Consider the following 57671-nt stretch of genomic DNA (forward strand, 5'->3'; position numbering starts at 1 on the left):
ACTCTGCTAAAACAGAGCCTTAAATTTAATTTGCAATCTTTTTAATTTATTTTAAACTAATTATTTATTTGATAAATAGGTTTATCAAAACTCCACCATATTTTAATATTACTGGTGCAAATACTACTGAAACTATTGTCATAAGTTTTATTAAAATATTCATAGATGGGCCAGAAGTATCTTTAAATGGATCTCCAACTGTATCTCCAACAACACCTGCTTTATGAGCATCACTGCCTTTTCCACCATGTACTCCACTTTCAATGTATTTCTTAGCATTATCCCATGCTCCACCAGCATTTGCCATCATAATTGCTAGCATAACGCCTGTAACTACGCCACCACCAATTAGACCTGCAAGAGCTTCTGTTCCTAATAATATCCCAACTAATAATGGTACTAATATAGCTAGTAATCCTGGAACAATCATTTCTTTTAATGCTGCATTGGTTGATATTTCAACACATTTTGAATAGTCAGGTTTTTGTGTTCCTTTTAATATTCTATCATCTTCTCTAAATTGTCTTCTTACTTCTTCAACCATTTGAGTTGCAGCTTTTCCTACAGATTCCATAGTTAATGCACCAAAAAGAAATGGCAACATACCACCAATTAAAACACCTACCAATGTCAATGGATTAAGTAAATTTATAGTTTCTAGATTTACTATTTGTGAATATGATGCGAAAAGTGCTAATGCTGTAAGTGCAGCTGAACCTATAGCAAAGCCTTTACCTATAGCTGCTGTTGTATTACCAACAGAATCTAATTTATCAGTTATTTCTCTAATACTTTCGTCTAATTCACACATTTCTGCTATTCCACCAGCATTATCTGCTATTGGGCCATATGCATCAACTGCAACAGTTATAGCTGTTGTTGAAAGCATTCCTACAGCTGATAAAGCTATACCATATAATCCTAACGCAGTATCTTTTGCTCCACCTATTGCAAAAAATGATATTATTATGCCTATAACAATTAGTAATATAGGTATAACTGTTGATCTCATTCCAACTGATAATCCTGCTATAATATTTGTTGCAGCACCTGTTTCTGACTCATTTGCAATGAATTTAACTGACTTGTAATCAGCAGAAGTATAATATTCAGTAATTTTACCAATTAGTAGCCCTACAAGTAATCCAGCTATTACAGGTAAGAAAATTTTGTAGTTTCCAAGTAAAGATTTACAAGCTATAAATCCTACTATTAATACTATTACACCTGAAATTGTACTACCTAAATTTAAAGCTTTTTGTGGATTGTCTCCTTTATATGATTTTACAAATATAATTCCTATCAATGATGCCAAGATGCCTATTGACGATAAAACTAAAGGAAAAATTACTATTTCTTTTCCCCATGCACTAACCAATACAGCACCTAGTGTTATTGCAGATATAATTGAACCAACATAAGATTCAAACAAATCTGCGCCCATACCTGCAACGTCGCCAACATTATCACCAACATTATCAGCTATAACCGCTGGGTTTCTTGGATCATCTTCTGGAATGCCAGCTTCAACTTTACCAACTAAATCTGCTCCGACATCAGCTGCTTTGGTATAAATCCCACCACCAACTCTTGCAAATAAAGCAATAGAGGATGCACCTAATCCAAATCCAGTTATATACTCTACATTTAAATCAAATACAATTGAAAAAATACTTAATCCAATTATACCTAGTCCTACTACACATAATCCCATTACTGTTCCACCTGAAAAAGCAACTGATAGTGCTTCTTTTATTCCTGATTTCGCAGCTTCAGCTGTTCTAACATTAGATTTTACAGCTATTCTCATGCCAATATAACCTGCTATAATTGAAAATAGTGCACCAACAACAAATGCTATTGCTGTTTTATAATTTAAAAATACTAGTATAGCAATAGCAACTACTACTATAAACACACATAAGTAAGAATATTCTTTTCTTAAAAAAGCCATTGCGCCTTCTTCAATGTAACCAGAAATTTCAATCATTTTTTCATTTCCAGGGCTTTTTTTCAAGATATCCTTTGCTAAAAAAATGACAACAATAAGAGCAATAAAACCAGCAATTAATGAAACGTATAATAGATTCATACATTTCCTCCTTATATTTTATTGGTTTTCGTATATCATTTATTCTTATGTATAATTTTTGTATTTCATGACAACAAAATAATTTTATTTGTCTATTTAGTATACATTATTATATTATATGTCTATTAGTACAAAATCTTAGTTTCATATTTTATTTAAGTAAAGAACTCTTAATTTTAAGTTAAGCCTTTAGCATATAGACTTTTAGATTTTAAATATCTTATATTTTACTATACATAAAAAATCATTAAGGCTACTTTATCACAATTCCTTTTACATATTTTATATTGGTATTCTTTAATGTAATTATTTTTATTTTAATCTATGTTTATATATATGCAATAGGTTAAATATCATTGCAATTTAACTTTTGCAATTCTTAATCATATATTGTTATATTTACTGATTTTATAATTTTCTAAAAAAATAAAAGTAAGGACTACTNNAGTAGTCCTTACTTTTATTTCATAAAGTTTAATATTAATGTATTAAGTGCAAATAATGCTGTAAAAATCCAAGTTAATCTTACAAGCATTACTTCCTTAGTTCTTGCTTTATTTTTTGAAAAGAATGTATCTTTTGATCCACCTTGTATTAATCCACTTAAAGCATCAGCTTTACTAGGTTGCATAAATATAGTTACTACTATTAATAAACCTAATAGTACTTCTACACCCATTAACATACTTCGCATAGGTAATCCCTCCTATATAGTTAACTCGTTACAAATAATATATCTATTAAAATTGTAACATAACATTTATTTTATTACAACTTTTCATTAATGTAAAGCTTCTAAATTTATACAGAATAAATCTTTTCAAATCCAAATTTCTAATATATAAATAATACTTAATTCCTGTTGGTATTGCCATTATTTGAATTAACATCTTCTAGAAATTATAAAACTAAAAAACAGCTACAAATTGCAGCTGTTTTTTAGTTTTGTTAGATGCTATATATCTTATTTCGTTTTATAAATTTATTTTTTTATATTAAAAAATGCTTTTCTTCCTCTATATTCGGCTACATCTTCTAACTCTTCTTCTATTCTTAACAATTGATTGTATTTTGCAACTCTTTCAGATCTAGCTGGTGCACCTGTTTTTATTTGACCTGCATTAACTGCAACAACTAAATCAGCAATTGTTGTATCTTCTGTTTCTCCTGATCTATGAGAGATAACAGCAGTATATCCTGCTCTATTAGCCATTTCTATTGCATTTAAAGTTTCAGTTAAAGTACCAATTTGATTTAACTTTATAAGAATTGAATTACCTGCACCAAGCTCTATTCCTTTTTCTAATCTTTCAGTGTTAGTAACAAATAAATCATCACCTACTAATTGAACTTTCTTTCCTAGTCTTTCAGTTAATAATTTCCATCCATCCCAATCTTCTTCTGCCATACCATCTTCAATTGAGATTATTGGATATTTATTTACCCAATCTTCAAAGAAGTCAACCATTTCAGCTGATGTTAATGTTTTTCCTTCATTTTCTAATACATATTTTCCATCTTTATAATATTCAGATGATGCTGCATCTATTGCAATAAATATATCTTCGCCTGCTTTATATCCTGCTTTTGTTATTGCTTCTATGATTACATCAATAGCTTCTGCATTTGATTTTAAGTTAGGTGCAAATCCACCTTCATCACCAAGACCAGTAGCATATCCTTTATCTTTAAGAGTGTTCTTTAATGTATGATATACTTCAGCACACATTCTTAATGCCTCACTAAAACTTGTCGCTCCTACTGGCATAATCATAAATTCTTGCAAATCTACTGAATTATCAGCATGAGATCCTCCATTTATTATGTTCATCATAGGTACTGGTAGTACTTTTGCATTTACACCACCAACATATTTATATAAAGATAATCCTAATGCATTAGCAGCAGCATTTGCAACAGCTAATGACACTCCTAAAATTGCATTAGCACCTAATTTTCCTTTATTATTAGTTCCATCTAATTCTATAAGCATTTTATCTATATATGGTTGATCAAATACATTACAACCTACTAAAGCTTCAGCAATTGTTTCGTTAACATTTTGTACTGCGGTTAATACACCCTTACCTAAGTAGTTAGCTTTATCTCCATCTCTTAGTTCTACAGCTTCATACATACCAGTTGAAGCACCTGATGGTACAGCAGCTCTTCCCATTGTTCCATCTTCAAGATATACCTCTACTTCTACAGTTGGAAAACATCTTGAGTCTAATATTTGTCTTGCAACAACGTCTATTATTTCTAAGTAATCGTTCATTTAATTACCCTCCTTTGAATTATATAAAGTTATTTGATAATGTTTATCAATATCATTTTAATATATAAAACATAAAATGAAAAGATTTTTTTTAATTACCTTAATATTATTGCTAATATTCAACCCTAATATTCAAAAAACATTTTTAAATATTTTTTGCACTAATCTATGTTTTAAGATGTGTTAATATATTAAATTACTCTATTCACTTTGCTTATGCATATATCAACATCCTTCTAAAATACAACCTTATATTTTAAAGTTTATTTTGGTACATATAGGAGTTATAAGTCATAATTTGTTAGTAAATAATATTATAGGAGCTTGTATCTATATGATTACATTATCAGCTATTCACTGGGTCTACTTAGTATTTATAGGATTAATCTTACTGTCTGTTATACTAAAAAAAGATATTTCAATTATATGTATAATAGGAATATTAGTAATAGCATTTATGATTAAATTTTCCATTTCAGAATCTATTATGTCTGTTTTCAATGGTTTTCTTTATGCAATCAAAGAATTACTTCCTATAATACTCATAATTTCCGTAATTACTGCTCTTAGTAATCTTCTTTCTGTAACTGGAATAAATGAAGTTATGATTTCTCCTTTAGCTAAATTAATAAAAAATAAAGTATTAGCGTATTGGATTATTGGTATTTCAATGATGATAATTTCATGGTTTTTCTGGCCTTCTCCAGCCGTAGCACTAATTGGAGCTATTTTAGTTCCAGTAGCAGCAAAAGCAGGCTTACCTAAATTAGGTGCTGCAATTGCTATGAATATATTTGGACATGGTATTGCTTTATCAAGTGATATCATAATACAAGGTGCTCCAAAAATAACTTGTGACGCTGCTGGCATAGCTATTAATGAGTTTATGCCATCAATAATAATTCTAGAGTTAGTTATGGGATTTACTACAAGTATTTTAGCTTTTTATTTTATAATGAAAGATATTAAGAATAATAACCTTAATTCAATAAGTGATAGTACAGATTTAGAAACGGATTTTAAAGAGGATTTTAAAGATAATATATCTAATTGGAAGAAAAGATTTTTAGCTTTTCTAGTGTTATTTTCTTATGCACTGGATGTTACTTTTATGTTTTTACTATCTATTAAAGGTGAGAATGCAACTTCATTAATTGGTGGAACCACTTTATTTTTATTACTTATAATCTTTTTAAGTATATTTAAAGATATAAAAAAAACTCAACTAACATCTTACTTAATAGATGGTTTTCAGTTTGCATTTAAAGTTTTTGGTGCTGTAATTCCTATTGCTACATTTTTTTATTTGGGTGGTAGTGGTTTTGAACAAATTATAGGACATTCCTTATCTAATAACTCTCAAGGAATAATTAATGATTTAGGTGTTGCTCTTTCCAATGCTGTTCCTTTAAATAAAATCATTGCAACATTTACCGTTTCTGGTGTTGGAATATTAACTGGATTAGATGGTTCCGGTTTCTCTGGTCTCTCCCTTGTTGGTTCATCAACTAGGTTATTCTCTTCATCTCTAGCGCTAAACTCATCTCCATTAGCAGCTTTAGGTCAAATCTGTACAATTTGGATTGGTGGTGGAACTTTAATACCCTGGGCATTAATTCCTGTTGCTGCCGTCTGTAAAGTATCCCCATTTGAGCTAGCAAGAAAAAACTTTCTTCCTGTTACAATAGGATTAATTACAACTGTGCTGTTTGCTTTAATTTTTCTAATCTAAAAATAAGACTATGTTTTAAAATAAAAATTACCGTTAATCTAAATGATTATATTATCAGTTAGATTAACGGCTTTAATTTTTTTATTTTTCATTGTCAAAATACCTGTCGAATTTAATGCTCCATTGATTTGCTTTGTTTTTATCTATTTCCTTAATGCCCTCAAGAAATTCATCTAAAACACCAATTCTTTTTAGTCCTTTCATTAAGTGTCTTGGATAATCTACTTTTCTAGAATATGCTTTTTTAGGATCAATTATCATTAGCTTTTCATCTTCAGATACAAATATATCCTTACATCTAGTATCAAGTTTAGTAAATTTAAGTTTTTTAAACTCTGTTAACAAATTATATATCTTTTTTATTAATTTTTTACTTAAACCATTTTTCTTAATATAGTAATCTAATCTTTCTCCATCAACTATTTCTCTTACTACATATAGTTTACCTCTTTTATAAAGTCTAGGAAAATATTTTGAACCATTTGTTCTATACAATATACCTCCCTCATCCTTACATACTTTTTGTGTCAAGAAAATTTTTACCACTTTATTTCCTGGTAATTCATAAACTATTCCGTTATTTCCTTGACCAAGATATTTCCCTTCTTTAAATAATTTTTCTGTCTTTTCATCAAAATCAGCAGAATAAGCAAAATTTCTTTTCATTTCATCAACCCTAAGCCTTTTTTATAAATATATTATATAAATTCTAACTTTATGCAAATAAAAAAATCTCTCTCAACTAAAAAAGCTTTCTATAATGAGGTTTTATCATATTTAATAGTAAAAATTTTCTATAATTTTATGTACAAAAAAGAGCTTAATAAGTTATACTTACTAAACTCTTTTAAAGATCATTTATTATTTAGTTGTCACTAAATTTTTCCCTGTCATTTCAACAGGAACTTCTAGTCCTAATTGATTTAACATTGTTGGAGCTATATCTGCTAGCTTACCATCTTTTATAGTTTTTCCTTCTGTGTTATTTGCAACCCAAACAAAAGGTACTGGATCTATTGTATGAGCTGTAAATGGATTTCCTGTTGAGAAGTCTATCATAGTTTCAGCATTACCGTGGTCAGCTGTTATGAATAAACATCCATCTTTTTCTAACATTTTGTTAGCAATTTTTCCTAAGCATTCATCAACAGATTCTATAGCTTTAACAGCTGCTGGAATAACCCCTGTATGTCCAACCATATCTGGATTTGCAAAGTTTAAAATTACCATATCATATTTATCTGAATCTAATCTATTTAATAACTCATCAGTTACTTCGTATGCACTCATTTCTGGCTTTAAATCATATGTAGCAACTTTAGGTGATGGAATAACAACTCTTTCTTCACCTGGATTTTCTTTTTCAACTCCACCGTTAAAGAAGAATGTAACATGAGCGTATTTTTCAGTCTCAGCAATTCTCAATTGATTTAATCCTTTTGAACTTACATATTCTCCAAGAGTATTAGCTAAAGTTTGAGGCTTATAAGCTACTTCAACACCTTCTAAAGTTTTGTCATATTGAGTCATTGTTACAAAAGTAAGATTTAAAGTTTCTCTCTTAAATCCATCAAATACTTTATCATTAATAGCTCTAGTTATTTCTCTTGCTCTATCTGGTCTAAAGTTAAAGAATATAACTGAATCTCCATTTTTTATTGTTGCTGTTGGAGCTCCATTTTCTAAAACTACTGTTGGTAAAACAAATTCATCAGTTTTATTATCATGGTAAGATTTTTTCATTGCTTCTACTGCACTATTAGCAGTTTCACCTTTACCTAATACTAATGCATTATAAGCAAGTTCTACTCTTTCCCATCTGTTGTCTCTATCCATAGCATAATATCTACCACTTATAGTAGCTATTTTACCTACGCCAACTTCAGCCATCATAGTTTCAGTTTTTTCTACAAATTCTTTACCTGATGATGGTGCAACGTCTCTACCATCCATAAATGCATGAACATATACATTTTGAATCCCTTCTTTTTTAGCGAATTCTAAAAGGCCTCTTAAATGTTCTATGTGTGAATGTACTCCACCATCTGATAACAATCCCATTAAATGTAATGTAGAATTATTATTTTTAGCATTAGCCATAGCTTTCATTAAAGATTCATTTTCAAAGAAATCTCCATCTTTAATAGCTTTAGTAATTCTAGTTAATTCTTGATATACTATTCTACCAGAACCAATATTTAAATGACCTACTTCTGAATTTCCCATTTGTCCTTCTGGTAATCCAACTTCTAATCCACTTGCTTGTAATTGTGATGCTGGATAATTTTTTACTAATCTATCAAAATTAGGTTTTTTAGCTAAGCTTACAGCATTTCCTTCAGATTTTGGTGCTATTCCAAAACCATCTAATATCATTAACATAACCGGTCTTTTTGACATATTCCTATCCCTCCAGATTTATTATTAAAATATCATAATATACTAATATTATCTTTTATTCTCTATATTTTTAACCATTTTAATTATATTATTTTTTTAGATGTATTGCAACTTATAAAACTGTGAAGATTATATCTCCTTTAATGTATATCCTCAATAATATATATACTAAATTCTTTATGTAAAAGTTGAATTCATTATGTTTTATTTAAAATCTAATTTTTTGTACAAGGCAAAAAGAGTCAAGTCTAAAAACAAATCTTAAAACCCATTTTAGATTTAACTCTATTCTATTAATCTATTAATACTATAAACTGCCATAATACTTAGTTACGATATCATTCCAATTTTCTAATATACAATCTGTAATTTCAGGATCATACATTACTCCTCTATTTGTTAAAATTTCTTTAAAACATTCTTTATCACTTATTAAATCTCTATATGGTCTATTGCTCTTCATCGCATCTATAGAATCACAAATTGCTATTATTCTAGATCCTAATGGTATTTCATTTTTCTTTAAACCCTTAGGATACCCCTTTCCATCCCATCGTTCATGATGATGTAATACTATATAAGATATATTTTTCAAGCTCTTTGCTTTACTCAAAATTTTATACCCTATTTCAGGGTGTTTTTTCATCATTTGCCACTCTTCAAAATCTAATCTACCTTTTTTATTTAAAACATTATCTGAAACTCCTATCTTTCCTATATCATGCAAATGAGCAGCTATATGATACATTTCTAAAGTTTCCTCTGACAAATTCAAATGCTGACATAATTTATATGTCATATCACTTACTCTTGTAGAATGCCCGGATGTATATAAGTCTCGAGCTTCTAATGCTGCAACCATGCTCTCTATTATGTCATGATATATTATACCTTCATTTATTATTGACATTTTTATTACCTCTTTATTTAAATTTAACATGTTAATATTTACTAATATATTATCATATTATTCTTGTGTATTAAATAATTATTTTGATAATCATTATCATTTTTATTTAACATTTATATAACATTGTTTTATTATTTCAATAAATATTTTTTAAAAATTTATCTTACTTAATAAAATTTTTGCTATTTTTTGATTATTAATTATGTCTACTGTATAATATAGATCGATAAGGAATAATTGTTTTTTCTTGTTGAATTTTACAAAAATTAAATAAAAGGGAGCTTTTTTTATATGAAAAATACTAACTTATCTAATGTAAAGTTAACGGATGTAATAAATGTAGATACACTTCAAAAAATTTTAGATGCATTTTCAGATACTACTGGAATTTCAACAGTAGCTGTTGATCTTGACGGTCCTGTTACGAAAATGACTAAACCATCAAGGTTTTGTATGAATCTAACCCGCGGTACTTCTGAAGGGTTAAAAAGATGTAATGAATGTGATATTAAAGGTGGACTTAAATCTGGAAAATCAAAAAAAACTACTGTTTATTATTGTCATGCTGGATTAATGGATTTTGCTGCTCCAATTTTAATAGGAAATATTCAAATTGGTTCTTTAGTTGGTGGTCAAGTTTTGCCTCAAGCCCCTAAAGAAGATAAAATTAGAATAGTAGCAAAAGAAATAGGAATTAACGAAGATGAGTATATTGATGCAGTTAGAGAAATAAGAGTTCTTTCAAAAGAATCAATTGAAGCTGCTGCGAATTTACTTTTTATAATAGCTAATACTCTTTCAGATGTTGGATATCAAAAATATATAGGTAAGGATTTAACTAAAAAATTATTTGAAGTTTCTCATAATATATACGAAAGAATCACTGAAGTTGAAAGTTATGTGAATAAAGTCAATGAAATAAATAGTAATCTAGTAAATAGGTTTAACACATTAATTACTTCAGCTAATATTTCTGCTGATCAAGTAGAAGAAATTGATCAAGTTGCAAAATACATAAATAATGTTTCTTCACAGACTAATTTATTAGGACTTAATGCTTCAATAGAAGCTTCTAGAGCTAAAGAATTTGGTGCTGGATTTGGTGTTATTGCACAAGAAATAAGAAAATTATCTAATATGAATAGTGAACAATCTAAAAAAATAGGCACTGTTCTTCATAGTGTAAAAGACTCTATTTTTAATATGAGTGAGCAAATTCAGGATACTAACGAAAATGTTAATGAAAATGTTGAAGCTTTAAATCAAATTATTAATTCCATTTTCGAGCTTCATAAAGATGCAGAACTTCTTGAAACTTTTGGAAATAAACTATCCGATTTAAATAATAAGTAATAATCTATTTGAACACAAAATTTCATAAATTATTATAGAATTTCTAAATGTACATAATTTCTTAAAAATAGGCTATGTTTTAAGTGAATGTTGATATTTTAGTATAAGGGCGAACTGGCGTTGGAATTTGCTTTTTAGAACTCTTAATGAAGATTTGTACAATTAATTGCTTGTCAGCAATCTTTGATTGGGAGCATGCATTAATTGGACTAAGCTTTATTTTAGTGTTCTTAAAGTAAATTCCTCTGTCCATGAGCTTTATACTACAATATCAACACTGTTTTAAAACATAGCCTAAAAACAAAAAAGGCTATGATTAAATCATAGCCTTTATTGTTTTTAGTAGTTAACTATTCCAGAAAAATCTTCTGCTTTTAAGCTAGCTCCACCAACTAATGCTCCATCTATATCAGACATAGCCATTTGTTCAGTGATTGTGTTTGGTTTAACTGATCCACCGTATTGAATTCTTACTTTATCAGCAACTTCTTTACCGTACATTTCTACTACAACGTTTCTGATTGCTAATATTGTTTCATTAGCTTGTTCCTTAGTAGCAGTTTTACCAGTTCCAATAGCCCAGATTGGTTCATAAGCTATAACAACTTTTTCAGCTTGTTCTTTAGTTAATCCAGCAATATCAACTTTAATTTGGCAAGCGATAAAGTTATTAGTAACTCCGCTTTCTCTTTGTTCTAAAGTTTCTCCACAACAAACTATTGGAGTAATATTGTGAGCAAATGCTGCTTTAACCTTTTTGTTTATTGCTTCATCAGTTTCATTGAAGTATTCTCTTCTTTCACTGTGTCCTAAAACAACATATTCAATTCCCATAGCTTCTAACATTCCTGGAGCAACTTCTCCTGTGAATGCGCCACTTTCTTCAAAGTGCATGTTTTGAGCTGCAACTTTTATGTTTGATCCAGCTGTTGCTTTTTTAACAGCATCTAAACATACAAATGTAGGACATACAACTACATCACAAGTAGCATCCTTAACTAATGGTTTTAATTCTTCTACAACTTTAACTGCTTCATCAACAGTTTTATTCATTTTCCAATTTCCTGCAATAATTGCTTTTCTCATCGTTTTCACCTCATAATAAATTATAATAAAACATAAAGTTTTAAATTTCTATAATAACTAATTCTACATAGTAAGGTAAAACTCCTTTAAGAAGTTTTACCATTTATCAACTTATTTAATATTAGTCGTTTAATGCAGATATACCAGGTAACACTTTACCTTCTAAGAATTCAAGTGATGCTCCACCACCAGTTGAGATATGAGTCATCTTATCTCCGAATCCTAATATGTTAACAGCAGCTGCTGAATCTCCACCACCAATTATAGTAGTTGCATTTGAATCCGCCATTGCTTTAGCTACTGCAATAGTTCCTTTATTGAAGTTTTCAAATTCGAATACTCCCATTGGTCCATTCCAAATTACAGTCTTAGCATCTTTAATAGCATCAGCATATAATGTTTCTGTCTTTGGTCCAATATCTAATCCCATGTTTCCAGCTGGAATGTTTTGATCTTCTGTTACTGTAGCTTCAACATCTTTGAATTCTGCAGCAACTCTATGATCTACTGGTAATAAGAATTTAACACCTTTTTCTTCTGCTTTAGCTATCATTTCTTTAGCATAGTCAAGTCTATCTTCTTCAACTAATGAAGTTCCGATTTCATATCCTTGAGCTTTTAAGAATGTATAAGCCATTCCTCCACCGATTATAATAGTATCAACCTTATCTAAAAGATTGTTGATAACAGCTATTTTATCAGAAACCTTAGCTCCACCTAATATAGCAACGAAAGGTTTTTCTGGAGTTTCAACTGCATTTCCTAAGAACTTTAATTCTTTTTGAATTAAGTATCCACATACAGCAGTATCAATATAATCAGTTACACCAACTGTTGAACAGTGAGCTCTGTGAGCAGTACCAAATGCATCATTAACAAAAATTTCAGCAAGTGATGCTAATTCTTTAGAGAATTCTTCACCATTCTTAGTTTCTTCTTTTCTATATCTAGTATTTTCAAGTAATACTACATCTCCATCTTTCATTTCAGCAACTGCTGCTTTAGCATTTTCGCCTACAACATTGTTATCTGGAGCGAATTTAACTTCTTTTCCAAGCATTTCACTTAACCTTTTAGCAACTGGTGCTAAAGTTAATTCTGGTTTTGGTTCTCCCTTTGGTTTACCCATATGTGAGCAAAGTATAACTTTTGCTCCATTATCAACTAAGTACTTTATTGTAGGAAGAGCTCCGTTTAATCTGTTTTCATCAGTTATAACACCATCTTTTAATGGTACATTAAAATCACATCTAACTAAGACTTTTTTTCCTTTTACTTGAATATCTTCAATTGTCTTTTTGTTAAAATTCATCTTGTTCACCTCTAATTATTAAATTTTTCAATATTTTAAAATAGTCTGGCCTTATAGCCTTATACTACAAAACCAGACTTATTTATAATTTTAATTACTTTAACTAAAAGCTCAAATTACTTTAAGAATTTAGCGAAGTATTTGATTGTTCTAACCATTTGGCTAGTGTATGAATTTTCGTTGTCATACCATGAAACAACTTGAACTTGGTATGTGTCTTCATCAACTTTAGCTACCATAGTTTGAGTTGCATCAAATAATGATCCAAATCTGATTCCTACGATATCAGAAGATACTAATTCTTCTTCAGTGTATCCAAATGATTCGTTAGAAGCAGCTTTCATAGCAGCATTTACGCTTTCAACTGTAATGTCTTTTCCTTTAACTACAGCAACTAAGATTGTAGTTGAACCAGTTGGAACTGGAACTCTTTGTGCAGATCCAATTAACTTACCGTTTAATTCTGGGATAACTAATCCGATAGCTTTAGCAGCACCAGTTGAGTTAGGAACGATATTTACAGCAGCAGCTCTTGCTCTTCTGAAATCTCCCTTTCTGTGTGGTCCGTCTAATACCATTTGGTCTCCAGTGTAAGCATGGATAGTTGACATAATACCAGTTTGAATTGGTGCTAAGTTATTAAGTGCTTGAGCCATTGGAGCTAAACAGTTAGTTGTACAAGAAGCTGCAGATATTATGTTATCTTCAGCAGTTAAGATATCTTGGTTAACGTTGAATACAACTGTTGGAAGGTCGTTTCCAGCTGGAGCTGATATAACAACTTTCTTAGCACCTGCATCAATATGAGCTTGAGATTTAGCTTTTGATACATAGAATCCAGTACATTCAAGTACTACATCTACACCAAGATCTCCCCAAGGAAGTTTTGAAGCATCAGCTTCAGCATAGATTTTGATTTCTTTTCCGTTAACAACGATTCCGTCTTCTTTAACTTCTACAGATTCTTCGTATCTACCTTGTGATGAATCATATTTTAATAAGTGAGCTAACATTTTAGGATCTGTTAAGTCGTTGATTGCAACCACTTCATATCCTTCTGCTCCAAACATTTGTCTAAATGCAAGACGTCCAATACGTCCAAAACCATTAATTGCTACTTTTACATTTGCCATTAAAATTACCTCCTAAAATAATGCTTTTTATAAAAAATAAATTTTACAAACTAAATTAATTTTATACATAAATTAACGATTTAATGTTTCTAGTATTTTTTTACCAGTTTCTTCGTCTGTGACTAAGATACCATTAATATCATTAAATTCTGTCGATATTATTGAATCTATTTTATTCTTTCCACCTGCTACTGCAATATGTGTTTTTATTTTTCTTGCTTCATTAATTTTTATTCCAATTGAGGTAGCTTCTGATATAATTTGGGATTTTTTGGTAAAGTAACATCCAAATGCTTCCCCAACCGCACCACTGTCTATAAGATTTTGGATTTTCGTTTCCGAAACCCCTCTTTTTTTAGCCATTTGTACAGCATTACCTATTCCATACATCAGTATATCAGCTTTATGTAAAGTATCTACTACTGTTTTTATTTCTTCTTCTTTAAGTAATGTATCTAATACATCTAAACTTAAATTTTCTGAAACATGTAACATTTTATAACTACCATTTAGCTTTTTTGCTAATAAAGCGGCTAAGGTATTGGCTTGAGTTTCTACATTCTTTCCTACTCCACCTCTTGCAGGTACTACTTGAATATTAGATAAATTATTTATTTTAGGAAATTCTTCTACCACTGCTTTTAATGTGCTTCCACCAGTTAATGCAATTATATCATTGCTAACTAATACATTTTTCACATAATGAGCACAAGCTTTTCCTAAATCTTTTAAAATTGAAGGATTATTATCTAAATCTCCCGGAACTATAATTACTTTCTTTAAATTAAGACTTTTTCTTAATTCTTCTTCTAGTTCTGAAAGTCCTTTTATTTCATGAATAAAATCCTTTAATTTATTTAGTATATTTTCACCTTCTTCAGTGACAGTCATTCCTGGAGTATTTATTTCTATTAAACCCTGCGAGCTCAAAAAACTTACTTCATTTCTTACCACTCTCTCACCAATCTTCAATTCATTGGCAAGAACTCTTCTACCTATTGGTTGATTATAGTATATAGTTCTCAGTACATTGTATCTCTTTTCTAATGTTTCAACAAGTTCAGGAACTATTTTTTTCTGTAACTCTAATATTTCATGCAACATAAACACTCCCTTGGTCTTTATGCGTCCCATGCACTTAAATCATGTCCCACAAATATTATTATAAAACACCTTATGAAATTTTTAAAGGCTTTAATTGAATTTTTTTTATATATTTTAAAAGTTGATTATATTAATAGTGAATTTTTAACACTTTTAAATATATTAAACATATAAATACTTAATTAATACTTAGAGATTAAATTTATCTTTCATAATCTCTAAATATTAATTCTTTAATACTTAGATTCTCTTTCTTTTTGATGAAGATTTAATGCCTAATTCTTCTCTATATTTTGCCACAGTTCTTCTAGAAATATTTATATTTTCTTTATTTAATATTTCAGAAATAATTTGATCTGAAAAAGGTTTGGATTTATTCTCTTTTTCTATTATCTTTTTTATTTCATTTTTTATCGTATTTGTAGCTATATCTCCTTCATTACTTAAAGAAAATCCACTCTCAAACAATGCTTTTATCTTTATTGTTCCATAACTAGTAAGCACATATTTATCTTTTATAGCTCTGCTTACTGTAGATTCATGCATTCCTATGTCTTCCGCAACTTCTTTTAAAGTTAAAGGTTTTATATAATCATAACCTTTATCAAAAAACTCTTTTTGTTTATTTAATAAACATTTTAAAACATTATATAAAGTGCTTTTTCTTTGTTCAATAGACTTTATTAGAAACATTGCTTTATTAATTTTTTCTTTAACATAACACACAGTTTCCTCATCTATATTTTTTTCTAAAACATTTTTATAAGTTTTATTTATAGTAAGTTTAGGTAATACGTTGTCATTCATTATAATGAAATATTCTTTTTCTATTTTTTTAATTTCAGCATCTGGTATTATATAACTTACTTGTTCTCCTGTATAAAATCCCCTAGATGGTTTTGGCTCTAATTTTTTAATTAAATCTCCATATCTTTGAGCTTCTTTAGGATTTATTCTTAAATCTTCACCTACAAGCTTATATTTATTATCTGCTATATTTCCTAAATGATTCTTTATTATTTTTTCCATAATATCATCTAATATACTTAATTTTTTGCTTTGAATCATTAGACACTCTTCTATATTCCTAGCACCTATACCATATGGCTCCAAATCTTGTACAATTTTTAATGCTTGTTCTACTTTAGTTTGACTTATATTAAGTTCATTGCTTATTTGAGTTGTTGATATTTCCAAATAACCTCTATTATCTAAGGATTCTATGATATATTTTGATACTACTACTAAATATGGATCAATATTTAGTTCAATTAATTGTTCTTGTAAAAACTCATTTAAAGATTTGCTCTTTTCAATATAATTCCAAGGTGTAGAATCTATTTCTTTATTATTTACATAATTATTATCAACTTCATTCTTATAATTATTAGATTCTAATTCCTTTATTAAATTTTTGTAATCATATTTATCTTTTGAAGTATTATTTTCTATGCCTTTATCTAGTTCATTAATTTCTAATATTGGATTTTCAGCATATTCATTATCGATAAACTCCCTTAAGTCATGCATAGACATTTGCAAAAGTTTTATCGACTGTTGCATACTTTGAGTTAATACAAGTTTTTGATCCTGGGTAATTTTCATACCATAATCTAATTTCATAAGCATCCTCTTTTCTTATACCATTATAATAAAATTATTGAAACCCTTTTCTGAATATTGCTATTTTTATGCATATTGCTCTATAAATAGTATACTCTGATTTTGTTAATTAAAGCAAGTCATCTAAATATACACTATAAAGTATATTATAAAATAAAAGTTTAATGATAAAAATAATAAAAACCATGATTCAAACAAATTTAATAACTTTTTGTTTAAATCATAGCCTTTTATTATTTTGCCTATATTTTAATATGTGTTAATCTATGTAATAGGCAAAGTGGCATTGTTATTGTACTTTAAAAATAGTTATGTAAGTATTATTATATTTACTGCTTGTCTCGTTTTTTATATTGGGAGCAAGCTAAAATGGTACTATAGTTATTATTTTATTTAGTTAAATATACTAGTCCACAACAATTAGGTCCTGAATGAATACATACACTAGATCCTAATGGACATTCAGTATAGTTCATATTATTTTCTTGTAAGTATTCTAAAAGAGCTGCTTTAATTTCTACATTTTTGGCATCAACTAGTAATATTGGAACATCCTCATCTAATTGTGCTTCTTCTAATTCTGAAATTATTTTTTTAATAACCTTTTTATTTCCTCTTATTTTATCTTTAACAGACATTAATCCATCTTTTATATCTAAGATTAATTTTATTCCAAATACGCTACCAACCATTCCAGCGGTTTTAGATATTCTTCCACCTCTTATAAGATATTCCAATGATTCAAAGCACATTAATGTTTTTATATTGTACTTAGCTGAATCAATCTCTTTAAATACATTTTCCAAACTATTTCCCTTATCTAAAAGTATAGATGCTTTTAGCACTAAAATCCCTAATGCTGGTGCTATATTTTGAGAATCCACCACCATTATATTATCACTTTCTAATGTATTTTTAGCTATACATGCAGATTGGTATGTTCCACTCATAGCAGAAGACATATGAATTGAAAGTATTTTATATCCATCATCTAAATATTTTTTATATGTTTCTACAAATCTACTAGGAATAACTTGACCTGTAGTAGGTAAAATATTATCTCTTTCTATTTTTTCAAAAACTTTAGATGGAGTTATTTCAACTCCATCTAAATAACTTTCTTCTTTAAAATTTATTAAAACTGGTAAAACTTCTATATCATACTTTTCATATATTTCTTTTGGTAAATCAGCAGTACTATCTGTGATAATTTTTATCTTCTCCATTTGCCTCATTCCCTTCTCCTATTTCATGTTTGGAAATCCAAATTGTCTTAAAGCTTCATACGCAACTATTGACACAGTATTAGATAAGTTTAAACTTCTAGTACTTGATTGAATCATTGGTATTCTCATACCAGTAATTACTTCATGGATTTCTTCTGGTACACCACTTGATTCCCTTCCAAACATTATAAAATCACCCTTTTGAAATGAAATTTCATTGTAATAATCTCCAGCATGAGTGCTTGATAAAAATATTCTTTCATTCTTGTATTTTTCCATAAATGCTTCATAGCTTTCATGAATTTCTAGGTTTAAATATTTCCAATAATCTAATCCTGCTCTTCTTACATGCTTTTCATCTATATCAAATCCTAACGGTTTTATTAAATGTAGCTTACTATCTGTAAGTACACAGGTTCTTGCTATATTCCCAGTATTTTGCGGAATTTCTGGTTGATATAATACTATATTTAAATTCAAAAGATCACCTTCTCTAATTACTTACTGTTGTTACCATCAGTATAATTAAAAAGTATACTATATGGTTTATTAACTGTCTAGTCGTAGCTTACTTAAGTTAAATTAAAATGAAAGTTACTAAAAATAGTTTACATAACAAAAATAAAAGGTACTAAAAGTACCTTTTATTTTTTCACTATTGAGCTACTGGTGGAGCTACTGAATCTTGTGATACAGGCGGTGTTACTGGTGGATTTGCAGGTGGAACAACACCTGGAGTTTGTTCTGTAGCTGCTGGTGGGACTAACGGTTGTGTTCCTTTTTTAACAACTATATCAACAGCTGTATAATAATCATTTGATATTAACTCTTTATTTGTTTGAACACCATTTTCATATGTTAATTGATAAGAATTAGTTTTATAACCTGTCATTCCACCACTTTCTGTAACCTCTTGTCCTTCTGGCAAAGTTGCATCTTCTACTACTTTTACAGTCGGTTCTATGGTCTGAATTATTTCATTTTCCATATCATAAGTTTTGCCTCCCAATGCAGAAACATCACCATATATATTATAAGTCATAACTTTATTGTATGTACTTCCTTGTATATAAATTGGAGAATCATAAGTATTTTTAAACTTGTAATCTATATCCCCATAAGAAACAGTTGCATCTAGTCCAGGTTTTGCATAACCTACAGACATGGAATGATTTCTTCTTTCTACCGCTCTTATATTAGCATGCATTACCGCTCTATAAAGCGCTGTTGATACTTGGCATATGCCTCCACCTATTCCTGGCTCTACCTTATTACCAACATAAGTTGCTGCTTCTTTATACCCTCTTTCCACTGTTCTAGGACCAACAACTTCATTGAAACTAAATACATCTCCTGGCATTAAAATCACTCCATTTATGGCTTTAGTTGCAAGATCTATATTAGCACTTCTTCCTTCAGATGACGTACCATAATTTGAAGAATATGAACCAATAATTCCATTTATTTTTGATAAATCCTTACTTGTAATTTTAGGTTGTACCGTTTCTAAATCCATTGAAACTACAATTTCTTCATTTATATGTCCTGTTATAATTTCTTTTAATTTTTTATCAAATTCATCCATATTTATACTTTTACCAACAACTTCGTCTACAATACTGAACCCGTTCCCATTAATTGAAAGAGTCGCATCTTTAGGCTCATCTTCAACTTTACTTTTCACCATTTCTTCATAAGCTTTTAATTTCTCTTCATCATATGATAAATTTAAATCAATTTCATGCTTATCTTTCCCCTTATTCTTTATGTAAGAATATTTTTTTAATACCGAATCATTTTTTCCAAAATTCATAGCATCATTTATCACATTATCAATATCATAAACTGGAGATATGTCCGAATATAAAAGCTCAAATTCTGACTCACCTATTTTTATAGATACTTTTTTATCTCCTATTTTTCCTTGAAGCTCTTGAATTAATTTTTCTCTTGCTTCTTCTTTTGTCATTCCTCCAATGTTCACATCTTGCACTGCAACACCTAAATATATCTTATTATTCCATTCTTCCACTATTTTATTAATAGATAAAAAATATCCAGTAAATAATGCCGAAATAATTACTATAAATGCACATATTCCTATTATTATTCTCTTTTTCTTTTTATTACTTGATATTTTTCTAAGGACTTTCCCCCTTTTTCCATTCTCTCCGTTCACATTTATTCCCCTTTCAATAAATATACTGAATTAACAGTTTAACACTATTAACATTTTTATAAAAAATTACATGTTCTAAACATAATTGCAAGTTTTATTATATCACATTATTTCTTATATTTAATAAGAATATTATCGTATAATTTACATAAAAATAAAGGTATCTTTTCATAAAATTAAGATACCTTTATCTTATATTTTATTTATAATTTAACTTTAGCTCTAGTTTTAGATGTTTCGCCATCATAATCAAATGCTTCAATTGTGATATTTATAGGATTCCCTTTAGGAATTTCTAGTTTATTTTTATCTATAACATATTTGGTTGCATTCTCATCTACAGTTGCTATCCAATAATTATTTACAAATATATTATATCCTAGCAAATCTATATCGGGTACCCTATTCCATGAAAGATATATATTATTTCCATTCATGCTGGCTTTAAATCCAGTCACATCATAAGGTTGAGTTAATAACCTTATATTATCAGGTCCCCAATTAGCATCTACTGGATTTCCTACTCCCATTACCTTTTGATCTTCGCTAAATTGCCAAATTCTCCATCTAGTCCATCCTCCAATATCAGGTGGATAAGGCGGATTAATTGGAACTTTTGTGTACATAGCGATCCATAATGGCATGTTTTTCAAAGGATATCCCTTTCCTTTTACATAAAAATTATCATATAATTCTATGAAAAACAATCCCGTATAAAGCATAAGTCTTCTTCTAGTTTTTCTTTCAAATCTCACCCTAAATCTATCTATCCATTCCACTAGAGTCTTAGTTGGTATAGATTTATCTATAGGTACTTCAATATCTAATACTGGAAATAAATCTCCATAATCTTTATTTCCAAAACCTTGTTGTAATAAATTTATAAAATCATCACATTGTCTATCAGCATCTGTTAAGTCATATGACGGAACTCCAAAATGATATGCCCCTACAGGAATCCCATAGTTTCTGCTTTCTTTTGCAAATTGAATGAATTTTTTATCTACTCTAAACCTACCTGTACCTGAGCCAGATGATCTTAAGTATAGAAAATCTATTTTAGTTGCTAAAATAGAAAATTGAGCATCTTGAGTATACTCATTAATATCTATTCCAAAAAGACTCTTATCATTTTTATTTTGCATACTTCCTCCTAAAAAAAGTAGTCTTATTATAAAATATTAAAGTTACTCAAAAAAAGTACCAATAAAATATAATTATATTTTTACTATAAATTTTCCATTTTTAAATTAACATAAAAACTTATATTATCATCAATACATTCAGCCCATATTTTACCTTCATGTAAATTAATTATATTCTTAGAAATAGCAAGTCCTAATCCTGATCCTCCTGTGGTAGTATTTCTTGATTCATCAACTCTATAAAACCTATCAAACACCTTGTCTAATTTCTCTTTAGATATATATTCTCCTTTATTTCTACATACAAAAGTTATATAATCATCTTTTTGATAAAGACCTATTATTATTTCACCAGGTTTAATTGAATACTTTACAGCATTCATTATTAAGTTTTCAAATACTCTAAGCATTTTTACTATATCTATAAAAACATATGCTTTATCAATATCAAATTTTTTATTTATATTTATTGAATTTTCATATACTATAGGTATCATTTCTTCTATTAATTGTGATAAAAGTTCACATAAATTAACTTTTTCTTTATTTAGTTTCATTCCATTATTGTTAAGTTTTGTGTATTCAAATAAATCTTCGATTAATATATTTAATTTTTGTGCCTTATTATAGGCTATATTTAAATATTCGTTCATTTCTTCTTTATTTTTATATCTATCTTCTTTTACAAGTCCTATATAACCCATAATAGAAGTTAGAGGCGTTCTTAAATCATGAGATACATTTGTAATCAAATCAGTTTTTGTTTTTTCTGCATCCCTTTCAGCTTGTATTTTTTCCCCAATCTCTTTAGCCATATTATTTATGTTGTTAGCTATCTTCCGAATTTCATCTCTTCCTTTTTCTTCAATCCTATAATTTAAATTCCCATTTGCTATTATTTTTAAACCAGATGCAATTTCATCTAAATACTTCATCTTATTATTTGTAATTATTACAAATGAAATTATAAAAATTATAAATGTAAGCGACAAAGCTAATGATGAATTAGACATTTCCACCGTATTATATACTATTTCTGCCTTTGGTATTTTAGAGTATATTAAATACAATCTAGTACTATCCATTTTTAATGGCATAATATGAACTCTTTCCCTTGCTGCATTACTAGTATCATTCTCATTAGAAATAATATCTCTAAATACACTATATATATCTATGGTTTCTTCATAAACATTTGAGGTTTTGAAAATAACTTTTCCTTCAGTATTTGTAATATATATCTTACTATTATTATACATAGGAGAATTCAATATTTTTTCTATATCTTTAGAATCATCTATCTTTAAATGTTCCGTTCTCTCTAATTCCTTTAATAACATATTAGCTTCTTTTTCTGTAGATTCATAATCATAAAATACTTCTGGATTTCTATATTCTTTTTTTAACAATACATCTGTAAAATTATAAAATGTAAAAGATAACAAAAAGCATACTCCAATTACTAACATTAATTCAAATCTAATGCTTCTCTCAATATTTATTTTTAATCTTAAACATGTACTTCGAAAAAACTTGTAAAAATTTAAAGTAATTAATTTTTCATTATATTTTTTATAAAGATTTTTTAACTTTTCTTTATTTTTCAATTTTATACCCAACTCCCCATACGGTCTTTATAAATTTAGGGTTTCTTGGATCACTTTCTATTTTTTCTCTTATTTTTCTTATATGTACCATTACAGTATTATCTGAAGACATAAATTCTTGGTTCCAAACACTTTCATATATATTTTCTATTGAAAAAACTTTTCCTCTATTCTTAGCAAGTAACAATAATATATCAAATTCAGTAGGTGTTAATTTTACTAAATTGTTATTTAATATTACTTCATGTGTTTCTAAGTTTATTATTAATTCATCAATTTCTATTACACTTTCTTCTAACTCTCCATCATCAGAATGCTTTGTATTAAATTTGCAAAATCTTCTTAATTGTGATTTTACTCTAGCAACAAGTTCTAATGGATTAAATGGCTTTGTTAAATAATCATCAGCCCCCATATTAAGTCCTAATATTTTATCTATATCTTCACTTTTAGCTGATAACATTATTATTGGCATTTCTCTTTCTTCTCTTATCTTTAAGCATGTATCTATACCATTCAGTTTAGGCATCATAACATCTAATATTACTAAATCTATATCTTTATCCCTAATTACATCTAATGCCTCTTCACCATTACATGCTTTTATAGTAATATAACCTTCACTTTTTAAATATATTTCAACTAAATCTCTAATTTCTTTTTCATCATCAACGATTAAAATAGTTTTATTTTCTAGCATGTCCATTCCCCTTTTCTCACTTTAAATAAACATAATATTCCTTAACTATATTTTAACTTAAACTTCTAAAAAAAACCTCCGTAAACTTCTTAAGATTTTCTAAACTTAACTCATTCTTTTAATTATCGGTTATATATTAAATTAACTACACTAAAAACAGCTAAGCAACTTTGGATCTGTTTTAATAATATATTTTATCAAAGACAAAATAAATAGAGACAAGCATTTATACAGACGCTTATCTCTATGTTATATGATTATTATTTTATAATGGTTAAAATTTAGTTAAAGTTTTTATATCCAACTAAGTGTAGTTTATCTAATAACCTTCATTGACTCATCAATTATCATGTCTATAAGTTCCGGGAATGATATATTAAGTCCTGCTGCACTCTTAGGAATTAAACTATTAGGAGTCATTCCTGGCAAAGTATTAACTTCTAAAATATATGGAACTTTATCTTCAGTTACTATCATATCAACTCTTGAATAAACCTCACATTTTAATGCCTTATATGTTGCTAAAGCCATTTCTTCTACTTCTTCATGTAATTCTTTTGGAAGTTCTGTTACAAATTCATCTGATCCTCCATCTGCATATTTTGCAGTGAAATCAAAAAATTCAGCTTTTGGCTTTATTGCTACAACTGGTAACATCTTATCGCCAAATACAGGACAAGTTATTTCATCACCTTTTATAAATTTTTCTATAATAACTTCGCTGTCCCATTTAAAAGCTTCTGTCACGGCACTTTCTATATCTTTTTCTTCTTTTATTATAAATGTAGCAACACTTGATCCTCCATGGGTTGGTTTTACTACTACTGGATATCCCATTTTTTCTATTTCTTCATAATTTATTTGGTCATTTCTTCTTAAATTTATCCAAGGTGCTGTTCTTATGTTATCAGCTTTTAATATACATTTACTTATATCCTTATCCATGCACATAGAGCTACTTAATGGACCGCATCCTGAATATGGTATTCCAAGTGTTTGAAGAACTGATTGAACTGTTCCATCTTCTCCAAATTGACCATGTAATGCTAAAAGTGCAAAATCAATACCTTTAACTTTATTTATTATATCTTCTTTTTCATCAATAACTATAGAAACCACTTCATATTTATCTTTATTTATACTATCAACTATTGATTTACCACTTTTTAAAGATATTTCTCTTTCTGATGAAATACCACCCATTATTACTCCAACTTTCATAAGTTACCTCCAATATCTTAGTTCAATAATTATTTTATATTAATCATATTCTATTAATTTTAATATACCTTATAATTATATATTAATAAATTTTTTGCCAAAATTAAAGAACCACTAATAATAACCTTTAAATTACTAGTGGTTCTAAATATGTTTTATTTAATTACTCAGTCCACTTTACTTATGCATATATCAACACAATATTAAAACCTAAATATTTTTATAAAACTTTCTTTTCTATAAATGGATTAACATGAACCATACAGTGTTTTACATCTTTATTTTCTTCAATTATGTTATGAACATTCATAGCAATCTTATGTCCTTCCTCAACTGAAATATCTGATTCTACAGAAATTTCAACATCTACATAAATTTTACTAGCATGAAGTCTAGTTTTTAAATTATCTATATTTTTAACTCCATCAATTGAATGTATTGCTGCATTCATTTTTTTTATTGCATCATCACCAACAGATGTATCCATTAACTGATTTATACTTTGTTTTAAAATATCATAACTTACTTTTATTATTATAATACTTATTACTAGTGCTATTGCAGGGTCTAACATAGGAAATCCCATTCTAGCACCAATTATTCCTATCAAAGCTCCAATTGAAGAAAATGAATCACTTCTATGGTGCCAAGCATCTGCTTTTAATGATGTACTATTTATCTTTTTTGCATATTTTAATGTATACCAGTACATTGCTTCTTTTGATATAATAGATATTACTGCAGCAAATATAGCTAAACTTCCCGGAATTAAATAATTACCATATACTAAATTTTTTATTCCTGAAAATCCAATTCCTAATGAAACTAACAAAAGCATAATTCCTAAAAAAACAGAAGTTAAGCTTTCAAATTTTTCATGACCATAAGGATGTTCTTTGTCAGCTTTTTTACTTGACAATTTTAAACCTATTATAACGCCTATAGTACTAAATACATCAGACAAAGAATGAACACCATCAGCAATCATTGCCTTACTAGAAGCAATAATTCCAATTCCTATCTTTATAATAGATAATAAAACATTTCCTATTATAGTCACTATGCTTACCCTGTATCCAATCTTTAAACGTTCATTACTATTTAATTCTTTCATTTAAATATCCTCCACTTATTTTCAATTGAAAATAAAATAAATGTCTTATTTATTCGAATTAATATATAGTACGCTAAAGTTTAAGTAAATGTTAACTATTTAAACAAATAATTTTAGAAAATATTTATCAATTGATAATCAATGCCATGATGATAGTTACTTGAAAATTTGTTTAAAACGCTTATGAAACACTTTTTACAAATAAAATTTATAAACTAAAATGCGCTAAATGTAATATAGAAATTAAAGAGACAAAAAAACAGCAATAATTAATAGTATTATATATAATAATATCATTAATTATTGCTGCATTTTATTCTCAAGTACGCTTATTTTCTAAACGCATTTTTTTTATTCTTCTAAAATTAGTGATTTGGCGAGTTATAGTTGACACAAAAATCACACCTAATGCTAACATTCCTGCACTAGCTAAAGTACTCATCCCCACTTCTAGTGACCCCATAATATTGCCAGTTATTGTTTCGTACATTGTATAATACATTCCTGCACCTGGAACCAATGGGATTAACGCACAAATAACTATTGTTGTAACTGGTGTTTTTAATATTCTCGCACAAATTTCAGAATAAATACTAAAAACAACTGATGAGATAAACAATGATAAAACATTACTTACATTTAATTTTAAAAATAAAGAATAAACAAACCAACTTAAACCGCCACCAATTGCGGCAAAAACTAATTTCTTACCTTTTATATTAAACATAATCCCAAAGCCAAATGAAGCTACAAATGAAACTAAGGTTTCTTTAATCATTTACATTCCTCCCAATGCATTTATAAAGATACTTAAAATACCTCCTGTACCAACAGCTATTGAAACAGCTACTAAAAATGCTTCAAGAGCTTTTGTCATACCAGATACTAAATCTCCTGCAATTGTATCTCTAATAGCATTAGTGATAGTTAAACCTGGTACAAGTAACATTATAGCACCAATAATTATTTTATCTAAATTAGATCCTATATTAAGTTTAATAAATATTATCGCTAAAAATGCACATATTGCACCACATAATGAATTTATAAAAAATTCATTAATATTTAACTTTTGACAAGTATTAATTACTATTTTTATTATTAATCCAACTAAAGTGGCTACTATGAAATCTTTACTATTTCCTCCAAAAAGCACAGCAAATGAGCCTGCAGAAATAGCTGACCAAAAAAAAGTATAAAGATTAGAATACCTATCTCCTTTGGATATTTCTATAAGTTGTTTATTAAAATCATCAATGCTTAAAGATTCAATTTGTGTTTTTCTTGCAAGATCATTGATTTTATCTATCTTATTTAAATCTACCCCTCTAGATGTAACTCTTTTAAGTAATGAAACAACTTCATTTTCATGTGAAATAGATACCATAATTCCTGTCGGTATAACAAAGCTATCTGCTTGCTCTGCCCCAAAAGAAGTGCAAATCTTACAAACAGTTTCTTCAACTCTATAAGTTTCTGCTCCACTTTCTAGCATTATTTTTCCTGCAAATGTAGATACTTGAAGTAATTTATTTAAATCCATTTTTATACCCTCATGTAAAAATTATTATACATTTTATTATGCCCATTTTAATCTAATAAATGATATATATTTTTAGTACAAACTAACTGATGAGAGTATTATATCACAAAGCATTTTCTTATTATATAAGTAATTATTTAAATTATAATAGTTTTATTTATACACATCTAAAATTATCCAAATTTAAATATATATCGTTTTTATTATTAGTATATTAAAAATGCATGCATTTTTTTCTTACTTGACATTAATTTTTCAAGTGTTATTATAAAAATATCAAATTCCATATTTTATTAAAAATACATTAAAAAGGGGGTTATATGAAATATGATGACATTAGAGAAATTTGAACAAGCATATGAGACAGTACAAAAAGTAATATTACAAACAAAACTAGTTTATAGTGATTATTATTCTGATCGTACTGGAAATAAAGTATACTTGAAACCTGAAAATTTACAAAAAACTGGGGCATATAAAATTAGAGGTGCTTATTATAAAATTAGCACTCTTACCGATGAAGAAAGAAATAAAGGCTTAATAACAGCATCTGCTGGTAATCACGCTCAGGGGGTTGCATATGCTGCTCAATTATATAATGTAAAATCTATAATTGTTATGCCTACTACTACCCCACTTATAAAAGTAAATCGTACAAAAGCATATGGTGCTGAAGTAATATTATATGGTGATGTTTATGATGAAGCTTGTAATTATGCTTTAGAACTTGCAAAAGAAAAAAGCTATACATTTATTCATCCTTTTGACGATTTAGATGTTGCAACTGGTCAAGGTTCTATCGCTATGGAAATATTTAAAGAATTACCTACTGTTGATATAATTTTAGTTCCAATTGGCGGTGGCGGACTCGCAACTGGTGTTTCTACATTAGCTAAACTTCTTAATCCTAATATTAAGGTTATAGGAGTTGAACCTTATGGGGCTAATTGCATGGAAACTTCACTAAAAGCTGGACATGTTGTAACCCTTCCAAAAGTTGATACTATCGCAGATGGTACTGCTGTAAAAACTCCCGGATCTGATATTTTCCCATATATACAACAAAATATTGATCAAATTATTACTATTAAAGATCCGGAATTAATAGTTGCATTCTTAGACATGTTAGAAAATCATAAAATGCTAGCAGAAAATTCTGGTTTATTAACTGTTGCTGCCTTAAAACACTTAAATATAAAAGGTAAAAAGATTGTATCAATTATAAGTGGTGGAAACATGGATGTAATAACTTTTGCCTCATTAGTGCAACATGGTTTAATAGAAAGAGAACGTATATGTACTTTATCTGTTTTGCTTCCTGATAAACCTGGTGAATTAACAAATGTATCTAAAGTAATTGCTGAAGCTCAAGGAAATATAATAAGACTTGATCATAATCAATTTGTTAGTATTAATAGAAATAGTGCTGTTGAGCTTGAAATAACTATGGAAACTTTTGGTCCTGAACATAAAGATTCAATAATAAAAGCATTAAAAGATAAAGGATATGATCCTAATGTTTTAAAGCCTAAGAATATTTATCAATAAATATTTTTTAATTTAAGTTAATACTTTTATTAAATATCAATTAAATTAAGGCATAAGTTAATTTTTATTATAAAATACTTACTTGTGCCTTAAATTTTAAAAAGCTTATTCAATTATATGTACTTTTTCTATAGTAGAATATAGTACTGGGACTAATTAAAAATATAATAAATCAAGTTAGAAAATCTAATTCCTTTTTATATAATCTTTAAGTTTATCCTCTGCTAAAAAACTTATTTCTTGATGACAATGATTCAATTCATTTAACTCTCCTGTTTTTATAAAAAGTATCTCTTCTGCAATTTCAGAACACTTGCATAAAAAATCATCATAATTATTAGAACCTAAATTTTCTAATTTATCATTTATTGGCTTTGGAATATGTAATTCACTTGTGTCTTCAAATCCATATAGCTCATAAGCTTCTAATTTATCAACTAAATCCATAACAATTGCTATTATTTCACTTATTTCAAATATATCTATTTTCATAATATTCTCCTAATTAATTTTAATATAATAAGACATCTAAATTATACCTTGAGTTTTAAATCTCTAATATATAATTCCTTTTAAATATAGCATTAACATTATTTATTACTAGTATGTTCAAACATTATTTTAACATATTTTTATATTCATAAAGTAATTCTTTGATTTAAAGTAGAAATTTCTTTAAACCCAATGGTAACAAAATTATTATAATTTACTATTTTTCAAATAATTACATTCATTTTTATATATTTTGTAAAAATTTATAGTGAACTTGTTGAAGTGAACAATGAACAATGGTAATCTTATATTGTTCATAAATTGAACGTAATGAGAATTTAATAATTATTTATAAATGAGAGGATGAAATCAAATGGAAGATATGAGTTATTGGAAAGAAGTTTGGGAAAGAAAAGGAAGAGATACTACAAGAAAATTAGAAGTATTAGATGGCTATGAAAGTACTACTGCAAATGTAGCAAAAATAGCAAAAAATATTATTAAAGAATTAGATATTAAAGAAACTGACACTGTTTTAGAAGTTGCATGTGGTGCTGGTGGCCTAGCACAATATATTAATTGTAAATCATATGTTGGAGTTGATTATTCAACTTCCCTTGTAAAAAAACATATTGAATTACTTAATAATTCTGTATTGCATGGGGAAGCAAATAACCTAATTTTTAAAAATAATACATTTGATAAAGTTTTTTGCTTTGGTGCATTTCATTACTTTCCAAATCAAGACTATGCACAAAAAGCAATTGATGAAATGAAAAGAATTGCTAAAAAAGCTATATTTATAGGGGACTTGCCTATAACTTCGCATAGAGAACAACACTTACTATACAATAAAGATAATTTTAAAGATTGGAAAATCACTGATGGATATTATAATCCTTGCAGATTTAATGTTTCATTAAAATTAGACTAACTTAAACAAAATAAAGTTAGATTATCTTAAAATTCAGCTTTGCTTTAGCAAAATTTTATATAATCTAGCTTTATAGTTAATTAATCATTTATTTTATATATGTTGAAATGTATCTAGCATTTTTGTCTGTTATAATATCTCCCATTCTTGTATATATTCCTGAAAACTTATCATTTGTTATATAAGCTCCTAAAATAGGAAATTGGTATTTATTTTCCTTAGTAATAACAGAATGTAAATCTATCTTAACTGGTTTTATATTCACTCTATCTTGAAATATCACATCATCATTTTGATTATATGTACACTCATAATCTAAGTTTATTCCATCCCCTTCTCGTGACAAATATGGTTTAATTAAATAATCACATGAAAGCTTTTTATCTTTTTCTAAAGACGTATATGGAATATATTTTACTATAAAATCTTCTTCCTCTTTTGATATAATTCCTTTATTAATAATTTCATGTAAAACTGCAAAAAATGCTTTTGATTGAACTATAAGAGTATGACCTGAATTAATTAAATAAACTTCATCACTTAAGGGTTCTATTAATTTTTTCATTTCTTCATCATAATAAAACCAATCTAATGGATAATATCTATATATAGCATGAATTTCTGCTCCATAAAGATATATCTTATGATTTTTAACATCTAAATCATATATGTTTCCAAATATAATATTATAGTTATCTAATTCTTTTAAAATTTCACATATTATATTTGTTGTATATATATCTTCATAATACCACGAAGTTACAACTGCAATATTTTTAACTTCTTTTAGTTGTTTTATTTCCTCTATAATATAAATTAATGTATTTTTTACATCACTCCTTAAATTCTCATTTGGATTAATATATTTCAAATTAAATCTTCTTTGCATTATTGAATTTATGCCTATAGATTCTACAATTCCTGCTGGTGTTTCTGAATTAAATTCTAATATCTTTAAATCCCCATAGTTATCTAATGCAAAATCAATTCTACCTAATGCACAAAGAGTAGATGTATAAGATTGAGATACCATTTTATACAGCTCTTCAGGTATACCCAAAATCGGTCCAAAAAGTTTAATATTTTTTTGAATATATGGATATATTTTTTTTAATATTTCACAAAAATTACTACTTGTTATTTTTATTTCATCATATAACTCATTTTTCAATATCATTATATCTAAAGAAACATACTCATTAATATTAGAATATGCTCCAGTAAAATTATACTTAAATGAAAGTTTCTCATTTAGTTCTTCATATATTTTAGCTCTACTTTTTTCACTAGTAAAACTATTTTTTTCTATTTTTAGTGGATAATCGTTTGTTCCCAAAGGTGACATCCATGTATAATTATCATCTGTTAAGAATTCTTTACTCCATCTAACAAGAAATCCTTCAACCTTTTTATCCATTATATAAACACCAAAATTTCCATATGCTAATATGGGTATATTCGTATTTTTAAAATCTGGAGCATACGTATATTCTTGTCTTATATTAATTAACTTTTGGACTATATGAATCTTATCTTTTTTTAAAATATTATTTATTTCTTCTGTCCATGCATTATCTTCATAAGACTTGCCGATATAAACTTCTTGACTATACCTTCCAAGAGAAGACTTTACTACATAACTATCTTTATTATCTATAGTGTTTATTAAATTTTTAGATTTCAGTATTTCTGTATATGGTATACTTTTTCTTATTATATTTTTGTCATCTTCACAAATAAGATTAGAATTATTTTTAATTAAATGCCATAAGTAAGCAAAAAATCCTTTTGCCTGAATTGCAATTATTCTAGGATCATTTATTATCAAAACTTTACCTTCATTAAATGAATCTAATATATCTTCTATATTATTGATTTCACAAAAAAATTCTGTTGGAAACAATCTTAAAATAATTTGTAATTTTATTTTAGAGTATCCATATACATATCCGTCTTTAACACTCAAATTATTATTTCCAACTTGTACTATATTTATATTTGTATTCTTTAAAATCTCCTTAAAATAATAACTATGATGCAATTCTTCATAATGACAAGGATCAATTAAAAATCCTATATTAACTTTTTCATTTCCATCACAATATACATCACTTATTTTAAGTAATGTATTAACTAACTTTTTAATAAACCCTTCATTTAAGTTTCCATTAAAATTACATCTCTCCGCTAAATGAATCTCTTTTTGTCCACAAGGCTTATCATAATTAAATTCTGCAAAATAAACATGGTTATTAATATCTATAAATGTGTCATATCTACTCCAATACATGGGAGATATAGGACACTTTAAATTAAATATCTTATCCCTTAAAGGAAAATCATCAAAATACTCTAAAAGTTTTTTATGCTTTCCATTTATATTTTCTAATATATCTAATGCCATATGATTAATTTTCTCACTGTAAAAAATCATATCTTCACATATATTCTTATCAATAAAAAATGGTATTTGTGAATGAACATATTCCTCTCCTAAAGAACTAACCATATAATTATTAAATAAAATATCCTCAGTATACTTTAATTGATTTTTCATATTTTTTACCATCCTATTTTTTAGCTTGAAGAACTTCCACCTTTTACACCAGAATATCCTGAAGATTTAGATGTAGATGACTTAGTCACACTACTTTTTTTACTGTTAGATGATTCTCCACTACGAAAAGAATGCCAAGCATGTGAATTATGAGTTGATGTAGTTGTTCCATTTTCCTCTTCATCATCTTCATCCTTTTGATTTACATTATTACATCCTAATAGTATATTAGGGGCTGTAACCATAAATGTAGAAGCTATTGCTATTGATAAAGCTCGTTTTTTATTTTTCTTAAAACTGTCCATTATTTTTCCATCCTTACTATCTTTACATTGATTTCATTCTTAAAATAGTCTATGTAATTCATTAAATCCTCTTTTATATTGTCTTTTGTAAAAACTACTATCCTATTATATCCTAATCTTTTTAAAATGTTAGAGTTTGGAAGATCTTCCTCACCAACTGCATATTGATTATTTAACTTATCATATATTTTTTTCACATCTAACTCTTCATTATATCTATCATATGGAATAAGCATAATATATTTTTTACTTTTTACCTCGTTTAATTTTATACCAGTATTTATAAGCTTACTTATATTGTTTCTACTTCCTACAATTCCAAATGGATGAAATAACAAATTAATATTTAATATAGGCTTTATAAAATAATTATTATTTAATTCTAAAGATAAATCTAAAATTTCATCCAAAGGTAAATCAATAATAATAAAGCATTCTTCGTTATATTCATCTAGTATTTTTCTTACTACTTCTTTTTTAGTCTCACTTTTATAATCGTCCAAAACAAAATCTTCATAAGTTTGTAGAGAAACAAATGGCGTACTTCTAAAAAAACACCTGAATTCTCCTAAATTACTTCTCCAAATTCTATAGATATTTCTTAAATCAACTTCTTTTAAATTCATATTTTTACCTTTCATAAGTTACTGAATATATCCCATCAAGAGATATATAATGCTTATGTCCATCTTCATTTATAAATACGAAATTATTTGCTCCGCACTCATCTTCACATACTTGTCCATTAAAACTAATATCAGGTCTTGACCTTTTCCACGAATCAACATCAAAATAAAAATTTATTTCTACAGCGCATGCTAAAAATCCATAGTCCAACTTATAAAGTATTGCAAAATTATTTTTAGTAGAAAATAGTTGCCTATAATTTTTATTTTCTATTATTGTATCAACCGCTATAAGTTCATTATATAAATTAGTTACTTCTCCTTCTAGAACTTCTATTGGTTTATCTTTATACCATTCATTAAGTGTTTTATATATATAAATCTCCACATTTTCCTCCAAAATATAATATTATATGCAATATTATACCTTATCTGTTAAAAAAAAATATAGAATACATTAAATATATCCTATATTTTTAAATTATATATATTTTTTACATCATATATTCCTCTAATATCTTAGCAAACTTATTCATGTCTTCTGGATATACCTCACCAATATTAGCTACTCTAAATGTATTTTTTGATGCTATTTTTCCTGGATAAATTGTAAAACCCCTTTCATATAAATAATCATGAAGTTCTTTAAAATCGTATTTCTCTATCCGAGGTTCAATAATTGATGTTAATAGCATAGAGGAATTTTCATCATCTATTAAACGTTTTAAATTTAGTTTATCTAGGCAATCCCAAAGTATTTTACAACACTCTTTATATCGTAAATTTCTCTTTTCGATGCTTTCTTCTTTTATTTCTATTATAGCTTGCTTCAATGCATAAAGTACTTGTACAGGTGGTGTAAATCTCATTTGAAAATTATCTTTAAAGTTCTCATATTGCTTATATAAATTTAGATATAAGTTTCGTATTTTTTTATTTTTAATACTATCCAATGATTTTAGATTAGCAATTACAAAACTTATTCCGGCCATCCCCTGTATACATTTATTAGAACTAGATGCTAAATACTTTATATTCATTTCTTTCATATTAATAGGTATTCCTGCAAATGAACTCATTGCATCAACTATCATTTCTATGTTATATTTTTTACAAATTGATCCTATTTCTTTTATATCATTTAATAATCCAGTAGTAGTTTCATGATGCACTACTGCTAAATGAGTTATTTTCTTTTTGCTATATTTAATTACCTCTTCTAGCCTAATAAAGTCTATAGTATTTATAGGCGAACTACAAAATCCTATATAATTTAAATTATATACTTGTGCAATTTCACACATTCTTTTTCCATAAGCACCATTGTTAATTATTAAAATAATGTCTTCATCACTCATAACAGAACTTATTATAGATTCAACTGCTGCTGTACCTGATCCTCCAAATAATATTGTAGAATATTCAGAATTAGATCCAACTATGTTAGTTAATTCATTTGATATATATTCCATAACACTTCCGAATTCTTTTTCCCGTGGACATATATCTGGTACAACTTGCGCTAATTTAACAGTATCAGTTGTTGTAGCTGGACCTGGATTAAGCAATATATTTCTTTTAATTGTCATCTTACTAATTCACCTCTAAATTCTTCATAAAACCTTCTTTATTTTCAATTGGTATTTGGGTTGGTCTACCAAGATTTTTTCTCGCACCCTTTTTTACCTTAATTTCTAATAATGTAGGACCCTTACTATTTTTTAATTTTTCTAAGCATATTATTAAATCTTCTTTTTTACTACAACTATATGCTTCACTATATCTTGCACCCTTTGCTAAAGCTAATATATCTATATCTAGCGCTACTGTTTCTTGACCTCCTACAGAGTCATGTGCACCATTGTTCATTACTATATGTTTGAAATTTTCTACATTTTCATGACCTATTGTTGTTATTCCACCTAGATGCATTAATAAAGCTCCATCTCCGTCTAAGCAATAAACATTTAAATTTTTCTTATTTAATGCTATTCCTAATGCTATTTGAGAAGCATGTCCCATGGAACCAACTGTTAAAAAATCTCTATCATGTTTTTCCTTTCTTTTTTCTCTTAATTCAAAAAGTTCTCTTGATAACATTCCCGTTGTAGATACTATTATGGACTTTTCATTAATATGTGATAGAATAACTTCCAATGCTTCTTCCCTAGTCATTTCAAAGTCATACAATTTATTATTTTTAAGTTTATATTCATTAAAAGTTCCTTTTTTTATCACTAGTGCATAAGGTTCTTTTTCTTTTTTCATATAATCATTAACATCTCTTAAAAAACTCTTCATTTCATCTTTACTTGTATCATCACTTAAAATTTTATATTTTATATTTAAAGTTTCTAATAATTTAGTAGTTATTAATCCTTGTTTTTTATGTTGTGGTTCATCCTTCTTACCAGGTTCCCCTCTCCATCCTATTACTAATAACATAGGAATACTATAAACTAATTTATCACTTAAAGATGTAATTGGATTAATTGTATTACCAAGTCCTGAATTTTGCATGTAAACAAGTCCTATTTTTCCTGTTGCTAAATGGTAGCCTGAAACTAATCCAACTGCATTCCCTTCATTAGCTGCTATAATATTGTTTTTACTGATTGTATTATCATTAACATATGCACAAAAAGATTTTAATAATGAATCTGGCACCCCTGTAAAAAATTTTATATCATTATCTATTAACTCTTTATAAAATTCTGACACATCTAACATCCTTATTTCCCTCCAGGTATTAAAGTTAGTATTTCTTTTATTGCCATACAATTTTCTGAAGCTTCTTTAGAACGTTCATTTTCTAAAATACTTTTTGCTGTACTCATCATAGCTGGATAAGCACTTCTTATTAAATGATTTGCATATATAACAACATTAACTCCTAAATGTGATAATTCTTCTTCTGTAATAAAATTATATGAAGTTGGAACTACTATAAGTGGAACCTTATTTTCAAAATCACTATACTGTTTACAAAATTCTATTATTTCTTTTCCATCACTTTCTTTACTATGAATCATTATTCCATCAGCACCGGATTGTATATAAGCTTTTGCTCTAAATAAAGCATCACCAAGTCCAGCTTTAGTAATTAAACTTTCAATTCTAGCTATAATCATAAAATCATTTGTTACTCTTGCATTTCTTCCTGCTCTAATTTTGCTGCAAAAATTTTCTACAGTATCTTGCTTTTGCTCTACGTCCGTTCCAAACAAAGAATTTTTTTTAAGTCCAATTTTATCTTCTATTATAATGGCTGATACCCCTAATCTTTCTAATGTTTTAACTGTATAAACAAAATGCTCTACTTTTCCACCAGTATCTCCATCAAGTATTATAGGTTTTGTAGTTACTTCTAAAATATCATTAATTGTATTTAGTCTTGATGTCAAATCAACAACTTCTATATCAGGTTTTCCCTTTGATGTTGAATCACAAAGTGAACTTACCCACATACCATCAAATTCTTTTATCTTTCCTTCCTTTTCTACTTTTGTTTTCTCAACTATTAAACCAGTAAGTCCATTATGTGCTTCAAGTATTCTAACTATCTTTTTTGAATACATTAACTCTTTGAGTTTTTTCATTCTCATTTGAGGGGTTGTCCCTATTCCACTTAACTTTTCTTCTAATTTAGTAATTGATATTCCCTCAGTGTACTTTATTTCTACTAACTTTCCATCCCATTCCTTAATGACATCTATAATTCTTTTTCTAAATTTATTTTGAAATCCACTTTTCCAATCGTCACCATGCAAAATATAATCGGGTTTTAATATCTTAATATTTGCTACTTGATCTAATGTGTCTTGAGGAATTACCTTTGAAACACCTTTTATATTTTCAATCACCATTTTTCTTTCTTCATAACTCATTATTGGTTTTCTCCAATATCCTGCAATAACATCATCAGTATGAAGTCCTATTATTACTTTTCCTAAATTTCTTCCTTCATTAATTATATTTAAATGACCATGATGTATTATATCTCCACTCATTGCTATATAAACTGTTTTCATAAACTCATCCCTTCTATTCTTCACCATTAACATACAATCTAGGAATTATATATTCCTTAACTCTTTTTAAATGTTCTTTATTATCAATTTCTGACCATATTAAATTTTCAATTTTTAAATACCCAATCTTTCTCATCTTTGCAACATCAAATAATATATATTCATAGTCACATTTCTGCATTTTGGATTTATTAAATTGCTTTATCATTTCCCTATATAAATTTAATGATATTTTAGATATCCCAACTAATTCTCCATATATATTTTTTATTTCTTCTTTAATTTTAGAAATTTTATATAAGTTATTATTTTTAATCTCAATGTAGCATTCATCGCCACTATTAGTTAAATTGCTAATAATTACACAATCATCAGAAGCATATTCAATTGCATCTTTTAATGCTTTAATTTCATAAATAAGATCACCCTCTAATAATAAAAAATCATCAACAATTAAATTTTTTAATGTAGCCAATGAAGCCATACTACCAGTAGTTATATATTTATCATTTCTTTTGACATATAAATCTACCTCTTTTTCACATAACTTATCATAAAAATTTCCTAAATGTCCTGTAACTAAATATATTTTCTTTATTCCTGCTTGCCTTAATTTAGATATTGATCTTTCAATTAATGTTTTTTCATTTATGCATATAAAGCCTTTGGGTATTTCATCATTTGTTATTTCATATAATCTTTTTCCCATTCCTGCAACTAAAATAACCGCAGTATTTATTTTTCCCATAACACTCCCCCTTTTGTTCATTTATTGAACAAAATTATATTATCATTATTCACTGTTCAATACAATATGTTCATGTAAATTTTTTACTTTTATACAAAATAAAAAGTCATATAGAGTTTAAAAATATATTTCATATCTTTAAACTCTATATGACTTAAAGTTTTATATTTTTAAAGTCACATATAATCTTTTGTATTTATTTTTAAACCTTTTTTCTTTAAATTTGCTTCTACTATTTCTTTTATAATAGAATATACTACTGCAAATAAAGGTACACCTATAATCATTCCTATTAATCCCAAGAATTTTCCTGCAAATAATATTGAGAATAATATCCAAAAAGCAGATATTCCTATTGAATCTCCCAATATTTTAGGTCCAATAATATTTCCGTCAATTTGTTGAATTATTAATATTATTACTAAGAACCATAATGCTTTTACTGGAGATACAAATAAAATTATTATAAATGATGGAACAGCTCCTATAAATGGTCCAAAGAATGGAATAATATTAGTTATACCCACTATTACTGATATTAATATAGCATATGGCATACTAAATATAGTTAATATTATAAAAGTTAATACTCCTATAATAAAAGAATCTAATATTTTTCCCATTAAAAACTTTCCAAATGTATCATTACTTCTGTGAGTTATTTCTATAATTTTTTCTGCAGCCTTTCTGTAAAAAACAGCATATGTTACTTTTTTACTCATTGCACAGAATTTTTCTTTATCAATTAGTAAATATATTGATATTATTACGCCTAGAACAATATTCCAAATACTAGATGCTATTTTAGTAACAAAGCTTCCTAAAACAGGTAATAAATTAGTTGCAATCTTTATTATGTAATTAATAAATTCATTAAAATTATTATTTATTAAAGGAAGATATTCTTCTGAAATATTTAAATCTAGCATTAATTCATTAATAAATTTTGTTGATTCATTAATAAATTTAGGAACATCATTCACTAATCCTATTATACTTTGTATCAATTGTGGCAATACAAAGTGTATAAAAAGAGCAATCAATAACATAGCTGTTATATATGTAATAAATAAACTTAATCCTCTCTTTCCTTTAAAACTAAGAGATTTTAATTTATTATATTCACTTATTTTTCTTTCATAAAATTTTAATATAAAATTTAATATATACGCCATTGAAAATCCTATTATAAATGGTTGTAATATAACTATTATTCCACTTATTTTTCCTAATAATGATCCAAATTCAGATATAGATAAGTAAAATATAATAATTGCACTTACAACTATAAAAGAATATATTGATATTGTGTTATATTTTTCATTCCAATTAATTTTCATTTTTCCCTCTCTTTTGTAGTAGTTATTTAAATAATACTACTATGTAATCATTATAGATTTTTTACATATAGCTTTCAACAAAATTCTCATTAACTTAATTATAATTATGAACTATATACAAAATATAATACAAAATTCAAGATATAAATTAATAACTTAAATTGATCTATACAATTATCTTTAGTAATTCATCTAAATCTTTAACTATATAAGTTGCACCTGCTTCTTTTAATTCATCATAATTTCCATATCCATATAGTACCCCAATACTATCAATGTTAAATTCTTTTGCTCCAATAATATCGTGTTCTCTATCCCCTATCATAACAACATTCGATAAATCAGTGATATTATTTTCTGATAAAACGTATTCTATGACTTCACTCTTTTTAGAACGAGTTTCATCCATATTACTACCACCAATAAAAGTAAAGTATTTTGATAAACCAAAATGGTCAAGTATTTTTTCTGCAAAAAACTTAGGTTTTGATGTTGCAACCATAAGAGTTTTTCCTCTGTCTTTTAATGATTTTAGAAATTTCTCCATTCCTTCATATACATCATTTTCAAAAAGACCCACACTTGCAAATCTTTCTCTAAACTTCTCTATAGCCTCTACTGTTTTTTCTTCATTAAATCCATAATACAAATTAAAAGTATCTTTTAATGGTGGACCTATAAATTTAGTTAGTGTATTTATATCTTCAACATTAATTCCAAAATGTTTTAATGAATATTGTATTGATTTTGTTATTCCAATCATAGGGTCAGTTATTGTTCCATCTAAGTCCATAAAAATATAATCATATTCTTTATTCAAAGTCATCCCTCCAAATTAATATTCTTTCTAGAATATTATATTAAAATTTTAATAATAGTACAAAATAAAACTAGAATTATTTATATTTTTTTTGTTATTATAATATATAGACAATTTTTTACTATATAAAGATAGGAGAGGTTTTTTATGATTGATCTATGCACTTTAGGGACAATAGGTGGAATGCCTATGGTTGATAAATTTTTATCTTCTACTTTGATAAACATAAATGGTAGAAAAATTTTAATTGATTGTGGTGAAGGTACACAAGTTGCCATGAGAAAAATAGGTTGGGGGTTTAAATCTTTAGATTTAATTTGTATAACTCACTCTCACGGCGATCATACAATAGGATTACCTGGATTACTTTCTACAATAGGTAATTGTGGTAGAAGTGAAAAAATTACAATAGTTGGACCAAAAGGATTTAAAGAAATTGTTAATGGTTTAAATGTTATAAACCCATATCTTCCTTACGAACTAGAAATTATTGAATTAGAAAATAATGAGTTAAAATTTTTAATAAATACAAATGGTACTTCTTTATGTGAAAATGATGATAAGTGTAATCTTATATTATCTTCATTAGAAGTTGAACATTCTGCTAAATGCCTAAGTTATAATTTTTATATCAAAAGATTCCCTAGATTTTCTGTAGATAAAGCTATTAAAAATAATGTACCTAAAACTTTATGGAACAAACTACAAAGTCAAGAAACTATAAATTATAATAATAGGATATATACCCCTGATTTAGTTCTTGATAATGAGCGTAAAGGCATTAAAATATCATATGTAACTGATACAAGACCAACTAATGCTATTCCTGATTTTATCAAATATAGTGACTTGTTTATTTGTGAAGGTACTTATGGTAGCGATGAAGATATAGAAAAAGCTATAAAAAATAAACATATGACATTTAGAGAAAGTGCAACCTTAGCTCAAAATGGAGAATGTAAAGAATTAATTTTAACTCATTTTAGTCCTGCATTATCTAATCCTGAAAGTTATATCTATAATGCAAAAGAGGTTTTTGAAAATTCCAATGTTGCTCATGATGGTTTAATTAAAAACCTAAAGTTTATAGATTGAAAAATACTTTACAATTTTTAGTTTTACTTTTCCTTTATTAAAAGTTATAATATGTAAATATAAAAACTTAATTACTTTTTTTATTTCGAAGGAGAGATATGTGTGAATGGTATAAATATGCTTATTGAATTAATTGGGGGCTTGGGGCTATTTCTCTTTGGTATGAAGCTCATGGGAGACGGGCTTGAAAACGTTGCAGGTGAAAGATTAAAAGGTATTTTAGAAAAAGTAACAAATAATAAATACATGGGAGTTTTTATTGGAGCTCTCGTAACTGCTATAATTCAAAGTTCTAGTGCTACAACAGTAATGGTTGTTAGCTTCGTAAATGCTGGTCTTATAAATCTTATGCAAGCTACTGGCATTATCATGGGCGCAAATGTCGGAACAACTATAACAGCACAATTAATTTCTTGTAAATTAGATAATATTGCACCTTTATTTGTAGGTATCGGTTCAATATCACTCTTAGTTACAAGTAAGAAAAAGCATAGAGATATATCTTCCATAATATTAGGATTTGGTATACTATTCCTTGGAATGAATTTTATGTCTAATGCTATGAAACCGTTAGCTGAATCATCAATTTTTTCGCAAATTTTAGTTCTCGTTGGCAATAATAAACTCTTAGGAGTTTTATGTGGACTTTTAATGACTGCAATAGTTCAAAGTTCTTCTGCCACAACTGGTATCTTAATAGCCCTTGCTACAACTGGAGCTATTGATATGAATATTGCATTGCCTATTATATTTGGATGCAATATTGGAACTTGTGTTACAGCACTTTTAGCCTCTGCTGGTGGAAGCAAAACTGCTAGAAAGGCTGGCTTAATACATCTCTTTTTTAATATTATAGGTGTATTAATATTTACTCCATTTATAAATCCACTAATTTCATTTATAAAATATATTAACCCTACAGATGTTTCTAGACAAGTTGCAAATGCTCATACTATTTTTAATATTACAAGTACAATAGTTTTACTGCCTTTGTCAAAATATCTTGTTTTATTAGCAAATAAAATCTTACCTGGTAAAGATTCTTTAGAAACAGATGGATCAATTTATTTGGATAAAAATTTATTAGATACTCCTATTGTAGCAACTGGACAAGTTGTTAATGAAACAATTAGAATGGGTAAAATTGCACAAAAAAATATAGAATTAGCCATGAAAGCTTTTTTGATTGAAAATGAAGAATACATAAAACAAGTATATAGTAATGAGAAAATAATAAATACTTTAGAAAAAGAGATAACAGATTATTTAGTTCTATTATCAAATTATGAATTACCAGATACTGATAGTAAAATTTTAAGTACAAGCTTTCATATAATTAATGACATAGAAAGAATTGGTGATCATGCAAAAAATATAGTAGAATTGGCTACTGAAAAAATTGATGATCATATTAGAATTCCACAAGATGCTATTGAAGAACTTATGAGTATGTATGAGCAGACTCTTAATGCCTTAACTTTAGCTTTAAAGTGTTATGAAAACAGTGATTATACTAACGCTAAGCATGTAAAAGAAATTGAATTGAAAATAGATACTTGTGAAAAAACACTTAGAGAAAGCAATATAAAAAGATTAAATCAAAAAAAATGTTCAGCTAACTCTAGTACAATATTTTTAGATTTGATTAGTAATCTTGAAAGGATTGGTGATCACTCTACTAATATTGCCGAAAGAGTACTTTAATATTTTTATAATTTCCTAAAGAAGAAAAAAGCGACTGTAAATCAGTCGTTTTTTTCATATTTGCCTTTCTGAAAATATATAAACTTTCAAATTGTTCTATACTCTTTAAAATATACTTTTAAAGAGTATATTCTTTCTAAACATAATTACTGATATTTAAAATTAAAACACATGTTTTTATGTACTTTTAGTTTTTACATTAATATGATATACTATTTAAGTATTTTTACTATTAAATAATAGGGGGAGTTATTTAACTATGATACACATTTTAATAACAATATTATTTTTAACTTTAATTGGTGGACTTATAGGTTGGATTACTAATATTTTAGCTATAAAGTTATTATTTAGACCAATAAAACCTATAAAAATACCTATATTTAATATAGAAATTATAGGCCTTATACCAAAAAGACAAAAAGAAATTGCTAAAAATATTGGGCAAGTTATTGCAAATGAATTATTATCAGTAGATGATTTATTTAATGAAATAATAAAAGAAGAAGATAAAGAAAACTTTAATGAATATATAAAAAATAAAATAGTAAATGTAATATCAGAAAAAATCAATTTCATTCCTGCTCCATTTAATGTAATGATTAAAAGCTATATTGATGAAATTATTAATACTGAATTAAATCCTATTATCAACGATATACATAATACAATTATGTCAAAAGCTAAAGAAAAAATAGATATTGAAAAAATTGTTGAAGAAAAAATCAATCTTCTTGATTTGAATAAATTGGAAAGCATAATAATATCTGTTGCTAAAAAAGAACTTAAACACATTGAAATACTAGGCTTTATTTTAGGTGGTTTTATTGGAATAATTCAATCTTTAATAATACTTTTTATAAAATAAAATATAAAGTATTAGGCTTTGTTATAAATAATTAAAGATCAGATATTAAATAATAAAACTTTAACATCTGATCTTTACTCTATGTATTGCAAATTATCTATTAATATTTTTTAAATAAAGCTACGTATTCTTTCTAGTAACATACTAAGCGCAACTGTATTACATCCACCTTCTGGAATTATAATATCAGCTCTTTTTTTACTAGGGTCCACAAATTCTTCATGCATAGGTTTTACAGTAGTAAGATATTGATTAATAACAGAATCAAGATCTCTTCCTCTTTCTTGTACATCTCTTAATAGTCTTCTAATGATTCTAACATCAGCATCTGTATCTACAAATACTTTAATATCCATCAAGTCACATAATTCTTGATTTTCAAAAATTAATATTCCCTCAACTATTATTACTTTTGCAGGCTTGATCATAATTGTCTCACTTGTTCTAGTATGTTCAACAAATGAATATACTGGATGATTAATAGTTTCTCCATTTCTTAACATCTTAAGATGTTTTATCAGAAGATCAGTTTCAAAAGAATTAGGATGATCGTAATTTAATTTCTTACGTTCATCTAATGATATATTATCATTTGATCTATAATAATAATCATGAGAAAGTATAACTACATCATCACCAAATTCTTCTTTAATATTCAATGATAAAGTAGTTTTTCCTGACCCTGTTCCTCCGGCTATCCCTATTATCATTATATCTTGCATAATATAATTTCCTCCATATCGATTATGTTTAATTTATATTTAATATAAAATATTCTTATAAATTTATATATTTTTTTCCTATATAATAATAGCATAGCTATTATTATTTATCTATATTAAATTGTTTGTTTTAAAAAATAAGGAATAAAATAGCTATGCTGATATAATTTTTATTAGTAATTTTGAACAAGTATTTTAAAATACAGAAGATTTTTTATAGAAATATACAGTTAATTTATTATCATCCTTAGATACTACTGCTTTTTCTCTACCCTTTTCATTTGTATTTTCATCATCTTCAAAAAATTCTATTGCTCTATTAATTGATTTTATATCTAAACTATTTTCTACTTCTTTTCTATACAAAACCGCTAATTTATTGCTAAAATTATTATCAAATGATGATACATAATTTATTGTTCTATTGTTGCTACTACTTGTATTAAATTTATTTTTTAAATTATCATTGTTATTTTTATTGTATTTATTTTTTTTGAGTTCCTCTTTTCTTAAATTAATATTCTTTAAGTAATATGATACATCCTCTATCTCTAAATTGCTCAAGTCATTAGCTAATTTTATACCACATTCTTTAAAACAATTAACTGCATTTTTTAGTTGAATACATACTTCAACTTCACTACCATAGCGCTTACTAAATTCTCCTAATAGTTCATTTACTTTTTCTTCATTATATAAATTCATAAATGATATATCTTTACTTATATTATTTGCTATCAAGTATGCCTTTTTATATTTTATATTATTAAAGGCTTGTATACTGCAATAAATTGATATTATAATACCTGAAATTAGAACTATTAAATTTCTTCTTAAAATAAACGTCAAAATTAGAAAACACCAAAAAAATAATCTTGAAGTCTTATATTTTCTTATGCCTTTAATTAAATTCTCATCCTCATTAATTATTTCATTAACTATTATTCTCTTATTTTTTAACTTATTTTTTCGTTCTTGTATTCCCTTAATAAAAGATTTTAAGTTTAATTTTTTCTTTTTAAATATCCATAATTGCTTCTGTCTTTTTATATCTCCATTTTGTCCATAAACTATTAGTCTATTTTTATTTAATGATATATTGTTATCCTTATATTTAGTTATAATAGTTATATTTCCATTTGTAGATATTTTTACTTTTATATTTTCACCTAATCTAAAGTTTTTTTTATATTTAACTCTCATTCCAATAGCCACCTTTTCTTTATAATATTTCAGGCTTTAATCTCAATGACTTAAATGTAAATTTTTGTAATTATTTACCTTAATTTTACACTAGCTTTCAAAAATAATCAAGGGGCTATCTTTTATTTATTAATCAATTGTTTTTAATGACAGATTTATCTTTATTAACTAATATATATAGAATAAATATTAATATATTACAAAATATAAAATTAAGTAATTATCTTTATATTTACTTTGTAATTCAATACAAACGATATATTTTCAAAAATGGATTAAATTTTATAAAATGTGTTATAATGTAAATAAGCACATAAATAAAAGGAGGTGTTTTTTTGTTTAACGTTGGTGATAAAGTTGTTTATCCCATGCAAGGAATAGGAATAGTTCAAAGAATTGAAGAAAAACTTTTCTGTGGTAAGAAAAAAAAATATTGTATAATACAAATGTTAAAAAATAGTTTAGAAATAATGATACCTATTGATAGAATACCTAATTCTAAATTACGTATGATTAATGATATTAATACACTAGAAGATATACTAGATCATATTCAAGACACATCTAATCCGGAAGAAATAGATCTTCCTTCTAAACAAAGATATGAGATAAATTTAAATAAAATAAAATCTGGTTTATTGGAAGATAGCGTAGATGTATTTTATAATTTAACTCTTATCAATAAGATGAAAGCTCTCAACTCAACAGAAAAACAAATATTAAACACAGCACGCAAATTCCTAATAGATGAAATAAGAGTCATTAAAAATATAAGCGAAAATGAAGCTACAAAAATATTAAAATCTAGTATTAATTAAATTAATGCTTCAAATTTATTTTTTAAATTTATTAGAATAACTGATAATTTTCTTAAAATTAAGTTATTACTCATGATTTTTTAATTTAATATTTTAAATTACATAAAAGAAATATTTTACACCTTAGTTGTAATAAAGAAAGCTATATTGCTTATCTTAGCAATATAGCTTAATTTTTTACAAATATAAATTACTCTTGAGTATTTTCTACTTCTTTATTTGTTTCAGTATTACTTAATGATACATTTTCAAAATAATTAGTTATTAAATACCTACTATTTCCAACATTAATATATTTTATAGAAACTGAATCACCTACATTTGTTAAAGCAATTTCTCTAGATGTTTCAGTTGAAATTGAAAATATATTATTTATTCCTTTTAATTTAACATCATATATACTTGTTCCTTCTTTAACAACAACACCAATTCTTTCAACTTCACCTAAAATAGTTTCTTCTTTATTTCCACCCTCTAAAGAAATATTAGTGTTAGTTAATCCCTCTAAATATTTATTAAGAGTTGATTGAAGTGTATCTCCAACACCAACTGTATTATAATTTTTCACATTAACCATAGCATATTGTTTTACGAGTCCACTTGAATCTTTTAGTGTCATAAAATATGTAGGTTCATTTTGAATATTTATTAAGTAAGGGAATGTAGCAGTATATCCATATTGTTGCACTTTACCCTCAGCAGATTTCATACTTGCATATTCTGTCGCTCCTGCTGTCTTATATAATTTAGTTTGACCATTTCTTGTATTTGTTAAAGTAAATCCTACTAAACTTTCATCACTTCCTACTGAAGTTATGCCTGTATAATAATAGCATGTATCATTATTATAAATAACATTCATACCAGAAGTTGATTTTAATTTATCTTTATCACTAAAGTTAAGAATTCCATGAACTAATTCTCCCCACTTATCTATATATCTTTTTATATATGTTGATGGTTGAATTCTATCTACCCAATTAGGTAAATTATCAATACCATACTTTTCCGATTCACCTGTTTGTGCATCTATTATTAATGCTCCGATTGCTTTTGTTTCTGCTATTCCAATAGCATTATCATATCTAGTTACAACCCAATAAGGCTTTCCACTATCATCTAATTCAAATGTATAATCTGTATGTCCAGCTTTCATGTCTCTAAAAAATGCAGCTCTTTTTAAATTGCTAAATAAATAAGACGAATCTAAATATTTTATTCTTAAATCTTTTCCATCTAATTGTGTTACTAATTGAACATCATTTTGATTTGTTGCACTTACCTTTATGTATCCAGCTGTACCCTCTCTATTAGTAAACCACTTAAACAATGAAGAATGTTCTAATGGTGCTACATAATATAATTCACCATCAATACTTTGTAAATCTAAAGTTCCAACATATACTTGGCTACCAAGACTTGCAATTTCACCCAATTTTTTATCTGCTAATTTTTCCGCTAATTCTTTGTCTATAGTTGGTAATTGATTTAAATCTATATATTGTATCTCATTTGAAAAATCCACATCTTGAATACTTCCTATTAAATTTCTGTGAGCACTATAACTAATTATAGGACTACATATCACTGCTAATATAATATATAGGACTGCTACTGTTCCACCTGCCATAATAATTTTTTTATTTCTGTGAAGCACACCATATACTACTGAACATAATACAAATATTCCTATAATCAATACTGAATTTAAACTTAAATCAAAAATTAAATTATTAGTTAATAAAAGTACTATTCCTATACACATATATGCGCCTAATAATAATTTTAAAAAACTAAATGATTTTTTATTGTCCATTTTATCTCTCCACCTCATCTTTTATTATGGTTAATATTATATCATAATAAGTTTTTAAATACCACTTTTAAATTAAATAAGAAGAGATAAAAAATCTAGAAATTAGACTCTTTATCTCTACTTAAAAATATTAATGTAGAATTTCTATTAAAAATTTTATAAAAATAATTACTATAATCCTAATAATTATTTTTATCCTTATCTACCTCTTCATATTCAACATCAATTATATCGCCAACTAAATCATCATTTGAATCATATGTAAATTCTTTATTATTTTCATATACATTTTTATTTTTTCTTACATCTTCATTTAATTTATCTTTTCTTCCTTTAATAAATGATATTAACTTTATTAAAAGATAAGCTATTACTCCAACTAATAATATATATGGCAATATACTAAAAAATAATGATATTATTAAAATTATTATACATGTACTACCAATAAAGTACAGTATGTTTCTAAAATTGCCTCTCATAATATACTCCTTTGCAAGCTTTAATTTAATTTATATTATATAATATATTAAATTTATGTGCAATGCAATAAAAGATATTTTATATTCTATTAAGGGTTTTATATAAACTTATTATATATTTTTATTTATTTTTCCTACTTCTTGCCATACTAGGTAATATCAATCCTAGCCCTAATAATATGAACGGTGTAACTATATTAAGTACAAGTGTAAAAATCCACTCTGGAGAATAAGCCTCTACTCCATGTGGAAACATTCCCATTATACATGCAAATGCTGTAAATATAAAACACCATACACCTATTATTAAAGCAAATTTATCATTCTTAACAAATTTATAGCTAGAATTATATTTTTCACTAGCCTTCTTAATACCAATAAAAGCTAAAAATACCCATAAATATCTCATTGGCATTACAACCGCATTTAATCTTAAAAGCCAGTTAAATAAATCAGTCATATTGCCGATTCCCAAAGCTGGAACAATTATCAATATTCCTACTAATACAGCGGTCATTATGTAGCCATTTACAGGCACACCTTTATCATTTATCTTACTTAAAGATTTTGGAACAAAATTATCATCTGCATCTCCTAATAATACTTTTAAAGGTGCATCAATAGATACAACTAAAGCTGATATCTGAGCTATCATATTAGCTAATGCATATAAAATTAATAATGAATTGCCTAATCCATAATACTCTCCTAGTTTTTTAAATGCATAATATTGTCCATTCATCATAAGATCTTTCGGTATATTATTTGCATCAAACATTATTGCCATAGCTATAGAACCTAATATAGCTGATATTGTTACCATAATAGCTAAAACTATCATTCCTCTAGGAAATTCCTTTTTAGAATTTTTAGTATTATTAACATATGGAGATATTTTTTCTGCTCCACCTACTGCAAATACTAGCATTGATAATGTTGTAAAATATGAAAAATTAAAATTAGGCATTAATGCTTTAACTGATAAATCTGTTGTCGCAATTTTAACTCCTCTTAATGCAGGCGCTGTAATAACTAACAAAATGTATAACAATGACATTATAAAAATCGCAGTTCCTGCTATTGTTCCTATTCTATTTAATGACTTAATTCCTTTTGATGCCACCCATAAGAAAAGGAAAAATATCAATAGAGTTATACTTTGAGCTACTAAAGGAACCATATCTTTTAATAAAGTTCCATCACCTTTAATTACCCATCCTAATGCTATTAAAACAGCTTGTGGCTTTTGAGCCAAATATGGAATATGCACTACCCAATAAGTCCATCCTGCTAAATACGCTAATTTAACTCCATAAGTTGATCTTATCCATGAACTTACACCACCTTTTTCCTCTTTAAAAATTGTTCCTAATTCACCAACCATTAAAGCGTATGGTATAAAATATAATCCTATAATTAATATCCAAGAAACTATAACTTGTAATCCTTGATTTGCAAAGTTATTAACAACATTTCCAAATCCCCAAACAGATACAAAAGATATTAGGGCCAGATTATACCACCTGAGTTGTTTATGTTCATTTTCCATCTTTCATCCTCCTGTTAGTTTTTCTTTTAAGCTTAAGATAATGAAATTTGATATGAAGAGTATAATTTTTATAATACTATAAATTCAAATAATATTAAAACACCTCTATAGTATTCTTTTATTATTTGATAATATTTATGTAAGTTTTTGTTGAAAATTAAGAAAAAAAGTAGTATTAGTTTTAATAAATTAAACTAATACTACTTGAAATTTTATTATATTAAATTATTTTCTTAAGAATTCATTTACTTTTAATCCACTATTTATGCCTTCACTAATAGCTGTAACAACTAATGATTGACCTATTCTAGCATCTCCAGTTGCAAATACTTTAGGAATATTAGTTTTAAAATCTATTGAATTTGCATTTATATTGTTTCTTGAATCAAATTCTATTTTAAATTCTTCTTTTATATAATCTTCTGATCCTGTAAATCCCATAGCAAGTAAAATTAAATCAGCTTCATAAGTTTTTTCTGTCCCTCTAACTGTAATTGGAAACATTCTTCCTTCATCATCTTTTTTCCATTCTACTTTTACAGTATCAACGCTTATAATATTACCCTCATTATCTACATTAATTCCTGTAATTGTAGTTAAATATTCTCTTGGGTCTTTTCCATATAAATCAATAAATTCTTCTTGGCCATAATCAACTTTTAATATTTTAGGCCATTCTGGCCAAGGATTATTTTTATTTCTTTCATTTGATGGTTTAGACATTATTTCAAGTTGAACTAATGATTTACATCCATGTCTAAGGCAAGTTCCAACACAGTCAGTTCCTGTATCTCCTCCACCTATTACAATTACATTCTTATCTTTTGCACATATATAATTATTATCTTCATGATTAGAATCTAAAAAGCTTTTAGTATTTGCTTTTAAAAAGTCTACTGCAAAATGAATGCCTTTAGCTTTATCTCTTCCGTCAACATTTAAATCTCTTGCATTAGATGCTCCTGTAGCTAAAATAATTGCATCATACTCTTCAATTAAATCATTAGCATTATAATTTTCTCCAACATTTGCATTAGTTATAAATTTTATACCCTCTTCTGCCATAATTCTAATTCTTCTTAAAATTACTTCTTTATCAAGTTTCATATTAGGAATTCCGTACATTAATAATCCACCTGGTCTATCATTTCTTTCATAAACTGTAACTTTGTGACCACACTTATTTAATGTATTGGCTGCTGCAAGTCCTGCTGGACCTGAACCTATTATAGCTACTTTTTTCCCTGTTCTTTTTATTGGTGCATTAGCTACAACTTTGCCATTATTAAATGCAGTGTCAATAATAGCTCTCTCATTTTCTTTTATAGTAACTGCTGGACCATTTAATCCTACTGTGCAACCTGCTTCGCAAGGAGCTGGACAAACTCTACCTGTAAATTCAGGAAAAGGATTTGTTTTGCTTAATCTTTCATATGCCAAATCCCATTTCCCCTTATATACTAGGTCATTCCATTCAGGAATTAAGTTGTGAAGAGGACAACCTGAAACCATTCCTGAAAATAATGTACCTGATTGACAAAATGGTACACCGCAATCCATGCATCTAGCACCTTGAATAGATTGCTTTTCTAAAGAAAGACTTTTATGAAATTCATCATAATCCTTTAACCTTTCCTTTGGTTCTCTATTTAAACCTACTTCTCTGTCATATTCTAAAAAACCAGTTGGTTTACCCACATTTAAGCCCCCTATCTTCCTTTTATTTCTTGGAATGTTTTTATTAAAGCTTCCTCTTCTTTAAATCCAAGATTCTTATACTTTTCTACTGCTTTCAATACCTTTTTATAATCTTTAGGTATTACCTTTATGAAATTAGATTTGTCATTTTCAAAGTTAGATAATATTTTATTACCCTTAGAAGATCCTGTAACTTCAACATGTTCTTCTAATAAATCTTTTAAATCTTCTTCATCTTCTAAACTTAATTCTTCTAAAAGAATCATTTCTTCATTTATATTAATCTTGAAATTGTCATCTTCTTTATAAAGATAAGCAACTCCTCCACTCATTCCTGCCGCAAAATTGATTCCTGTCTTTCCTAATACAACAACCTTTCCTCCAGTCATGTATTCACACCCATGTGCTCCAACGCCTTCAACAACAGCTGTTGCGCCTGAATTTCTTACACAAAATCTTTCACCTGCAATACCATTTATAAACACCTTACCTGATGTTGCACCATATAAGGCAACATTTCCAATAAGTATATTTTCTTCTGCTATAAAAGTAGCTTTCTTGGGTGGATATACTATAAGCTTACCGCCTGATAATCCTTTTCCAAAATAATCATTAGCGTCACCTTCAACTTCAAACGTTAATCCCTTTGGAATAAATGAACCAAAGCTTTGACCTGCTCCACCATTACATTTGATAACTATACTATCTTCTGGTAATCCCTTATTTCCATTTACTTTTGTTATTTCAGATCCAAGTATTGTTCCAAGAGTTCTGTCAGTATTTGTTATATCTACTTCAAATCTTATATTTCCATTACCATTTATAGCATCTTTACACTTTTTAACAAACATTGTTTTATCTATTACTTCATTTAATTTATGATCAGATTTGTTTGCTTCATCAAATTTAATAACTTTACCTTTAAATTTATCTGGAGTATAAAGTATAGAACTCAAGTCAATATTTTTAGCTTTCCAGCCATGTATATTTTCTTTTTGTTTTAATCTATCTACTCTACCTATCATTTCATCAATTTTTCTAAATCCAAGTTTTGCCATGATTTCTCTTAATTCCTGTGCTATAAAGTACATAAAATTAACTACATATTCTGGCTTTCCTTTAAATCTTTTTCTAAGTTCTTCATTTTGTGTTGCTATTCCTACAGGGCAAGTATCTAAATTACAAACTCTCATCATAACACATCCAAGTGATACTAAAGGTGCTGTTGCAAATCCAAATTCCTCTGCTCCAAGAAGCGCTGCAATTGCAACATCTCTGCCTGTCATAAGCTTTCCATCAACCTCTACTGTTACTCTGTCTCTTAGTTCATTAAGTAATAATGTTTGATGTGCTTCTGCAAGTCCAAGCTCCCATGGAAGTCCTGCATTTTTTATTGAATTCTTAGGTGATGCTCCTGTTCCTCCATCATATCCTGAAATCAATATTACATCAGCTCCACCTTTAGCAACTCCAGCTGCAACTGTTCCTACTCCACATTCTGAAACTAGTTTAACAGATATTCTTGCATCCATATTGGCATTTTTTAAATCATAAATTAATTGTGCTAAATCTTCTATTGAATATATATCATGGTGTGGTGGTGGTGATATAAGTCCTACACCAGTAGTTGAGTGTCTAGTCTTAGCAACCCATGGATAAACTTTAGTAGCTGGTAATTGACCACCTTCACCTGGTTTTGCTCCTTGCGCAAGTTTTATTTGAAGTTCATCAGCATTTACTAAATATTCAGATGTAACACCAAATCTACCAGAAGCAATTTGTTTTATTGAAGACCTTCTTGAATCTCCATTTTTATCTACAATCCATCTTTCACTATCTTCTCCACCTTCACCAGTATTAGATTTTCCGCCAACTCTATTCATTGCAATAGCTAATGCTTCATGAGCTTCTTTGGAAATTGATCCATAAGACATAGCTCCTGTTTTAAATCTTTTAACTATTTCAGAAACAGATTCTACTTCATCTAATGGAATTTCTGATGAATTATAATTAAACTCTAATAATCCTCTTAATGTTATTTCTGCTTCTTCATCATTAATTAAGGATGCATATTCTTTAAATAATTCATAATCTCCAGTTTTAGTAGCTTTTTGTAACTTATGTATGGTATTAGGATTATATAAATGTTCTTCTTTTTCTTCTCCTGATCTTAATTTTTCATAACCAGGTGAATCTAATTGAAAATCTGCTGCATAAGTTTTATCTTTAAAACCTTTTTCATGATTTATTTCAGCTTCTCTTTGAATTTCTTCTAATCCTATTCCGCCAATTCTACTTACTGTATTAGTAAAATATCTATCTATAACTTTTTTGCCAATACCAACTGCTTCAAAAATTTGAGCACCTTGATAAGATTGAATTGTTGATATTCCCATTTTAGAAAGTATCTTAATTATTCCTTTAACTACTGCTTTATTATAATTATAAACAGCCTTATCATACTCAATTTCAAGTAACCCTTCCTCAATAAGTTCTCTTAAAGATTCATATGCCATATATGGATTTACAGCTGATGCTCCAAAACCAATTAATGTTGCAAAATGATGAATTTCTCTTGGTTCTCCACTTTCAAGTATTAACCCTACCGATGTTCTAGTACCCTTTTTAACTAAATATTGATGAAGTGCTGAAACTGCAAGTAATGATGGTATTGGTACTTTAGTTGAGCATACATTTCTATCAGATAATACAAGTAAAGTATATCCTTTTTCATAGGCTTCTTGTGCTTTATCAAACATTTCATCTATGGCATCTTCTAAAGAACTTCCCTTATCAAATACTATATCTATAACCTTTGTTTTTATCTCTCCCTTATTAAGTGCTTTTATTTTTGATAATTCTTCATTGTTTATTATTGGAGACTCAAGCTTAAGTAGTTCACAATTTGAAGATTTATCTTCTAAAATATTTCCTTCTGGTCCTAAATAAATATTAGACGCTGTAACTATCTCTTCTCTTATTGCATCTATAGGTGGATTAGTTACTTGTGCAAATAATTGTTTAAAATAATTAAACAAAGGTTGTGCTTCTTTAGATAATGGAGCAATTGGAACGTCTATCCCCATTGCAGCAAGTGGTTCTGCACCATTTTCAGCCATATGAAGAATAGTTGTTTTTACTTCTTCATAAGTATATCCAAAAGTTTTTTCTAATCTTTTTCTTGTATCCTTGTCATACTCTATTTTCAAAGTCTTTCTATCATTAATTTTATCTAAAGTAACTAATTTCTCTTCAAGCCATTCCCCGTAAGGATGTTCTGTAGCATAAGTATGCTTTAGTTCTTCATCATCAATAACTTCTTTTTTAATTGTATCAACAATAAGCATTCTGCCTGGTCTTAATCTATCTTTTTTCTCAATTATCTCTGATGGAATATCTAGTGCACCTACTTCTGAAGATAAAATTAATCTTCTATCTTTAGTTATATAATATCTTGATGGTCTTAAACCATTTCTATCTAACACTGCACCTACTTTTTCACCATCAGTAAATACTATTGCAGCAGGACCATCCCATGGTTCCATCAATGTAGCATTATATTCGTAAAAGGCTTTTTTCTCTTTGCTCATAGTTTTACTTTTTTGCCATGGTTCTGGAATTGCCATCATTACAGCTCTAGTTAAATCCATTCCATTCATATATAAAAATTCCAAATTATTATCTAAAATTGCTGAATCTGATCCTTCTTTATTTATAATAGGAAGCACCCTAATTAAATCTTTTCCAAGTGCTCTTGATTTTACATTAGTTTCTCTAGAGTAAACCTTGTTTACATTCCCTCTTAATGTGTTTATCTCACCATTATGAATCATGAATCTATTAGGATGTGCTCTTTCCCAACTTGGAAATGTATTAGTACTATATCTAGAATGTACTAATGCAAGTGATGTTTCTACTCTCTCGTCTTCTAAATCTTTATAAAATTCTCTTAATTGAGTAGATAATAACATTCCTTTATATACTATTGTCTTTGATGAAAAAGAAGCCATATAAAAAATTTCATTTAAGAATTTACTTATCCAAGTAGCTCTTTTTTCTATATTTCTTCTAACAATATATAATTTTCTTTCAAATGCAATTCCTTTTTTAGTTCCAACTCTTTTTACGAAAATTTGTTTTATTACGGGCATAGCTTCTAAGGATGCTTTACCTAAAATTGAAGGATTACTTGGAACATCTCTCCATCCTATTACTTCTAATCCTTCTTCTTTACATATATCTTCAATAAGGCTTTCTGCTTCTTTTCTTGCTTTCTCTTCTTGAGGTAAAAAAATCATACCAACAGCATAATCACCTTCATTACCTAAAACAATGCCTTTTGATTTTAGCTCTTCAGTAAAAAATTTATGGGGTATATTTAATAGAACACCTGCACCATCACCTGTATTTTCATCAGCACCAGTTCCACCTCTATGTTTTAATTTTTCTAATATAGTTAAACAATCTGATAAAATATCATGGGATTTTTCGCCATCAATATTTACAATTGTACCAATGCCACAAGCATCATGTTCAAAACATGGATTATATAACCCT

47 protein-coding genes (1 of these 47 only partly in view) are annotated in these 57671 nt (G+C 27.2%); 8 read left to right on the forward strand and 39 right to left on the reverse strand.

Features of this window, described 5'->3' with window-relative positions; all coding sequences use genetic code 11:
- Positions 1–64: 64 nt before the first annotated feature.
- The 3 genes from NG918_RS07845 to eno all read right to left on the reverse strand — a co-directional run bounded on the left by NG918_RS07845 (position 65) and on the right by eno (position 4370).
- Positions 65–2092, reverse strand: coding sequence for a sodium-translocating pyrophosphatase (locus NG918_RS07845; protein ID WP_252211961.1), 2028 nt, complete (start codon positions 2090–2092; stop codon positions 65–67).
- Between the two features lie 460 nt (positions 2093–2552).
- Positions 2553–2786, reverse strand: coding sequence for a preprotein translocase subunit SecG (secG, locus tag NG918_RS07850; RefSeq protein ID WP_252211960.1), 234 nt, complete (start codon positions 2784–2786; stop codon positions 2553–2555).
- 288 nt (positions 2787–3074) lie between these two features.
- The gene (gene eno, locus NG918_RS07855) at positions 3075–4370 is read right to left on the reverse strand and encodes a phosphopyruvate hydratase (protein WP_252211958.1); all 1296 of its coding nucleotides are present in this window, start codon (positions 4368–4370) and stop codon (positions 3075–3077) included.
- Between the two features lie 334 nt (positions 4371–4704).
- Here eno and NG918_RS07860 point away from each other — a divergent pair, with 334 nt between their 5' ends.
- Positions 4705–6102 (forward strand): hypothetical protein, encoded by a 1398-nt coding sequence (locus tag NG918_RS07860; protein ID WP_252225550.1) that lies wholly within the window; start codon positions 4705–4707, stop codon positions 6100–6102.
- 81 nt (positions 6103–6183) lie between these two features.
- Here the strand turns inward: NG918_RS07860 and NG918_RS07865 are convergent, their stop codons facing one another.
- The 3 genes from NG918_RS07865 to NG918_RS07875 form a co-directional block, all read right to left on the reverse strand.
- A complete protein-coding gene (locus NG918_RS07865) occupies positions 6184–6768 on the reverse strand; it encodes a protein kinase (RefSeq protein ID WP_252211955.1) in 585 nt (194 codons plus the stop codon).
- 195 nt (positions 6769–6963) lie between these two features.
- Positions 6964–8502 (reverse strand): 2,3-bisphosphoglycerate-independent phosphoglycerate mutase, encoded by a 1539-nt coding sequence (gene gpmI, locus NG918_RS07870; RefSeq protein ID WP_252225551.1) that lies wholly within the window; start codon positions 8500–8502, stop codon positions 6964–6966.
- 307 nt (positions 8503–8809) lie between these two features.
- Positions 8810–9412, reverse strand: coding sequence for an HD-GYP domain-containing protein (locus NG918_RS07875; RefSeq protein WP_252211951.1), 603 nt, complete (start codon positions 9410–9412; stop codon positions 8810–8812).
- 291 nt (positions 9413–9703) lie between these two features.
- On the opposite strand from NG918_RS07875, the gene NG918_RS07880 reads away from it, so the two are divergent.
- Positions 9704–10765, forward strand: coding sequence for a PocR ligand-binding domain-containing protein (locus NG918_RS07880; protein WP_252211949.1), 1062 nt, complete (start codon positions 9704–9706; stop codon positions 10763–10765).
- 339 nt (positions 10766–11104) lie between these two features.
- Here NG918_RS07880 and tpiA read toward each other — a convergent pair whose 3' ends face one another.
- From tpiA to NG918_RS07955, 15 genes are all read right to left on the reverse strand, one after another.
- Entirely contained in the window at positions 11105–11851 is a 747-nt protein-coding gene (gene tpiA, locus NG918_RS07885) for a triose-phosphate isomerase (protein WP_003371300.1), read from the reverse strand.
- Between the two features lie 121 nt (positions 11852–11972).
- The gene (locus tag NG918_RS07890) at positions 11973–13163 is read right to left on the reverse strand and encodes a phosphoglycerate kinase (RefSeq protein WP_252211947.1); all 1191 of its coding nucleotides are present in this window, start codon (positions 13161–13163) and stop codon (positions 11973–11975) included.
- Between the two features lie 116 nt (positions 13164–13279).
- Entirely contained in the window at positions 13280–14296 is a 1017-nt protein-coding gene (gap, locus tag NG918_RS07895) for a type I glyceraldehyde-3-phosphate dehydrogenase (RefSeq protein WP_252211945.1), read from the reverse strand.
- Positions 14297–14368: 72 nt separating this feature from the next.
- A complete protein-coding gene (locus NG918_RS07900; RefSeq protein WP_252211943.1) occupies positions 14369–15400 on the reverse strand; it encodes a sugar-binding transcriptional regulator in 1032 nt (343 codons plus the stop codon).
- Positions 15401–15640: 240 nt separating this feature from the next.
- Positions 15641–17023 (reverse strand): RNA polymerase factor sigma-54, encoded by a 1383-nt coding sequence (gene rpoN, locus NG918_RS07905; RefSeq protein WP_252211941.1) that lies wholly within the window; start codon positions 17021–17023, stop codon positions 15641–15643.
- Positions 17024–17412: 389 nt separating this feature from the next.
- The gene (locus NG918_RS07910) at positions 17413–18249 is read right to left on the reverse strand and encodes a DegV family protein (RefSeq protein WP_252212095.1); all 837 of its coding nucleotides are present in this window, start codon (positions 18247–18249) and stop codon (positions 17413–17415) included.
- Positions 18250–18267: 18 nt separating this feature from the next.
- A complete protein-coding gene (locus NG918_RS07915; protein ID WP_252211940.1) occupies positions 18268–18729 on the reverse strand; it encodes a tRNA (cytidine(34)-2'-O)-methyltransferase in 462 nt (153 codons plus the stop codon).
- Positions 18730–18904: 175 nt separating this feature from the next.
- Positions 18905–20428, reverse strand: a complete 1524-nt coding sequence (locus tag NG918_RS07920; protein WP_252211939.1) for a VanW family protein — start codon at positions 20426–20428, stop codon at positions 18905–18907.
- 203 nt (positions 20429–20631) lie between these two features.
- Positions 20632–21573, reverse strand: a complete 942-nt coding sequence (locus NG918_RS07925; RefSeq protein WP_252225552.1) for a glycoside hydrolase family 25 protein — start codon at positions 21571–21573, stop codon at positions 20632–20634.
- Between the two features lie 83 nt (positions 21574–21656).
- Complete coding sequence (locus tag NG918_RS07930) at positions 21657–23180, reverse strand: sensor histidine kinase (RefSeq protein WP_252225553.1); 1524 nt, start codon at positions 23178–23180, stop codon at positions 21657–21659.
- Positions 23170–23880 carry a response regulator gene (locus NG918_RS07935; RefSeq protein ID WP_252211935.1) on the reverse strand — a complete coding sequence of 237 codons (711 nt, stop codon included), beginning with the start codon at positions 23878–23880 and terminating at the stop codon, positions 23170–23172. The genes NG918_RS07930 and NG918_RS07935 overlap by 11 nt, the downstream gene beginning before the upstream one ends.
- Positions 23881–24195: 315 nt before the next feature.
- Positions 24196–25101, reverse strand: a complete 906-nt coding sequence (locus NG918_RS07940) for a D-alanine--D-alanine ligase (protein WP_252225554.1) — start codon at positions 25099–25101, stop codon at positions 24196–24198.
- A 220-nt stretch (positions 25102–25321) separates the two neighbouring features.
- Complete coding sequence (locus tag NG918_RS07945) at positions 25322–26215, reverse strand: cation diffusion facilitator family transporter (protein WP_252212447.1); 894 nt, start codon at positions 26213–26215, stop codon at positions 25322–25324.
- Positions 26216–26534: 319 nt separating this feature from the next.
- Positions 26535–26993, reverse strand: coding sequence for a threonine/serine exporter family protein (locus NG918_RS07950; RefSeq protein ID WP_252212448.1), 459 nt, complete (start codon positions 26991–26993; stop codon positions 26535–26537).
- Positions 26994–27758, reverse strand: coding sequence for a threonine/serine exporter family protein (locus tag NG918_RS07955; RefSeq protein ID WP_252225555.1), 765 nt, complete (start codon positions 27756–27758; stop codon positions 26994–26996).
- A 327-nt stretch (positions 27759–28085) separates the two neighbouring features.
- On the opposite strand from NG918_RS07955, the gene ilvA reads away from it, so the two are divergent.
- Positions 28086–29306, forward strand: coding sequence for a threonine ammonia-lyase (ilvA, locus tag NG918_RS07960; protein WP_252225556.1), 1221 nt, complete (start codon positions 28086–28088; stop codon positions 29304–29306).
- Between the two features lie 186 nt (positions 29307–29492).
- On the opposite strand, the gene NG918_RS07965 is transcribed toward ilvA, so the two are convergent.
- Positions 29493–29798, reverse strand: a complete 306-nt coding sequence (locus NG918_RS07965) for a hypothetical protein (protein WP_252212451.1) — start codon at positions 29796–29798, stop codon at positions 29493–29495.
- Positions 29799–30171: 373 nt separating this feature from the next.
- On the opposite strand from NG918_RS07965, the gene NG918_RS07970 reads away from it, so the two are divergent.
- On the forward strand, positions 30172–30732 hold the full coding sequence (locus tag NG918_RS07970) for a class I SAM-dependent methyltransferase (RefSeq protein WP_252225557.1): 561 nt from the start codon (positions 30172–30174) through the stop codon (positions 30730–30732).
- Between the two features lie 88 nt (positions 30733–30820).
- Here NG918_RS07970 and NG918_RS07975 read toward each other — a convergent pair whose 3' ends face one another.
- The 10 genes from NG918_RS07975 to NG918_RS08020 all read right to left on the reverse strand — a co-directional run bounded on the left by NG918_RS07975 (position 30821) and on the right by NG918_RS08020 (position 41159).
- Positions 30821–33289 carry a glutathionylspermidine synthase family protein gene (locus NG918_RS07975; RefSeq protein WP_252225558.1) on the reverse strand — a complete coding sequence of 823 codons (2469 nt, stop codon included), beginning with the start codon at positions 33287–33289 and terminating at the stop codon, positions 30821–30823.
- Positions 33290–33309: 20 nt separating this feature from the next.
- Positions 33310–33594 carry a hypothetical protein gene (locus NG918_RS07980; protein WP_252212454.1) on the reverse strand — a complete coding sequence of 95 codons (285 nt, stop codon included), beginning with the start codon at positions 33592–33594 and terminating at the stop codon, positions 33310–33312.
- Positions 33594–34220 (reverse strand): normocyte-binding protein, encoded by a 627-nt coding sequence (locus NG918_RS07985; RefSeq protein ID WP_252225559.1) that lies wholly within the window; start codon positions 34218–34220, stop codon positions 33594–33596. The genes NG918_RS07980 and NG918_RS07985 overlap by 1 nt, the downstream gene beginning before the upstream one ends.
- Before the next feature lie 4 nt (positions 34221–34224).
- Entirely contained in the window at positions 34225–34608 is a 384-nt protein-coding gene (locus NG918_RS07990) for a hypothetical protein (RefSeq protein ID WP_252212456.1), read from the reverse strand.
- Between the two features lie 106 nt (positions 34609–34714).
- Positions 34715–35809 carry a 2-aminoethylphosphonate aminotransferase gene (locus NG918_RS07995; protein WP_252212457.1) on the reverse strand — a complete coding sequence of 365 codons (1095 nt, stop codon included), beginning with the start codon at positions 35807–35809 and terminating at the stop codon, positions 34715–34717.
- A 4-nt stretch (positions 35810–35813) separates the two neighbouring features.
- On the reverse strand, positions 35814–36950 hold the full coding sequence (gene aepY, locus NG918_RS08000; RefSeq protein ID WP_252212458.1) for a phosphonopyruvate decarboxylase: 1137 nt from the start codon (positions 36948–36950) through the stop codon (positions 35814–35816).
- Positions 36951–36952: 2 nt separating this feature from the next.
- Positions 36953–38251, reverse strand: a complete 1299-nt coding sequence (aepX, locus tag NG918_RS08005; protein WP_252212459.1) for a phosphoenolpyruvate mutase — start codon at positions 38249–38251, stop codon at positions 36953–36955.
- A gap of 13 nt (positions 38252–38264) precedes the next feature.
- Positions 38265–38999 (reverse strand): phosphocholine cytidylyltransferase family protein, encoded by a 735-nt coding sequence (locus NG918_RS08010; RefSeq protein ID WP_252212460.1) that lies wholly within the window; start codon positions 38997–38999, stop codon positions 38265–38267.
- A 176-nt stretch (positions 39000–39175) separates the two neighbouring features.
- A complete protein-coding gene (locus NG918_RS08015; RefSeq protein WP_252212461.1) occupies positions 39176–40339 on the reverse strand; it encodes an AI-2E family transporter in 1164 nt (387 codons plus the stop codon).
- Positions 40340–40505: 166 nt separating this feature from the next.
- Entirely contained in the window at positions 40506–41159 is a 654-nt protein-coding gene (locus tag NG918_RS08020; protein ID WP_252212462.1) for an HAD family hydrolase, read from the reverse strand.
- A gap of 147 nt (positions 41160–41306) precedes the next feature.
- Between NG918_RS08020 and NG918_RS08025 the strand changes: the two genes are divergently transcribed.
- The 3 genes from NG918_RS08025 to NG918_RS08035 all read left to right on the forward strand — a co-directional run bounded on the left by NG918_RS08025 (position 41307) and on the right by NG918_RS08035 (position 44826).
- Complete coding sequence (locus NG918_RS08025; protein ID WP_252225560.1) at positions 41307–42254, forward strand: ribonuclease Z; 948 nt, start codon at positions 41307–41309, stop codon at positions 42252–42254.
- 102 nt (positions 42255–42356) lie between these two features.
- Positions 42357–43958, forward strand: coding sequence for a Na/Pi cotransporter family protein (locus NG918_RS08030; protein WP_252212464.1), 1602 nt, complete (start codon positions 42357–42359; stop codon positions 43956–43958).
- A 259-nt stretch (positions 43959–44217) separates the two neighbouring features.
- Positions 44218–44826, forward strand: coding sequence for a DUF445 domain-containing protein (locus NG918_RS08035; protein WP_252212465.1), 609 nt, complete (start codon positions 44218–44220; stop codon positions 44824–44826).
- Positions 44827–44936: 110 nt separating this feature from the next.
- Here NG918_RS08035 and udk read toward each other — a convergent pair whose 3' ends face one another.
- Together udk and NG918_RS08045 are read right to left on the reverse strand one after the other, a co-directional pair.
- Complete coding sequence (gene udk / locus NG918_RS08040; protein WP_252212466.1) at positions 44937–45548, reverse strand: uridine kinase; 612 nt, start codon at positions 45546–45548, stop codon at positions 44937–44939.
- 195 nt (positions 45549–45743) lie between these two features.
- On the reverse strand, positions 45744–46751 hold the full coding sequence (locus tag NG918_RS08045) for a hypothetical protein (protein ID WP_252212467.1): 1008 nt from the start codon (positions 46749–46751) through the stop codon (positions 45744–45746).
- Positions 46752–47086: 335 nt separating this feature from the next.
- Here NG918_RS08045 and NG918_RS08050 point away from each other — a divergent pair, with 335 nt between their 5' ends.
- On the forward strand, positions 47087–47569 hold the full coding sequence (locus NG918_RS08050; protein ID WP_252212468.1) for a CarD family transcriptional regulator: 483 nt from the start codon (positions 47087–47089) through the stop codon (positions 47567–47569).
- A 190-nt stretch (positions 47570–47759) separates the two neighbouring features.
- Here NG918_RS08050 and NG918_RS08055 read toward each other — a convergent pair whose 3' ends face one another.
- From NG918_RS08055 to gltB, 5 genes are all read right to left on the reverse strand, one after another.
- A complete protein-coding gene (locus NG918_RS08055; RefSeq protein WP_252212469.1) occupies positions 47760–49385 on the reverse strand; it encodes a cell shape-determining protein in 1626 nt (541 codons plus the stop codon).
- A gap of 179 nt (positions 49386–49564) precedes the next feature.
- On the reverse strand, positions 49565–49867 hold the full coding sequence (locus tag NG918_RS08060) for a hypothetical protein (protein WP_252212470.1): 303 nt from the start codon (positions 49865–49867) through the stop codon (positions 49565–49567).
- A 121-nt stretch (positions 49868–49988) separates the two neighbouring features.
- Positions 49989–51416, reverse strand: coding sequence for an amino acid permease (locus NG918_RS08065; RefSeq protein WP_252212471.1), 1428 nt, complete (start codon positions 51414–51416; stop codon positions 49989–49991).
- A gap of 225 nt (positions 51417–51641) precedes the next feature.
- Positions 51642–53114, reverse strand: coding sequence for a glutamate synthase subunit beta (locus NG918_RS08070; protein ID WP_252212472.1), 1473 nt, complete (start codon positions 53112–53114; stop codon positions 51642–51644).
- Positions 53115–53125: 11 nt separating this feature from the next.
- A protein-coding gene (gene gltB, locus NG918_RS08075; protein WP_252225561.1) for a glutamate synthase large subunit crosses the window boundary here: on the reverse strand, positions 53126–57671 show its 3' portion. The gene runs 26 nt beyond the window's last position; 4546 of the gene's 4572 nt are visible here — the last part of the coding sequence; its start codon lies off the right edge, out of view; it ends in the stop codon at positions 53126–53128.

Source organism: Clostridium sp. ZBS2 (assembly GCF_023845855.1).
Classification (GTDB): Bacteria; Bacillota; Clostridia; order Clostridiales; family Clostridiaceae; genus Clostridium; species Clostridium aquiflavi.

What these genes read in the sequence shown, in the direction of transcription:
- NG918_RS07845 (WP_252211961.1), bottom strand. Translation starts at nt 2,092, where the DNA reads ATGAATCTATTATACGTTTCATTAATTGCTGGTTTTATTGCTCTTATT.
- secG (WP_252211960.1), bottom strand. Translation starts at nt 2,786, where the DNA reads ATGCGAAGTATGTTAATGGGTGTAGAAGTACTATTAGGTTTATTAATA.
- eno (WP_252211958.1), bottom strand. Translation starts at nt 4,370, where the DNA reads ATGAACGATTACTTAGAAATAATAGACGTTGTTGCAAGACAAATATTA.
- NG918_RS07860 (WP_252225550.1), top strand. Translation starts at nt 4,705, where the DNA reads ATGATTACATTATCAGCTATTCACTGGGTCTACTTAGTATTTATAGGA.
- NG918_RS07865 (WP_252211955.1), bottom strand. Translation starts at nt 6,768, where the DNA reads ATGAAAAGAAATTTTGCTTATTCTGCTGATTTTGATGAAAAGACAGAA.
- gpmI (WP_252225551.1), bottom strand. Translation starts at nt 8,502, where the DNA reads ATGTCAAAAAGACCGGTTATGTTAATGATATTAGATGGTTTTGGAATA.
- NG918_RS07875 (WP_252211951.1), bottom strand. Translation starts at nt 9,412, where the DNA reads ATGTCAATAATAAATGAAGGTATAATATATCATGACATAATAGAGAGC.
- NG918_RS07880 (WP_252211949.1), top strand. Translation starts at nt 9,704, where the DNA reads ATGAAAAATACTAACTTATCTAATGTAAAGTTAACGGATGTAATAAAT.
- tpiA (WP_003371300.1), bottom strand. Translation starts at nt 11,851, where the DNA reads ATGAGAAAAGCAATTATTGCAGGAAATTGGAAAATGAATAAAACTGTT.
- NG918_RS07890 (WP_252211947.1), bottom strand. Translation starts at nt 13,163, where the DNA reads ATGAATTTTAACAAAAAGACAATTGAAGATATTCAAGTAAAAGGAAAA.
- gap (WP_252211945.1), bottom strand. Translation starts at nt 14,296, where the DNA reads ATGGCAAATGTAAAAGTAGCAATTAATGGTTTTGGACGTATTGGACGT.
- NG918_RS07900 (WP_252211943.1), bottom strand. Translation starts at nt 15,400, where the DNA reads ATGTTGCATGAAATATTAGAGTTACAGAAAAAAATAGTTCCTGAACTT.
- rpoN (WP_252211941.1), bottom strand. Translation starts at nt 17,023, where the DNA reads ATGAAATTAGATTATGGTATGAAAATTACCCAGGATCAAAAACTTGTA.
- NG918_RS07910 (WP_252212095.1), bottom strand. Translation starts at nt 18,249, where the DNA reads ATGGAGAAGATAAAAATTATCACAGATAGTACTGCTGATTTACCAAAA.
- NG918_RS07925 (WP_252225552.1), bottom strand. Translation starts at nt 21,573, where the DNA reads ATGCAAAATAAAAATGATAAGAGTCTTTTTGGAATAGATATTAATGAG.
- NG918_RS07935 (WP_252211935.1), bottom strand. Translation starts at nt 23,880, where the DNA reads ATGCTAGAAAATAAAACTATTTTAATCGTTGATGATGAAAAAGAAATT.
- NG918_RS07940 (WP_252225554.1), bottom strand. Translation starts at nt 25,101, where the DNA reads ATGAAAGTTGGAGTAATAATGGGTGGTATTTCATCAGAAAGAGAAATA.
- NG918_RS07945 (WP_252212447.1), bottom strand. Translation starts at nt 26,215, where the DNA reads ATGAAAGAATTAAATAGTAATGAACGTTTAAAGATTGGATACAGGGTA.
- NG918_RS07950 (WP_252212448.1), bottom strand. Translation starts at nt 26,993, where the DNA reads ATGATTAAAGAAACCTTAGTTTCATTTGTAGCTTCATTTGGCTTTGGG.
- NG918_RS07955 (WP_252225555.1), bottom strand. Translation starts at nt 27,758, where the DNA reads ATGGATTTAAATAAATTACTTCAAGTATCTACATTTGCAGGAAAAATA.
- ilvA (WP_252225556.1), top strand. Translation starts at nt 28,086, where the DNA reads ATGATGACATTAGAGAAATTTGAACAAGCATATGAGACAGTACAAAAA.
- NG918_RS07965 (WP_252212451.1), bottom strand. Translation starts at nt 29,798, where the DNA reads ATGAAAATAGATATATTTGAAATAAGTGAAATAATAGCAATTGTTATG.
- NG918_RS07970 (WP_252225557.1), top strand. Translation starts at nt 30,172, where the DNA reads ATGGAAGATATGAGTTATTGGAAAGAAGTTTGGGAAAGAAAAGGAAGA.
- NG918_RS07975 (WP_252225558.1), bottom strand. Translation starts at nt 33,289, where the DNA reads ATGAAAAATCAATTAAAGTATACTGAGGATATTTTATTTAATAATTAT.
- NG918_RS07980 (WP_252212454.1), bottom strand. Translation starts at nt 33,594, where the DNA reads ATGGACAGTTTTAAGAAAAATAAAAAACGAGCTTTATCAATAGCAATA.
- NG918_RS07985 (WP_252225559.1), bottom strand. Translation starts at nt 34,220, where the DNA reads ATGAATTTAAAAGAAGTTGATTTAAGAAATATCTATAGAATTTGGAGA.
- NG918_RS07995 (WP_252212457.1), bottom strand. Translation starts at nt 35,809, where the DNA reads ATGACAATTAAAAGAAATATATTGCTTAATCCAGGTCCAGCTACAACA.
- aepY (WP_252212458.1), bottom strand. Translation starts at nt 36,950, where the DNA reads ATGTTAGATGTGTCAGAATTTTATAAAGAGTTAATAGATAATGATATA.
- aepX (WP_252212459.1), bottom strand. Translation starts at nt 38,251, where the DNA reads ATGAAAACAGTTTATATAGCAATGAGTGGAGATATAATACATCATGGT.
- NG918_RS08010 (WP_252212460.1), bottom strand. Translation starts at nt 38,999, where the DNA reads ATGGGAAAAATAAATACTGCGGTTATTTTAGTTGCAGGAATGGGAAAA.
- NG918_RS08015 (WP_252212461.1), bottom strand. Translation starts at nt 40,339, where the DNA reads ATGAAAATTAATTGGAATGAAAAATATAACACAATATCAATATATTCT.
- NG918_RS08025 (WP_252225560.1), top strand. Translation starts at nt 41,307, where the DNA reads ATGATTGATCTATGCACTTTAGGGACAATAGGTGGAATGCCTATGGTT.
- NG918_RS08035 (WP_252212465.1), top strand. Translation starts at nt 44,218, where the DNA reads ATGATACACATTTTAATAACAATATTATTTTTAACTTTAATTGGTGGA.
- udk (WP_252212466.1), bottom strand. Translation starts at nt 45,548, where the DNA reads ATGCAAGATATAATGATAATAGGGATAGCCGGAGGAACAGGGTCAGGA.
- NG918_RS08045 (WP_252212467.1), bottom strand. Translation starts at nt 46,751, where the DNA reads ATGAGAGTTAAATATAAAAAAAACTTTAGATTAGGTGAAAATATAAAA.
- NG918_RS08055 (WP_252212469.1), bottom strand. Translation starts at nt 49,385, where the DNA reads ATGGACAATAAAAAATCATTTAGTTTTTTAAAATTATTATTAGGCGCA.
- NG918_RS08060 (WP_252212470.1), bottom strand. Translation starts at nt 49,867, where the DNA reads ATGAGAGGCAATTTTAGAAACATACTGTACTTTATTGGTAGTACATGT.
- NG918_RS08065 (WP_252212471.1), bottom strand. Translation starts at nt 51,416, where the DNA reads ATGGAAAATGAACATAAACAACTCAGGTGGTATAATCTGGCCCTAATA.